Below are 55,361 nucleotides of genomic sequence, written 5' to 3'. Positions count from 1 at the left end.
CGGCGCGAACGAGGCCTTGCGCACGTCCAGCCGCCGCTTGACCACGCCGTTCACGTCGGCGCGCGTGGTGGCCAGGACCAGGCAGGCCGCGTGGCGCACCTCCCCGCCGCGCTTGCCCGCGACCACCACGCAGTTCGCCGACAGCTCCAGCGGCGAGGCGTACTCGGCGCAGAACGCGGCCGTGTCCGCGAGCTCCGGGTCGATCTCGGCGGCCCCGACGAGCTCCGCGTCCGCCGCGGACAGCGCGTCGAGGGCGCCGCGCACGGGCTCGGCCAGCAGTTCGGGACGTTCCAGCGCCGGTGCCACCACGAGGGTTCCGGCGGCGCGCGACCAGTCGACAGCCATGCGCCGACGGTACGAGTTCCCCGACCGCCCGGAGTCGGCGAGGCGCACAACCGAGGTCGGCAGACCGCACGCCCTGGGCCGGGCCGCGCCCGGCATCACCGAGCCGGGTCCGGATTCAACGGGTCACGTCCGAGTCCGAGGATCACGTCCGAGTCCACGGGGCGTGCCCGACTCCGAGTCGCGCCCGGGTTCAGCCGGTCGCGTCGACAGCCATGCGCCGACGGTGCGAGTTCCTCGACACGCCACCGCGCACGCCCGGCGTCGGCGAGGCGCACACCCGAGGCCCGCAGGCCGCAACGCCCTGGACCGGCCCGCGCCCGGGATCAACCCGTCACGCCACCGGGATCAACGAGCCGGACCCGGGGTCAACGGGCCGCGGCCGGGTCCGAGGGTCGCGCCCGAATCCGACGAGTCGCGGCCGGGTTCGACGGGTCACGCGCAGGTTCGACGGGCCGCGGCCATGTTCAGCGAGTCGCCTGGAGTCCACGAGTCGGGTCCGGGCCCGAAGGGCCGTCCGAGGGGCACGTCCGAATCCACGGATCGCGCCCGAGTTCGACGAGCCGCAGCCAGGTTCAGCGAGTCGCGCCCGAGTTCGACGAGTCGCAGCCGGGTTCAGCGAGTCGCGGCGAGGAAGTCGGCGAGGAGCGCCCGCAGCTCCTTGCGGTGGGTGAACAGCGGGGCCACCGACGGCAGCAGCTCCAGCCGCGCCCCCGGGATCGCGGCGGCGACCGACCGCGCGGCCGCCACCGGGTGCAGCGGATCGTCCGTGCCGGTCAGCACCAGCACGTCCGAGCGCACCGCCCGCAGGACCGCGGCGTCGTCGAGCACCGCGCGGTCGCCGAGCGCGTGCAGCGCAGGGCCCAGGCGCAGCAGCGCCGCGGTGCGGGCCGCCAGGTGCTCTCCCAACTGCGCGCCGGGCGGGAATTCGGCGGCCACCCGCTCGCGCAGCGCCGCCCCGCCGTCGGACTCGGCGGCCGCGACCGCCTCCGCCAACCGCTCCAAGGCCCACGCCGACGAGACCTCGCGCCCGCCGTCCAGCACCGCGGGCAGCAGCAGCGCGAGCCGTTCGAACCGGGCCGGGTGCTCCGCGGCCGCGCGCGTCAGCGCGCCGGTGCCCAGCGAGACGCCCACCGCGCGGGTCGCGCCGACCGCGTCCGCCGCGGCCAGCACGTCCGCCGCCAGCACGCCGTAGTCCCAATAGCCGTCGGGCGCGTCCGCCGCGTCGCCGTGACCGGCGAAGGTGAGCACCACGCGGGTGCCCGGCAACCCGGAGGCCGGAATCCGCGCCTCGCCCGGAGTCGCACCGAGACCGTGCGTCACCAGCGTCACCGGCTCACCTCGGCCGTGCGCCCGCCAGCGCGCGCCCGAGGGCAGCACGCCTTCGGTGGCACGCAGGTCGCCGCCGATCACCAGGAGCTGCCGCCCTGCACCTCGACGACCTTCGGGCGCACGTCCAGCAGGTACACCAGCACCGCGACCAGCCCGGCCAGCCAGATGATCGTGATGGGGCCGTTCGTGCACAGCACCAGCACCAGGAGCCCGGCGCCGGTGATGCCGAGCCACGCCGCCTTGGACAGCTTGCCCACCGCGGTGAACGCGTCCGAGCGCTGCAGCACCGCGTGCCCGAAGGCGTACAACCCGACCGGCAGCCCGGCCAGCCAGATCAACCTCAAGAGCACGAGCTGTGGGATGAGCGCGGCCGGAGCGTCGAATGACAAGTCCACCGCTCCACCCTACGTGTGCGCGGGACCCCGGAGCAGCCCTCCGGGGTCCCGCGCTTCGCGTCGCGTCAGTCGTCGGACTTGCCGGTCGCCTTCGGCTTCCCGGTGCTCTTCGCGCCGCCGGAGTTCTTCGGCGCGCTCTTGGCGGCGGCGGTCCGGTTGGCGGTCTTGCGGCCGGTGCTGCGGGTCGTGGCGGCCGCGTCGGAACCGGCCTCCTCGACGGTGTCGGCGACGTCGGCCGCGGTCTCGCGGACCTGCTCCGCGGCCCGGGTGGTGGCCTGCTCGGTGGTCTCGGCGGCCTTCTCGCTCCAGGAGCGGGTGGTGCGGGTGACCTTGCCGAGCACGTCGTCGGCGAGCAGCCGCGCGTCTCCGACGGCGCTGTCCACCCGGCCCTGCACCTGCTCCAGCTGGCTCCAGGCCTGCTTGACCTGCGGCTGGGTCTGGAGGCGTTCGAAGGTCGTCTCGCCGCGGTCGGCGAGGTAGCCGTAGAGCTGCGCGGCGGAGCGGGTGTAGGCGTCGACGAGCTTGCGCAGCTCGGCCGGGTCGAAGCGCTCCTTGAGGTCGTTCGGCAGGTCGTTCACGCCGTTGCGGGCGGACTCGGCGCCTTCGCCGAGCCGGGTGCGCAGCTTGGTCAGCGCGTCGGCGATGGTCTGCGCGGCGAGGTCGCCCGCGCCCAGCGCGGCCAGCAGCGGGGTGCGGGCCTGCTCGGCGGCGTCGCCGCGGGTCTTGGTGTCGTTCTCGGAAGTCGGCATGGTGCTCACTCCTCAGCTGCTTCGGGGATGTCGGTGCGGTCGGGCGCGCCGGCGGCGTCGTCGTGCTCGCGCCGGAACGAGGCGTAGATGTCGAGCAGGACCTGCTTCTGCCGTTCGCCCAGGTCGGGGTCGGCGAGGATCGCGTCCACCACCGGGCCGCCCTCGCGCTGCTCCAGGATTCCGGCCTGCACGTAGAGCGCTTCGGCGGAGATGCGCAGCGCCTTGGCGATCTGCTGCAGGATCTCCGCGCTCGGCTTGCGCAGGCCCCGTTCGATCTGGCTGAGGTACGGGTTGGAGACGCCTGCGCTCTTGGCGAGTTCGCGCAGCGAGATCTGGGCGTTGCTGCGCTGCGCCCTGATGTAACCGCCGAGGTCGCTCACCGCCTGGTTCACGGCCTTGTTGACGGTCTTGTCCACCCGCTCCATCGATCCCGCTCCCTCCGGACGGGTTCCACGCTAACCACGAGTGCTAACTTTTGCAAGCACATAGCTTGCACCCTCCGGGTGAGTCCTGGAGCACCCTCAACCCGCGCACACGCAGAGCGGATGCCCGTCCGGATCGGCGTACACCCGGAACGGCGAGTCCTGCTGGTCCGGCGGCTGCGGCAACGGCCGGGCACCGGCCCGCACCGCCCGCTCGTGCCCCTCGTCCAAGGTCGTCACCCGCACGTCGACGTGCATCATCTGCGGCCGCGCGTGGTCCGGCCAGGTCGGCGGCACGTGGTCCGGGTCCCGCTGGAACGCCAGCGCCGGCCCGCCTGCCGGGTCCGCCAGCTCCACCCAGTCCTCGCTCGACTCGGCTTCGTCGACCTCCCAGCCCAGCAAGCGCCGGTAGAACTCGGCGAGCGCGCGCGGATCGGGCGTGTCGATGGCGAACGCGCAGATCGACAGCGGGGCCTCGGACATGGGTACGACCTTTCGCTCGACGGGGGGACGTCAACGGGATCGGGGAACGGCGAGTCCGGCTCGACCACCGGGTGCGGGCGCGGCCACCGGCTCGGCCACCGGGTCGCGAACCGCCTCGGCGCGCGGCCGGACCTCGGCATCCTCCGCCCGCCCGAGGCCGCGCGCACGGCCTCCCGGCCGTTTTCGCTGCACTGCCACCCCGCCGGACGTCATGGCTCCCCCAACCAGTGTTCACCTGTTAGTGGTTAGTAACCGACATCGGGATTATGGGAGTTATCGACGCACGCTGCAACCGGCTAATCGAATACGATGGTGTTCGTGAACAGCAGAGCCGTCGCCGACCGAGTCCCTGCGAACCTCTCCGCGGACCTGGACGCCGAACGCGACGTCGAGCTGGTGCTGGCCTTCCTCAACACCTCCGACGCCGAAGCGGACACCGACGTCCTCGACTCCGCGGACCGATGGCGGGCGTGGTCCGCCGGACGCGGCCTGGGCGAAGCCGGAGATCGGGATTCCGCGCGGCGCATCCGGGACGCGATGCGCGGTGCGGTGTCCTGCGACCGATCCGCCCCCCGCGCCGATCCCGACGTGATCACCTGGCCCGTGCCGGTCGTCGTCCAGGACGGCGTGCCGGTGCTGGGCGGGCCGGACGCGCTGGGCAAGGTGCTCGCCGCGGCCGTGCACCTGGTGCACACCGGCCACTGGAACCGGATCAAGATCTGCCCGGCCGAGGACTGCCTGTGGGCGTTCTACGACCGGTCGCGCAACAAGTCCCGCACCTGGTGCTCGATGCGGGTGTGCGGGAACCGGGAGAAGGCGCGCTCCTGGCGCGAGCGGCACGCGACCGCGGGGTGACCGCGGGCCGTCGCGCGCTCGGCCCGGCGGCCACCTGCTGCCTGCCGGTGGTCGGGAACGTCAGAGCAGCAGCTGGGACAGGGTGTAGATCACCAGACCGGCCAGCGCGCCCACGACGGTGCCGTTGATCCGGATGAACTGGAGGTCGCGCCCCACCTGGAGCTCGATCTTCCGCGAGGTCTCCTCGGCGTCCCAGCGTTCCACGGTGTCGGTGATCAGCGTGGTGATCTCGGTGCGGTAGTGCGACACCACGTACACGGCGGCGCTCTCCAGCCAGCCGTCCACCTTGCCGCGCAGCTCCGGCTCGGTGGCCAGCCTGCGGCCGAGGCCGCGCAGGCCGTCGCGCACCCGCAGCCGCAGCTCGCTGGACGGGTCCTCGGCCGCGTCCAGCAGCATCTTCTTCGCGGTGCTCCAGGCGGAGGCGACCAGGTTCTGCACCTCCGGGTGCTCGATGACCTGCTGCTTGATCTGCTCGGCCCGCTCCATCGTCTTCGGGTCGTGCTGCAGGTCGTGCGCGAAGTCCACCAGGAACCGGTCCACGGCCTTGCGCATCTGGTGGTCCGGGTCGGTCTTGACCGCCCACGCGAACGACAGCACCTCGGTGTAGATCTTGTCCGCGACCATGCCGTCGAAGAAGCGCGGCGACCAGGACGGGGCGCGCTGGCTCACCACGCGCAGCACCGTCGCGTGGTTGTCGCGCGCCCAGTCGTAGGCGCGGTCGCAGATCAGGTCCACCAGCTTGTGGTGGGTGCCGTCGGCGAAGACCTGGGACAGGATGCGGCCCAGCGGCGGGCCCCACTGCTGCTCCAGGACCTTCCGCAGCACCGACTGCTCCAGCACGGCCTGCACGTCGTCGTCGCGCAGCACCTGCACGGCACCGCGCACCGCGGTCGCCAGCTCGGAGGTGACCCGCTCGGCGTGCGCGTCGTCGTCCAGCCAGGTCCCGACCCGGGCACCGATCTCCGCCCGCCCCAGCTTGTCCCGCACCACCGGTTCGGACAGGAAGTTGTCGCCGACGAACGCGCCGAGGTTCTGGCCGAGCGCGTCCTTGCGGGTCGGGATGATCGCGGTGTGCGGGATCGGCAGCCCCAGCGGCCTGCGGAACAGGGCGGTCACCGCGAACCAGTCCGCCAGCGCACCGACCATGCCCGCTTCGGCGGCCGCGCGGACGTAGCCGACCCAGGCCGCGGCACCGGCGTTCTCCTGCCAGCGGGCGAGCACGAAGATCGCGGTCGCGAGGAGCAGGAGCCCGCCCGCGACGGCCTTCATCCGCCGCAACGCGCGCTTCTTGACCTGGTCCGCATCCGCCACCGAAGTCTGTGCCATCACTCGATTCTTGCAGCTGCCCGCACCGGCTCCGTTCGCTGAGCGCCGGAAATCGCCCGTGGTGACCGATCTCGCCCGACCGTTCACGCCGTGCGAGCGCCGTGCGCCTCGCGGTCCCGGCACGTGGGATCGCGGAGCCGTCCCGAGCAGTAGAGTGCCGGGCGTGCGATCTCCCGCCCTCACCTCCCGGTTGCGCCCCTTCACCTCGACGATCTTCGCGGAGATCACCGAGCTGGCCCGCGAGCACGGGGCCGTGAACCTCGGTCAGGGCTTCCCGGACACCGACGGACCGGCGGGAATGCTGCGGGTGGCGCAGCAGGCGATCGCCGACGGCGTCAACCAGTACCCGCCCGGTGCCGGCGAGCCGGACCTGCGGGCGGCGATCTCGGAGCACCGGAAGGCGCGCTACGGGATCGAGCACGACCCGGACGGCGAAGTGCTGGTGACCGTCGGCGCCACCGAGGCGATCACCGCTTCGATGCTGGCGCTGCTCGAGCCCGGCGACGAAGTCGTGCTCATCGAGCCCTACTACGACTCGTACCCGGTGGCGGTGGCGATGGCCGGGGCGGTGCGCCGCACCGTCGGTCTCCGCCAGAGCCCGGACCACCGGTTCGAACTCGACCTGGAGGCGCTGCGCGCCGCGGTCGGGCCGCGCACCCGGGCGCTGGTGGTGAACTCGCCGCACAACCCGACGGGATCGGTGCTCACCGATGTCGAACTGGCGGCGATCGCCCAGGTCTGCCGCGACCACGACCTGATCGCGATCACCGACGAGGTCTACGAGCACCTGCTCTACGACGGCCGGGTGCACACCCCGCTGGCGACGCTGCCGGGGATGGCCGAGCGGACGGTGACGATCTCCAGCGTGGGCAAGAGCTTCAGCGCCACCGGCTGGAAGATCGGCTGGGCGTGCGGTCCCGCGGAGCTGATCGGGGCGGTCCGCGCGGCGAAGCAGTTCCTCACCTTCGTCGGCGGCGCGCCGTTCCAGCCCGCGGTGGCGCACGCGCTGCGCCACGAGCTGGACTGGGTCGAGCAGCTGCGCGACGGCCTGCAGCGCAAGCGGGACCGGCTGGCCGAGGGGCTCACCGCCGCCGGGCTGGACGTGCTCGCGTCGGAAGGCACCTACTTCATCTGCGCCGACGTGCGCCCGCTCGGGTTCACCGACGGCGCCGAGCTGTGCCGGGCGCTGCCGGAACGGGTCGGGGTCGCGGCGATCCCGGTGCAGGTGTTCTGCGACGACCCGGAGCCCGTGCGGCACCTGGTGCGCTTCGCGTTCTGCAAGCGGGACGAGGTGCTGGACGAGGGAATCCGGCGGTTGCACGGCCTGGCCGGCTGATCCCGCTGCGCTCCGCGCCACGTCAACCACCGTGACCCAGGCAGAGGAAACCGGCTTCGCCGTGCGCGGCCTGGGCGGCGGCGAGCGCCTCCGCCGGGCCGATCCCCCGGCGCAGCGACGAGTGCAGCGACAGCATCACCTGCGCGGTGCGCTCGTCCGGCACCGGTACCACGCTGGCGATCACCGTCGCCGTGCCGCGCCCGAGCAGCGCCGCGGCCAGCCCGGTGAGCTGCCCGGCTCCGGCGGGCACCGAGCGCCCCGCTTCGCACGCGGAGAGCACCACCGTCCGCGGACCGCGCCGCAACCGGTCCAGGTCGTAGCCGTACATCGGGCCGCCCGCGAGTTCCAGGCAGGACAGCAGCGGCTGGTCGTCCCGGAACCGGCCGTGCGCGGCGATGTGCGCGATCGGTGCGCCGTCGACGGCGGCCAGCACCCGTTCCGCGTCGGCACCCGCCCCGGTCAGCAGTCGTCCACCACCGGCCCGGTGCAGCGCCACGACCTCGCTTTCGGCGTGTTCCAGCCCTGGTCCGGCCACCCACACCGGGTCCGCTGAGGCGCACTCGCGCGCCGCATCGACCCGACCGCGCAGCCACGCCCGCAGCGACGGGGCGACGGTGACCCCGCGTCCGCGGCAGAGCGGGAGCGCGGCCCACGGCACCGCGTGCAGCGCGCCGGTCGGCACCACCACCAGCCGTCGCCCGGGTGGCAGTGCGCCCGCCATCGGCCGCAGCAGCAGCCGTTGCACGACGGCTGCCGACTCGGCGGCGCTCGCCGCGTACAGGGCCTCCGCACGCGGATCACCGGACTCCGCCTGCCGCGCGAGGAGGTACCGCAGCCGCTGCGTCTCGTGCACCGCGTCCAGTTCGGTGCCGAGCTCGTGCAGCCGGGCCCTCCCGTCGACGACGGAGATCGCGTGCAGTGCGCCCTCGTGCTCGAACAAGATCCAGAGGACGTCGCGGCCCAGCGCCGCGAGCACTTCGGCGGACCCGGCGGGCTGCGCCGCGTCGATCGTCCCGCCGTCGACGAGCAGCGCCCGATCCCGCACCTGCCGCTCCATCGCGTCGATCTCGGACAGCGCGGAGCGCAACCGGGAACCGTCGGCCCCGGCCGCACCGGACACCGCGGCGCGCAACCGCACCAGGGCCGAACCGAGCTCCGGATCGGTGGGCGGGCGGACCGAGCGGCGGTGCGCCGCGCCCAGCCGGTGCCGCTCGACCCAGCGCAGCACCAGGCGCGGATCACCCGAGCGCAGCGCGGCACCGACCGCGACCGCACCGAGCTCCTCGGCCAGTCCGAACGCCTCGGTCCGCGGTTCCCAGGCGGCGATCCCGCTCGCGTAGCTCGCCACCGCGCGCAGCCCGCGGCGGCAGGCTTCGAACAACCGGCCGTCGTCCCCGGCGTCCGCCGCGCGCAGCGCTTCCGCCAGCCAGCCCACCGTCAGCTGCCGGGTGGACCCGGGCCCGCCACCGCGGCCGGTCGCGGCGAGCTCCAGCAGAGCGCGCGCCGTGCTGCGCCTGCCCGCGCGCGCCGCCTCCCGGCCTGCGACGAGCCACAGCTCGGCGGCGGCCGTCGTCCAGCCGTGCTCGGCGCAGGCGTGTCCGGCGCGCCTCGCCGCGGCCAGCGCGTAGCGGGACACCTGCCCGACCCGCAGCCGCGCCTGCCACTCCACCGCCACGGCCAGCGCGGCCCAGGAGTGCCGCCGCTGCGAGCGGAACAACCTGGCCGCGCAGCGCGCCGGGCGCACCGCGGCCGCCGGATCTCCCGCGCGCAGCGCGCACCCGGCCAGAGCCAGCCAGGTGTCCCCGAGCCGCGCCGCCCGGCCCAGCCGCTGCAGCCGGGACGCGGCGCGGTGCAGTTCCTCCCGCGCCTGGTCGTGCAGGCCCGCTTCGGCCAGCGCTTCGGCCCGGTCGACGCGGATCTCCGGGTGCCCGGCGGGATCGGCACCGGCGGCGCGCGCCTCGTCGAACAGCCGCAGCGCCCGCGGCAGGTCCCCGGCGCGCAACGCCACGCAGCCCCGGTTGTGCCTGCACAGCGCGGCGCGCTGCCCGCGCCCGGCGGCGCGGAACCGCTGCTCGGCCGCGACCAGGTCGGCTTCCGCCTCGCTGAGCCGGTTGCGGTACAGGTGCGCGAGCCCGCGCGCCACGTGCGCGTTCGCCGCCCACTGGTGGTCGTCGTGCTCGGCCAGTCCCGGCAACGCCGCGGAGAGCACCGCGACCGCCTCGTCCTGCCGGTCCTGCTGGAACAGCAGCACACCCCGCAAGCAGCTCGCCCGCACCGCGTCCTGGCCCGTGAGCTGTTCGGCGGCGGCCTCCAAGTGCCGCCACGCGCCCTCCGGATCGCCCCGGTCCAGCTCCACCCACGCGGCGGTCAGCAGGACCTGCGCGGCCCGCTCGGGCAGCCGTTCCCGCCGGGCCGCGGCCAGTGCGACCCGCGCGTGCTGGCGGGCCTCCGCCGACCGGCCGCGCTCCACCGCGACCAGCGCGCGGATGTGCCTGGCCAGCACCCGCAGCTCCGGATCACCGGACCTGGCGAGCCAGCGGTCCGCAGCCCGCGCCGCCCCCTCCGGATCCGCGCAGACCCGGTCCCGCCACCGCACCGCCGCCGAGATCCGCTCCGCACCCGGCGCCAGGGCCGTCCCGGCGCTCAACAGATCAGCCAATCCGCGACGGCGGGCGCGGCACCCGCCGACCGGAACACGACGCCCAGCGGCCCGGCGGGCACGTCCGCCACGCGGAACGCGCCTGCCTCGTCGAGCTCGGCGACGCATTCCCCGCCGGCGTGCCGGAACAGCACGTCGCCCGCCGGCCGCCGCTGCCCGGCCCGGCTGATCACCAGGCCCGCGGCCCGGAACAGGCCCGGCACCGTCTGCACCAGGTCGAGCTCCACGATCCGCCCCGGCATCAGGAAGGTCAGCACCCGCGGTTCGGCCGGTTCGGCGGTGGCGCTGCCGGACCGGACGGCGGCGGCCGCGTCGGCCGAGTCCCCGACCAGCTCCAGCGACGCCGCGCCCGAGCGGGAGCGCGCCAGACCCGCGGCCGCGTACCCGGCATCCCGCACCCGCCCCGGCGCCGGATCGCGGAGTTCGAACAGATCGCGCAGCACCCGCAGCTCGGCGGGCATTCGCGGGCTCATCCGGCGGCCTCCTCGGTGTTCCCGCCGTTCGCCAGCCGCTCCCGCAGCGCGGCGAGGCAACGCCCCTTCTTCGGGCCGATGCTGCCGCGGGGCATGCCCAGCGCCTGGCCGACCTGCGCGTAGCTCGCGTCCGGAGCCACCGCCACGACCCGCAGCAACTGCTGGCAGCGGCGGGAGAGCTGGGCGAACGCCAGCCACATCCGGGAGGCCGCCATCGAGTGCAGCGCGCTGCTCTCCGGACCCGCACCGGGGTCCGGCAGGTCCAGCATCCCGGTGTCCCAGCCGACCGGGGATTCCCGGCGCCGGGCCTTCGACAGCCGGATCGCCTCCCGCCGGGCCGTCGTGGCCAGCCATCCCGGCAGCGCGCGCGGATCCCGCAGGCTGCCGAGGTTCTCCGCCAACGACAGCCACGTCACCTGGCACACGTCCTCCGCGTCAGTGCCGTTCGCGGAGTACGCCCTGGCCGCCGCCCACACGACCGAGGCGTGGCGGTCGACGAGCTCCCGCCAGGCCGCGGCCTCACCGGTCGCGGCGCGGGCCAGCAGCCGGGCGGTGTCGTCGGATTCGGAGACCTCGTGCACGGCGTGCATCGCGCTCCCTCCCCTCAAGATCGATGTCCCGAGTAAGAGGAACGAACCCCCCGCGCAGATTCACCGAACGCCGATTACCCCCCGAACGGGTAACGCGCCACCGCCGCCCGGGCAGCCCCGTCCGCATCGGCGCCGCCCCGGACCGCGCTCGCCGCGGCGGCCGCGACCTGCGGTGCGGCGAAGGACGTCCCGCTCCAGCTCGCGTAGCCGTAGCTCCGCCCGCACGTCCTCGGCAGCAGCCGCACGTGGCTGCTCACCACGTCCACCCCCGGCGCGCACGCGTCCACCCAGTCCCCCGAACCGGAGAACTCCGCCGGGGCACCGCCGGGCCCGCTCGCCGCGACGCCCAGCACCTCCGGCAGCGCCGCGGGCCAGAACGGCCGGCCGGAGCCGTGGTTCCCGGCCGCGGCCACCACCACCGCGCCGTCGAACCGGGCGAGCTCGGCCACCAGCGCGGGCGGGCACCGGTCGCCCGCGGTGTGGCACCCGGCCGTCAGCAGCACCACGTCCACCCGCTCCCCGCGCGCCGCGGCGTCCCGGCGCAGCGCGCGCAGCCCGGCGGCGACGGTGAGGTCGTCGGTGAACCCGAGCGAGGACAGCACCCGGTGCGCCCGGATCACGACCCCCGGCGCGTGCCGCAGCAGCACCCCGGAGACGAAGGTGCCGTGCCCGGCCTGCCGGTCCTGCTCGGTGTCGCCGTCCGCGTCGAGCACCTCCGGCACCGGGTCGAACCAGTCGCGGCCCGCGAACCACGGGTGCGGATCGCAGCCGGTGTCGAGCACGCCGACCACCACGTCCCACCGTTCCCGGGCCGGTTCCGGGACGGGAGGCGCGGGCTCGGCGTCCGAGCCGGTGCCGAACAGCACCGGGGTGCCGAACATCGTGGCGGAACCGACGTGCACGTGGTTGGCGCTGACCTCGGTGAACTCGTCGGCGATGGTCACGCAGTGGTCCCGTTCGGCGGCGCGGAGCCGCACCCGGGCGAGCTCCAGCTCCTCGTCGTGGTCGACGCCGTCCACCCAGCGGCGCAGCCGGGACAGCACGGGATCCAGCGAGCCGCGCGCGGCGATCAGCTCGCCGCGCCGCACCAGGCATTCGCCAGGGCCGCCGGGATCGTGCACCAGGAGGTCGTTGCCGTAGCGCGCCCAGCCTTCGCCGAGCTCTGCGACCGTCCACCGGGTGCCCGATATCGAATCCACAGGGGACACTGTGCGATCGGTCACCACGATCGTCCACTTGAGGCATACCGTCGGGTGAAATTCCCCGGCATCCCGGTGGCATCGAGCCAACTGCGTTCGCCGCAACCGGTGGTAGGACACCGCCTGTCCGGGTGGTTGATACCGAGAAGGGCTGCCGCTCATCCTATGGCGAGGGGAGCATTGACCCCTCGCGTTCGGCAGGAGCGGACCGACAGGCGGTGATGAGGGTGACCGGGAGCTGCGCGCAGCGCGGACACTGGTCGCGCCTGCGCGCCTGGACCGCCCGCGCCGCGGCGACCGCCGGGCTCCTCGGCGGCGCCTGGCTGCTGGCCGCGGGTCCGGCCGAGGCCGCGCCGCAGCACGAACTGGTGCCCGCGGTGCAGGTCGAGGTGGCTGAACCCGACATCGCCCCGCTCTCGATCGAACGGCCCGCGGCACCGAGCACCCCGGAACCGGTCCGCGTGGACCAGGCCTCGACCGCGGCCGAGCAGCTCGGCGTCGCCGACCTCGCCACCGACATCACGGCCGGGGTGCGCGAGGAGCTCGAACCCGTCACCGAATCCGCCGGACCGCTACGCGCCGAACCGGAACCCGCTGAACCGGACGAGGTGCACCAGCTCGCCGCGGACCAGGCCACCGGCACTACACCGGACACCGCACAGCCATCCGACGGCACCGCACTCCGCGGCGCCGACCCGGGGCCCGCCGCACCGGCACCACCCGCACCGACCACCGCTCCGGACCGCACCGCCTCCGAGCACGCCATGCCACCCGCTGCGGCGGATCCGGAGCCGCAGCCCACCCCGGCGCCCGCGCCGGTGGACCACGGCGGCACCGCACCGCACCAGGTCCCGCCGATCGCACCGCCCGTCGCGGTGACCGCGGCCGCGGCACCCGGTGGCTCGGGGCCCGGAGCGCGCTGGATGCACGCCGTGCTGCCGACCCGGCCGCAGCTGCCCGGCCCGGTGCGCGCCGTCGGCGGGCACATCGAAACGGTCACCTCGCGCGGCATCGCGCTGATCGAACCGTCCACCTCCCCCGACTGAACCGGGCCGGCGGCACCCGGCTCCGGGGGCCGCCGCACCACCGAAGTCTCCGGTCCGGCCGACTGCGCCCGGCGGGACCGGTCGCGGGGCGCTTGCAGGCACGTGCACCAGGAACATTGACCCCTCCTGAGCTGCGTGCCGCGCCCCGGTCCCGGTGTCGCAGTGCCCCAGCGGCACCGGGACCGCACCCGAGATCGCCTTCCGGCACGACGAGGGGCCGTGCCGGAAGGCGATCCGGTCGCCCGTCCCGTGCGGCGCCTCAGCTGATCGGCTCGTCCAGGGGCCCGAGATCGGCGATCCCGTCGAACCGGCCCGCCGCCGCGGCCAGCCTGCGCACGACCTCGCGGTGCTGGTCGACCGGCAGCGCGTACGGGATCCGCAGGTAGCGCTCCAGGTGCCCGTGCACGGCGAACCGGGTGCCGGGCACCAGCCGCAGCCCGTGCTCCTCGGCGGCGATGGCGAACCTGCTGCTCACCGGCGCCCCCAGGTCGCACCAGAGGGACAATCCGCCGTCGGGGACCCGGAACCGCCAGCCGGGCAGCTGCTCGGCGAGCTCCGCGATCATCGAGTCGCGCATCCCGATCACCTCGTCCCGCCGTGCGCGCAGCGCAGGCCCCGGGTCGGCCAGCAGTTCGGCCAGCACCAGCTGTTCCAGCACCGGGCTGCCGAGGTCCATCGCCGCCCGTTCCAGCAGCAGCCGCTGCACCAGGTCCTCGGGCGCCCGCACCCAGCCGAGCCGCATCCCGCCCCAGAACGTCTTGCCCGCCGACCCGAGCGTGATCACCCGGTCCTCGCCGAACGCGGCCACCGGCGGCGGCGGGGTCCGCCCGGTCAGGTCCAGTTCCACCAGGGTCTCGTCGACGACGGCCGTGGTGCGGGTCCGGCGCAGCATCGCGACCAGCCGTTCCCGGTCCGCCGCGGTCATCTGGATGCCGGTGGGGTTCTGGAAGTCCGGGATCAGGTAGGCGAGCTTCGGGGTGGTCTGCTGCAGCGTGGCGGCCATCAGGTCCAGGTCCCAGCCCTGCCCGAGCATCGGCACCGCGACCGCTTCGGCACCGGCGCCGCGGATCGCCTGCAGCGGATTGGGGTAGGTGGGGTGCTCCACCAGCACCCGCTCGCCCGGGGAGACCAGGGTCCGCAGCACCAGCGCGAAGGCGTGCTGCGCGCCGTTGGTGACCAGCACCTGCCGCGGGTTGGTCGGCAGACCGCGGCGGGTGTGGTGCTCCGCGATCCGCTCGCGCAGTTCGGGCAGGCCGAGCGCCTGGTAGCCGTGGCCGCCGAGCTCCGCCGGGATGCGGCAGCGCGCCCGGTCCAGCGCGGCGGTGAACTCGGGCGGCGCGGGCAGCGTGGCCTGCGCCAGGTTGATCAGGTCGGGGGTGGTGGGCGGCCAGCCGCCGGGGTCGGTGTGCGCCCGGTCGCCGGGCAGCCGCACCCACGAGCCGGAGCCCTGCCTGCTGGCCGCGAACCCTTCGCCGCGCAGCAGGTCCAGCGCGCGCACCACGAGGGTGCGGCTGACGCCGAGGGCGTCGGCGAATTCGCGTTCCGCGGGCAGCCGGGTGCCGGGCGGCAACCTGCCGTCGAGCACGAGCTGCCGCACCGCCCGGTGCAGCCCGCCGGAGGTGGCGCGGCCGGAGTGCCAGGTGCCGAGCAGTTCCGCGATACCGCGGGCGCCGATCCGTCCTATCACGCGAGACATGAGTCCAATAGTTCCAGATTGGCTCTCGTGAACGAGACCAATACCGCCGTATCAACGAACCATGGCTTCAACCGCAACCACAGTGGATCTCTCCCCGATGCCGGTCTCGGTGCGCCCGGCAGCCCGGCTGGCGCAGTTGTTCGGCGGCTTGGCGCTCTACGGCACGAGCATGGCGCTGATGGTGCGCGCCGAGATCGGCCTGTCGCCGTGGGACGTGCTGCACGACGGGCTGACCCGCCTGCTCGGCTGGAGCTTCGGGGAGATCACCGCGCTGACCAGCGTCGTGGTGCTGGCGCTGTGGATTCCGCTGCGGCAGCGACCGGGCATCGGGACGGTGGCGAACGTGGTGGTCATCGCGGTGTCGGTGGACCTCGTGCTGGGCCTGCTGCCGCCGGCGCACTGGCTGCCAGGGCAGGTGGCGCTGTTCGTGGCCGGGCTGGTGCTCAACGGGGTCGCGACCGCGGTGTACGTGGGTGCGCGGCTCGGACCGGGACCGCGCGACGGGCTGATGACCGGCCTGCACGCGCGGACCGGCTGGTCGGTGCGGCTGGTGCGGACCGGGATCGAGGTGGGCGTGCTGGTCGTCGGGTGGGCGCTCGGCGGGTCCGTGGGATTCGGGACGGTGCTGTACGCGGTGGCGATCGGGTGGATCACCCAGCTGTGCCTGCCGCTGGTGACGGTGCCGGGGCACCGATGATGGGGGCATGGCGAACGTCGAGGTGGCCGAACGGCCGGGTGATCGGCTGACCCCGGGTTCCGGGGCGAGCGAGGACGTGGTGCTGGTGCTGCCGAACGCGGTGGCGGTGCTGGACGGCGCGACCTCGCTGCGCCCCGGCACCCGCTCCGGCGGCTGGTACGCGGAGCAGCTGGCCGGAGCGCTGGAGCCGCGGCTGGCGGATCCGAGCGCCGATCTGGCGGACCTCCTGGCCGGGTCGATCGCCGAGGTGGCGGCCCGCTTCGACCTGCGCCCCGGCGAGTCGCCGTCCAGCACGGCGGCCCTGCTGCGCTGGGACGAGGAGCAGGTGGAAGCCCTGGTGCTGGCCGACAGCCCGATCGTGCTGGACACGTCGGCCGGGGTTCGGGCAGTGACCGACGACAAGCTCGCCGCACTGCGCAGCCGGAACCGAGGCGGCGGCTTTCGGGATCGGCTCCGGTCCGGCGGCGGGTTCGACGCCGGGCACCGGGCGGCGCTGGGCTCGGCGATGGACCGGACGTCGCGCCTGCGCAACGTCGAAGGCGGCTTCTGGGTGGCGGAGGCCGTCCCGGAGGCCGCCGCGCACGCCACCCGAGCGCGCCTTCCCCGCCGAGAGGTGCGGGCGGCGCTGGTGATGACCGATGGCGTGTCCTGCGGCGTGCAGGACTACGGGATCTTCTCCGATTGGTCCGCGCTGCTGGACGCGGTGGACCGCGGCGGTCCGGCCGCCGTCCTCACCGAAGTGCGCGCCACGGAGGAGGCCGATCCGCGGGGCGAGCGCTGGCCGCGCCCCAAGCGGCACGACGACCAGGCGTTGGCACTGGTCCGGTTCGCGGACGACACCCGCTCGGGTTGAATCCACCACGATCCGGCGAAAAAAGATCTCTGCACCTAGAGACAATCCGCATACCACCAAGTAACCTGGTGGTGTCCACCTGACCCCCAGGGGTGGACTTCACGCCCCCGCACTCCCGGTGACCCCCAGGCCGGTCGAGCGCGGGGGCGTCCTACGTTCGGGTGGAATTTGTTTTCCTGCGCAACGGAGTTCCGCTTCACTCGTTTGAGTGGGCAAGGGAACCTGCCGCCACCGTCGGCAGTCGTACCGGACGGCACGCAGCACGCAGTTGGGGAGGGATCGCCCGTGGACTTGCACACCCGGATCGAACTGTTCGGTGGCCCAGAAGACGGCCGGGAGATCACCCTGCCCGCGGGCGCGGCCGGCGGCCCGCTGTCCCCCATCCCCGTCCCCCGCGACGGCGAGGACCCGACCGCCGCGTACGTGAAGGACCACCAGCGGCCGCACGGGGTGTGGATCTACAAGTACACGCCGAGCCCGACGATCCGGCAGTTCCCGGTGCAGTGACCTGGCCTCCTGCGCCCCCGCGAGCGGTGGCCACCAGTCCAGGACCACCCAGCCAGCAGTGATCCGAATCACTCCGAACAACCGGTCGCTTCCTGTCGCGTCTTCCGTACAGATCACGAAGCGAGCGACAATTTCGGAGGCAATCATGCGCAGCACCGCCATCGTGGGTTCCGTTCTCGCCGCGGGCCTTTCCCTCGTCGGAATCGCCGGCATCGCGGGGGTCGCGAATTCGGAGGCCACCACGAACTTCATGGGCGCCAAGTCCAGCTACCCCTCGGTCCCCGGCCCGCAGCCGATGGACGTGTCCCAGGGCGCCCTCCAAGCACCCGACGGCTCCTACTGGGACGTGTACTCCCGCGACGTGAGCGGCGGGCACGCCGGCGCCGAGGACGCGCACAACGTCATCGGCCGCTACCTCGACCTCGACCCGTCGCAGGTCACGGGACCCAACGGCTACGCCGAAGACGTCTTCGGCAACTACGACTGCTCGCTGGTCACCCAGCAAGGCACCCCGCGCACCGGCGTCAGCTGCGACGACGGCCAGCTCCCGGTCGTCGCCTTCCAGCAGGCCGGCTGACCCGCGACACCACCACGCCCGCGCAGCTCCACGAACGCACCACCGCCGATACGGCGATCGAATACGCGCATCGCGCGACCATTCCACTCCAGCACGAATAACCCGATCGCCCCCGCACGCCCGAATGCGGCAGCAGCCAATTCGACAGCACCAGATTAAATCGGCAGCAATCCGGGACCACGCACCATTCCGCTGGCCACCCCGCGCACCCACGCGCGGGGTGGCCAGCGTCCTTCTCGCACCACCCTGATCTCACGACCCTCGGCTCACGGCTCACAGCCCACAGCCCACAGCCCACAGCCCACAGCCCACAGCTCACGGCTCACGGCTCACGGCTCACGGACGAAGCTGAGCACGCGCCAGGGCGGCCCCCTCCCGGTCCCGCGCGACGCGGCCCCACCACCGCTCCACGCACACGGCGACCGCAGCTTCGGCACGACAACCACGCCTCAGAACGAAACAAGCCCCACCGGGATCCGGTGGGGCTTGCTTGTGCCAGCTCTCGAGCGTGGCCAGGGGCGGGGTCGAACCGCCGACCTTCCGCTTTTCAGGCGGACGCTCGTACCAACTGAGCTACCTGGCCATGGCGTCCGACTCTGCAGCCGTTCGCTCTGGCGACCCAGACGGGACTTGAACCCGCGACCTCCGCCGTGACAGGGCGGCGCGCTAACCAACTGCGCCACTGGGCCATGTTCTGTTGTTGCGTACCCCCAACGGGATTCGAACCCGCGCTACCGCCTTGAAAGGGCGGCGTCCTAGGCCGCTAGACGATGGGGGCTTGGCCGATTCGACACCGACCCGGCCTTACCTCCAACCGGCTTTTCCCTTTCGGGGCGCCCCGTTGGCAGTGATGAAAGCTTACGACACACGCTCAGCGGCCTTGCACAGGGGGGTCCCTTAAGCCGCATCGCGCGGCTCGGCGCCCGTCCGGGCGTCCGCGGCCGACCCCCACCATAGCTTCCTGACCAGTATTTTTCACCCGAATGTCGGGGGACCGGCCGAATGCCCTCCGAGGGCGTCGGGGGGCCGGAACCGGCCGCCGGGGGTGCCGGGCAGGGCTCCGGGACGGAAAACGGGTTCTTGTGACGGCGGTCTCAGATCGTGGGGCGGGGGGCCGCCGCCGGGACCGAGGGGTTGTCGCGGAGCCAGTCGGCCGTCGCGATGCCGCCGAGGACGACGCGCCAGATCTCGCCGGTCTGCTGGGCCGCGCCGATGCCGCGGCCGGTGCTGAGCACCCGGACGCCGACGAGCGTCGCGTACAGGACGCGGGTGGCGGCGGCCGGATCGATCTCGGGCCGCAGCAGGCCGTGCTCGGCGGAACGCCGCAGCAGGCCGGCGAGCAGCTGCTCCCAGCGGGCCGCGGTCTCCTGGTCGCGCATCGCCAGCTGCGCTCCCGCGCGGACCACCACGTCCCGCTCCAGGATGCGGACCACCTCGTCGACGAGTTCGACGGCGGTGGTCAGCGGATCCAGGCCGCGGCCCGTCCAGCGCTGCCAGATCTTCGACCAGACCTGCGCCTGGAAGCGGATCAGCGCGGACGCGACGGCGTCCTTCGACGGGAAGTGGAAGTAGAAGGCGCCCTTCGTGACACCGCTGCGCCGCAAGATCGCGCTGAGCGGGGTGGCGTCATAGCCGGCGCGGTCGAACTCCTCGGCAGCAGCGATGACGATGGCACGGCGGGTGACTTGCGCCCGACGCTGCTGGGGCATGGGACGGCTCCGGCGGCTGGGACGTCGACCATGTCTCAACGCTCACCAGATCCGGCGACACGGCCCACGAAAGGATGATCAACTACGCCACGCGAAGTTACCGCGCCACCCCCACGGGTGCCCATCCGCCGTTCCCGTGTCCCACTGGTGATCTTGCCGGAACCGACCGGTGACCTGGAGGGAACTCGAAAGAAACCGCACGGTATGTTTTGCGCGAGCCCCACGCCGGGCTCACGTCTTCCCGCGAGGTGAGCCACCGGGGGGTGCCCGACCTCGCGGGAAGACAACCCCGGCGCAGCCGTGCCCGATCCGCTCGCCACGACCCCGCGATGATCCGCCGATCCGGCGTCGCCGACCCCGTGCCCAGCGACTTCCCCGTGCGCGGTGGCAGCACCCACCGCGCGCGATGATCCGGAACGAGCGGCTCGCCGCGGCCCGACCGCGCGATTCCGCCGAATCCGATCAGCGGGTGACCGGTGGCTCGCCCTCTTCGTCCGGGACGAGCCCGAGCATGTCCAGCAGGAGCCGGCAGTCCTCGGCGCCCTCGGAGCCGCGGGCCACCGCGACCCGCGCCCGGTGCACTTGTTCGTCGGTGATCCCGGCGGGCTCGCCGCTGCGCGGCGCGGGTACCACCGAGGTTGATCGGCCAACGGTTTCTTCCTGCTGCGACAGGAACTTCCGCACGTCCAACGACCCGTACATGACGCCTCCCCGGCTCGGGTTTCGGCCGCAGGTTATCCACAGCTTGTGCACAGTCGCAGCCCCCCACAGAGTGATTCAGCGGAGACGCTGAGTAATCACGGACCGTGGTTCTCTCCACTGGGGAGGGGCGGACCGTCCACGCCGAACCGGATGGCCGTCCACTGTGGAACGGACCGTGACCCGACCGCCGGGAACGGGCGGCAAGGCCCGCGGGTCCGGACGCCGGGACGACCGGGCGGGTCCGCGGGCACCGCGTCGGCGCGGTGGCTCCGGGCGCTCCGGCTGCTCCGTCCGGATGCGTAGCCGGGGTAGTCGTGGTCGCGGTGCACCGCTCACGGGATGCCGTCACCCGGCTGTGTTCGGGTGCCCGTCCACCGGGTGAAGCGAGCGGTCCGCGGGCCGATCGGGTCGACGTCGAGTAGCTGACTTCGCGGCTGCTCCCTCCCGAAATCGAGGTCGCCGTGCCACAATCGTGAAGCTGACCCACCCCCGGTCAGCGACTGTGGAGATCCCCTCCGACCCCCGCGCTCCTCCCCCTGGCGTGGGGGTCCTCCGCTGCCCGGGTGCGACCGGCGATCGCCGACACGCCGCCTGCGAATCGGACACAGCCACTCCACGTTTCGCAACGGAACCGTTATCGTGTGCGCGTGGCTCTAGGACGAATGAAGACCGGACGCCGGCAGCAGGACGCGCGGGGCAAGTCCGCGAACCAGCAGCAGGCCAACGAACCGGATCACGAGCTCGACTCGTACCTCGCGGCCTTGGCCCCGAAGGAGGACCTCGAAACCACCGGTTCCGGCCGCGGTTTCGGCGGTGCCGAGGTCTACCAGCTGCGCCTGCCGCTGATGGCCAACGAGAAGCTCAAGGAGCTCGCCGCTCGCCAGGGCACCTCGCCCGGCGCGCTGGCGAGGGATTGGGTGATGCAGCACCTGTCGCAGTCGGAGGAACCGGCACCGGAACCGCCGCGGGCCGCGCCCCAGCAGGAGGCGACCCCGGCGTGGCCGCAGCAGGAGGCGGGTTACGAGCAGCAGGGCTACGGCCAGCAGCCCGAGTACGACCCGTACGCCTACGCCTACGGCGGCGAGACCGACACCGAGATCACCATCCCGCGCGGCGGCCGGCTGCGCTGACCCCGTCCCGGCCGCGGCCGGACCCCGACCCCCGACCACCCCGGAGCAGTCCCCGAACTCCGCCGGTGGAGGCGACCCCCGACCGCCTCCGCCGGCGGTTCCACGTCCGGACCGCGCTCACAGCCCCAGTTCGCGCGCGATGAGCATGCGCTGGACCTCGCTGGTGCCCTCGCCGATCTCCAGGATCTTCGCGTCCCGGTAGAAGCGGCCGACGGGCGTCTCGTTCATGAACCCGTAGCCGCCGAAGATCTGGGTGGCGTCCCGCGCGTTGTCCATCGCGGCGTCGGACGAGGTGAGCTTGGCCAGCGCCGCCTGCTTGCGGAACGGTTCGCCGCGCAGCATCCGGGACGCGGCGTCGTAGTAGGCGAGCCGGGCGTTGTTGGCCCGCAGCTCCATGTCCGCGATCTTGAACCGGATGGCCTGGTACTCGCCGATGCGGTGGCCGAACGCCTCCCGCTCGCCCGCGTACCGCAGGCATTCGTCGACGCAGCCCTGGGCGAGCCCGGTGCCGAGCGCGGCGATCGCGATGCGGCCTTCGCTGAGGATGGACAGGAACTGCGCGTACCCGCGCCCGCGCTCGCCGAGCAGGTTCGCGGCGGGCACCCGGCAGTCGTCGAAGGACAGCTCGTGGGTGTCGGAGGCGTTCCAGCCGACCTTCGAGTACTTCGGCGCGACGTGGAAGCCGGGGGTGCCGGACGGCACGATGATGGTGGAGATCTCCTTGCCGCCGTCGGGCTTGCTGCCGGTGACGGCGGTGGCGGTGACGAACCCGGTGATGTCGGTGCCGGAATTGGTGATGAACGCCTTGGACCCGTTGAGCACCCACTGGTCGCCGTCGAGGACGGCGGTGGTGCGGGTGGCTCCGGCGTCGGAACCGCCGCCGGGTTCGGTGAGCCCGAACGCGCCGAGGACCTCCGCGGTGCACAGCTTCGGCAGCCAGGTGCGGCGCTGCTCGTCGTTCCCGAAGCGGGCGATGGGCATGGCGCCCAGCGACACCCCGGCTTCGAGGGTGATGGCCAGCGAGGAGTCGATCCTGGCGAGTTCTTCCAGCGCGAGGCACAGCGCGAAGTAGTCGCCGCCCATGCCGCCGTGCTCCTCGGCGATGGGCAGTCCGAACAGGCCCATCGCGCCCATGGTGCGCACCAGCGGGTACGGGAAGGCCTCGCGTTCGTAGTAGTCGCCGATGACGGGCGCGACCTCCTTGCGGGCGAAGGTCCGCACCGAGTCGCGCAGGGCTTCGTGCTCCTCGCCCAGGCGGTGGTCGATCATGTCAGCTCTCCTCGGGTCCGGAGGGTAGGGCGGCGAGCACGGCGAGCGGCTGGTCGAGCGCCACCGGCTGCCCGGGTCGGGCGGTGACCTCGGTGACGGTCCCGTCCAGTGGGGCGACGACGGTGTGCTCCATCTTCATCGCCTCCACCACGAACAATGTCTGTCCCTTGTGGACTTCCTGGCCCGCGGTGACCTCCGCGGCGAGCACCGTGCCCGGCATCGGGCTGGTGACGGCACCGCCGGAGCCGCCGCCGCGTTCGGCGCGCTCGGCCAGCAGCCGGTGCTCGGTGACGGCCCAGGTGCGCCCGTCCGCGGCCAGCCAGGTGGTGTCGCCGTCGCGCGCCCAGCGGTACCGGCGGGTGCGCGACCGGTGGGTGACGGTGAGCAGGTCGCCGTGCAGGAACGCGCTCGCCCGGCTCGGTTCGCCGTCGACCAGCACTTCCGCGTCGGAGGCGCGGCCGCGCAACCGCACTTCGGCGTCCGCGAAGCGCCAGGTGCTCCACGCCGGTGCGCCGAGCCGCCAGCCACCAGGCACGTCCCACGGGTCGGCGGTGCGCGGGTCCGGTTCGGCGGCGGCGAGGTCGGCGAGCGCGGCGGCCACCGGCACCTCGGCAGGCACCGGGTCGGCGGTGAGCTCGGCCAGGTTCCGCTCGATGAGCCCGGTGTCGAGCTCCCCGGCGAGCACCTCGGGCCGTGCCAGCAGCGCCCGCAGGAACGCCACGTTGGTGATCACCCCGAGCACCGCGGTGTCGGCGAGCGCGGCGTCGAGCCTGCGCAGCGCGTCGGCGCGCGCCGGGCCCCAGGCGATCACCTTGGCGAGCATCGGGTCGTAGTCCGAGCCGACGACGGCGCCCGCGGCGATGCCCGAGTCGACCCGCACCCCGGCCGGTTCGTGCACGGCCAGCACCCGGCCACCGCTGGGCAGGAAGCCGCGCGCCGGGTCCTCCGCGTAGACGCGGGCCTCCACGGCGTGCCCGTCCACCCGCAGGTCCTGCTGGGCGAACGGCAGCGGTTCCCCGGCGGCGATCCGCACCTGCAGCGCGACCAGGTCGAGGCCGCGGCGCTCGCCGACGGCGGTGACGAGTTCGGTGACGGGGTGCTCGACCTGGAGCCGGGTGTTCATCTCCATGAAGAAGAACTCGTCCGGCCGGTCGGCGGAGACGATGAACTCGACGGTGCCCGCGCCGACGTAGCCGACGGAGCGCGCCACGGCGACGGCGGCCTGCCCGATCCGGTGCCGGGTGGGTTCGTCGAGCAGCGCCGACGGCGCCTCCTCGATGATCTTCTGATGCCTGCGCTGCAGGCTGCACTCCCGCTCGCCGAGGTGCACGACGCCGCCGTGCGCGTCGGCGAGGACCTGCACCTCGATGTGCCGGGGCCGGGCGACGAACCGCTCCACGAACAGGGTGTCATCGCCGAACGCGGCGCCGGATTCGCGGCGGGCGGCGGCGATCTGCGCGGGCAGGTCGGCGGGGTCCTCGACGCGGCGCATGCCCTTGCCGCCGCCGCCCGCGGACGGTTTCAGCAGCACCGGGTAGCCGACGTCGCGGGCGGCGGCGATCAAGTCCTCGTCGGTCATGCCGGGTTCGCTGCGACCGGGGACCACGGGCACGCCCGCGGCGGTGACGGTCGCCTTGGCGCGGATCTTGTCGCCCATCGCCTCGATCGCGGCGGCGGGCGGACCGATGAAGGTGAGCCCGGCTTCGGCGCAGGCGCGGGCGAACCCGGTGTTCTCGGACAGGAAGCCGTAGCCGGGGTGCACGGCCTGCGCGCCGGTGCGCAGCGCGGCTTCGACGACGCGCGGCACCGACAGGTAGCTCTCCGCGGCACTGCTCGGTCCGATGTGGACGGAGGTGTCGGCCTCGGCGACGTGCCGGGCGTCCCGGTCGGCGTCGCTGTGCACCGCGATCGACCGGATGCCCAGCTCGCGCAGGGTGCGGATCACCCGCACCGCGATCTCCCCCCGGTTGGCCACCAGCACCGCGTCGATCCGGGGACCGACCGCCTCGGCGGCCACCTCCGCGCCGACCTCGACCACCACCGCGCTCACCTCGTCCTCGTCGCCGCTGAGAAGCCGTTGGGAACCTGCTGGACTCCGCTGGGCTCCGCCGGGAATCCGCTGGAATCCGCTGGAATCCGTCACATCCGGAAGACGCCGTAGCCGACCGGTTCCAGCGGCGCGTTCGCCGCCGCCGACAGCGCCAGGCCCAGCACGGACCGGGTCTGCTTCGGGTCGATCACGCCGTCGTCCCACAACCGGGCCGTGGAGTAGTACGGGTGGCCCTGCGCCTCGTACTGGTCGCGGATCGGCTGCTTGAACTCGTCCTCGGCGTCGGCGGACCACTCCTCGCCGCGCGCGTCGAACTGGTCGCGGCGGACCGTGGCCAGCACCGAGGCGGCCTGCTCGCCGCCCATCACCGAGATCCGCGCGTTCGGCCACATCCACAGGAACCGCGGCGAGTACGCCCGCCCGCACATCGAGTAGTTGCCCGCGCCGAACGAGCCGCCGATGACCACGGTGAACTTGGGGACGCGCGCGCAGGCGACGGCGGTGACCATCTTGGCGCCGTGCTTGGCGATGCCGCTCGCCTCGTACTCCTGGCCGACCATGAACCCGGAGATGTTCTGCAGGAACACCAGCGGGATGGAGCGCTTGTCGCACAGCTCCACGAAGTGCGCGCCCTTGAGCGCGGATTCGCCGAACAGGATGCCGTTGTTCGCGACGATCCCCACCGGATGCCCGTGCAGCCGGGCGAAGCCGGTGACCAGCGTGGTGCCGTAGTCCCGCTTGAACTCCTGGAACCGGCTGCCGTCGACGATGCGGGCGATGACCTCGTGCACGTCGTAGGGGGTGCGGCTGTCGGTGGGCACGGCCGCGTAGAGGTCGTCCGGGGACACCAGCGGTTCCTCGACGGGCCGCACGTCCCAGGGCCGCGGTGCGCGCGGGCCGAGGGTGTCGACGATGGAGCGCACGATGCGCAGCGCGTCCGCGTCGTCCTCAGCGAGGTGGTCGGTGACGCCGGAGGTGCGGGAGTGCAGGTCACCGCCGCCGAGCTCCTCCGCGGTGACCTCGGCGCCGGTCGCGGCCTTCACCAGCGGCGGGCCGCCGAGGAAGATGGTGCCCTGCTCGCGCACGATCACCGCTTCGTCGCTCATCGCCGGGACGTAGGCGCCGCCCGCGGTGCAGGAGCCGAGCACGGCGGCGATCTGCGGGATGCCGCGGGCGGACATGGTGGCCTGGTTGTAGAAGATCCGGCCGAAGTGCTCGCGGTCCGGGAACACCTCGTCCTGCCTGGGCAGGAACGCGCCGCCGGAGTCCACCAGGTACAGGCAGGGCAGCTCGTTGTGCAGCGCCACCTCCTGGGCCCGCAGGTGCTTCTTCACCGTCATCGGGTAGTAGGTGCCGCCCTTGACGGTGGCGTCGTTGGCGACGATCACGCATTCGCGGCCCGCGACGCGGCCGATGCCGGTGATGATCCCGGCGGACGGGGCGTCGCCGTCGTAGAGCTCGTGGGCGGCCAGCGGGGAGAGCTCCAGGAACGGGGAGCCGCGGTCGAGCAGCGCGTCCACCCGGTCCCTGGGCAGCAGCTTGCCGCGTTCGACGTGCCTGCGCCGCGACTTCTCCGGACCGCCGAGGCGGGCTTCGGCGAGGCGGGCGTCGAGGTCGGCGACGAGCGCGGCGTGCTCGGCGGCGAACCGCGCGGGGCGCTCGGCCGCGGGGTCGAGCGCGCTGGTCAGGACGGGGGCATCCACCGGCGTTCCTCCTGCTCCGGACTGCGTCGACCGCGAGTTAGTCATCGTTAACCAACGTCGATGTTAACGGCGGCTAACTTCGGCGTCTAGTATCTGCTCCGATGACCGGACCGGCCACCGAACGCCCGAACCGCCGCGCGCAGCTGCTCGACGCGGCGGCCGAGCTGTTCGCCCGCTACGGCTTCCACGGCGTCGGCATGGACGACATCGGGCGCGCCGTCGGCATCTCCGGGCCCGCGCTGTACCGGCACTTCCGCGGCAAGGACGCGATGCTCGCCGAGATGCTCACCGGCATCAGCGACCGGCTGCTCGACGCCGGGCGCAGCCGCGCAAGCGCCACCGCCGACCCGCGGCTCGCGCTGGACGAGCTGGTGCGCAGGCACGTCGAGTTCGCGCTCACCAACCCCGCGCTGATCACCGTGCACCTGCGGGACCTGGACAGCCTCGCCGCCGAGGAGCGGAACCGGGTGCGCGAGGCGCAGCGCGGCTACGTCGAGGTGTGGGTGGACGTGCTGCTGCGGACCCGGCCGGAACTCGACCGGGCGACCGCGCGGGCCTCGGTGCACGCGGTGCTCGGGCTGATCAACTCCACGCCGTACAGCACGCACCTGGGCACCGCCGCCATGGCGGAACTGCTGCACCGCATGGCCATCGCCGCCTTGAGCTGACCGTCTCCGCGTCATCCGTCCGGAGGACCGCACCGGATTGCAGGGCCTCCGACCAGCGCCAACACTGAACGCCGAGGTCGCGCCGGACGGGTTCCGGCCCGGGCCGCCCGGCCCGGCAGCGGCCCGCGGCGCCCCCGGAGGACACCCGCATGGCCACTTCGCCCGCACGGCCGGCACCGATCCCGGCGCGCCCTGTGGGCCCTCCGCGCACGCCCACCAGCTCGAAGTTCGCCGACTGGGCGCGGACCACCGACCCGAAGGCGATCGGCAAGCTGTACCTGGCGACCGCGTTCGCGTTCTTCCTGATCGGCGGCGCGATGGCGCTGCTCATCCGCGGCGAACTGGCCCAGCCCGGGCTGCAGTTCCTCTCCCAGGAGCAGTACAACCAGCTGTTCACCATGCACGGCACGATCATGCTGCTGCTGTTCGCGACCCCGATCGTGTTCGGCTTCTCCAACATCATCCTGCCGCTGCAGATCGGCGCGCCGGACGTGGCGTTCCCGCGGCTGAACGCGTTCTCCTACTGGTTGTTCCTGTTCGGCGGGCTGATGGTGCTCAGCGGGCTGCTGCTGCCGGGTGGCGCCGCCGACTTCGGGTGGACGGCGTACGCGCCGCTGTCCCGGTCCACCTACAGCGCGGGCCTCGGCGGGGACCTGTGGATCACGGGGCTGCTGGTCAGCGGGCTGGGCACCATCCTCGGCGGGGTCAACATGATCACCACGACGGTGTGCATGCGGGCGCCCGGCATGACGCTGTGGCGGATGCCGATCTTCACCTGGAACATCCTGGTGACCAGCCTGCTGATCCTGATGGCGTTCCCGGTGCTCACCGCCGCGCTGTTCGGGCTGCTGGCGGACCGGCACTTCGGGGCGCACGTGTTCGACCCGGCCACCGGCGGGGCCATCGCCTACCAGCACCTGTTCTGGTTCTTCGGGCATCCGGAGGTCTACATCGTGGCGCTGCCGTTCTTCGGCATCGTCACCGAGATCTTCCCGGTGTTCAGCCGGAAACCCCTGTTCGGCTACATCGGGCTGGTGCTCGCGACGCTGCTCATCGGCGGGCTGTCGGTGGTGGTGTGGGCGCACCACATGTTCGCGACCGGAGCGGTGCTGCTGCCGTTCTTCTCGTTCACCACGTTCCTGATCGCGGTGCCCACCGGGGTGAAGTTCTTCAACTGGATCGGGACGTTGTGGAAGGGGCAGCTGACCTTCGAGACGCCGATGCTGTTCTCGCTCGGGTTCCTGGCGACGTTCCTGCTCGGCGGGCTGACCGGGGTGCTGCTGGCGGCGCCGCCGCTGGACTTCCACGTGCACGACACGTACTTCGTGGTGGCGCACTTCCACTACGTGCTGTTCGGGACCATCGTGTTCGCGGTGTTCGGCGGGATGTACTTCTGGTTCCCGAAGATGACCGGGCGGATGATGGACGAGCGGCTCGGGAAGCTGCACTTCTGGCTGACGTTCATCGGCTTCCACACCACGTTCCTGGTGCAGCACTGGCTCGGCGGGGCCGGCATGCCGCGGCGCTACGCCGACTACCTGGCGACCGACGGGTTCACCGGGATGAACGTGGCCTCCACGGTGGGGTCGTTCATCCTGGGCGCCTCGATGCTGCCGTTCCTGTGGAACGTGTTCACCAGCTACCGGCACGGGACGGTGGCGAACGTGGACGACCCGTGGGGGCACGGCAACTCGCTGGAGTGGGCGACGTCCTGCCCACCGCCGCGGCACAACTTCACCGAGCTGCCGCGCATCCGCTCGCCCCGGCCCGCGTTCGAACTGCACTACCCGCACATGCTGGACCGGCTGGAAGCCGAGGCGTACGTCGGCGGGCCGCCGCCCAACCGGTCCATTGAGGACGACTGAGCTCGTTGGGCGGACTGCACAGCCGAGCCGCCGCACTCTGCTGACCTCGCACAAATCGTTTCAACCACGTAACGCCACCACCGCGGGTGGCGATCTTCCCGGTGGCGCGTTCACGCTGAACCGAACGAGTGGAAACCGGCCAGCGCGGCAGTGGTCCGCTTCATAGTCCCGCCGGGAACACGGTCCCCGGGGCTTAGTGTTGAACGCGTCCGGGGAGCCGCCAGCGACAGCCGGTCTTCCTGAGAAAGAGCTCCGAACACCGACGACCGCCGAAAGCAGCGGGGACCCTCGACGTCCTCGGCAGGCGGGTTCGGGGCGCTGACCCGGTCCGGAACTTTCGATTCAGGAGACCTCCTTGCCCATTGCCCTGTTGGCCCTGGCCATCGCAGCTTTCGGCATTGGAACCACCGAGTTCGTGATGATGGGGCTGCTGCCCGAAGTGGCCTCCAACCTGCACGTGTCGCTGCCCGACGCAAGCGGCTACATCTCCCTGTACGCCCTGGGCGTCGTCGTCGGCGCGCCGCTGCTCACCGCGGGCGGCATGCGGGTGCGGCGCAAGACGATGCTGATCAGCATGATGGGCCTGTTCGTCGTCGGGAACCTGGCCTCCGCGTTCGCCCCCACCCACGGGACGCTGCTGGCCGCCCGGTTCATCGCAGGCCTGCCGCACGGCACCTTCTTCGGAGTCGGCGCCGTCGTCGCCGCCGGCCTCGTCGCGCGGGACAAGCGGGCCCAGGCCATCTCGATGATGTTCATCGGGCTCACCGTCGCCAACATCGTCGGCGTGCCGCTGGGCACCCTGCTCGGGCAGTCGCTCGGGTGGCGGTTCACCTTCGCCGTCGTCGCCGCCATCGGCGTCATCGCGCTGATCGCCGTCGCCCTGCTCGTCCCGCAGCAGCCGAAGCCGACCGACGTGAGCCTGCGCGGCGAGCTCGTCGCCTTCAAGCGGCCGCAGGTGTGGCTGGCGTTCGCCGTGGTCGTGTTCGGCTTCGCCGCCACGTTCTCCTTCTACAGCTACATCAAGCCGCTGCTCACCGACGTCACCGGCTTCAGCCCCACGATGGCGACGGCGCTGCTCGCGCTGTTCGGCGTGGGCATGACCGCGGGCACCATCATCGGCGGGCGGCTCGCGGACCGGGCGCCGATGAAGACGCTGTACGTCTTCCTGGCGCTGCTGGCGGTGACGCTGACGACGTTCCTGGTGACCTCGCACAGCATGGTGCTGACCGCGATCAACGTGTTCGCGGTCGGGCTGGCCGGGTTCGCCGCCATCCCGAGCATCCAGGCGCGCATCCTGGACAAGGCGAAGGAGGCCCCGGCGCTGGGGTCGGCGAGCATCCAGTCCACGTTCAACATCGCCAACTCGCTCGGCGCCTACCTCGGTGGCCTGGTCATCGCGGGCGGCTTCGGGCTCACCGCGCCCAGCTGGGTCGGGGCGATCCTGGCGCTGGTCGGGCTCGGCTTCGCGCTGCTGTCCGGCTGGCTGGACCGCAGCCCGCGCTCCGGCGAGGTCGTGGCCTCGCACCGCGCCGAGGTCGAGCAGGCCGCGGAGGTCCCGGCCCGCTGACGGCTCGACGACGAGGGCCGGTCACCCACGCGGTGGCCGGCCCTTCGCACGTCCGGGGCCGTTCCCGGTGCGGCGGGGGCAGGTGCGGCGGCTGTGCTGCGGCGGGGCGGAAAGCGCTGGTCGACGGATGGCTTCCCGCGGTGCCGCGTGCTGTGATGGAGGACGCCCTGGGCCGGGAATCCGCGACCGGATCAGCGGGTTGCACCGAGTGGGTGATCCGCTGGGTAGCGGGTCGCACCCGGCAACGTTCGACCCTTTCGGAGGAACGAGTAGATGACCCAGGTTCCGAACCTCACGCTCAACACCGGCGCGGAGATTCCGCAGCTCGGGTTCGGCGTCTTCCAGGTACCGCCGGACGAAGTGATCGAACCGGTGGCCACCGCGATCGAGGCCGGGTACCGCAGCATCGACACCGCGGCCGCCTACGGCAACGAGGAAGGCGTCGGCAAGGCCATCGCCGACTCGGGTGTGCGGCGCGAGGACCTGTTCGTCACCACCAAGCTGTGGAACGACCAGCAGGGCTACGACAGCACGCTCAAGGCGTTCGACGACAGCATCACCAAGCTCGGCCTCGACTACGTCGACCTGTACCTGATCCACTGGCCCGCGGCCGGGCAGGACAAGTACGTCGACACCTGGCGGGCGTTCGAGAAGCTGTACAACGAGGGCCGCGCCAAGGCCATCGGCGTGTCCAACTTCCAGATCCCGCACCTGCGTCGCCTGTTCGAGGAGACCGACGTGGTGCCCGCGCTGAACCAGATCGAGCTGCACCCGAACCTCCAGCAGGGCGACCTGCGCGCGTTCCACAGCGAGCACGGCATCCTCACCGAGGCGTGGAGCCCGCTCGGCCAGGGCAAGGGCCTGCTGGACGACCCGACGCTGGGTTCGCTGGCGGAGAAGTACGGCAAGAGCCCGGCGCAGATCGTGCTGCGCTGGCACGTCCAGCTGGGCAACGTGGTGATCCCGAAGTCGGCGACGCCGTCGCGCATCCGGAGCAACATCGAGGTGTTCGACTTCGAGCTCGCCGACGACGACCTGGCGGTCATCGCGGGCCTGCACACCGGCACCCGCGTCGGCCCGGACCCGGACGTCCTCGGCGCCTGATCCGGCCTCCGGAAGCCCGTCCGACCAGGCGTCGGGCGGGCTTCCGCGCGTCCGCGGCCGGTTGACCTGGAGCGCACTCGAAGGACGAGGATCGCTGCCGTGACCACGACACCCTTGGACGACGGCTCCGTCGACGCGTACCTGCACCGGATCGGCCTGCCGCGGCGGGCGCCCTCGGCGGCGGCGCTGCGGGAACTGCACGAGGCGCACGTGCGCGCGATCCCGTTCGAGAACATCGACGTGCTGCGCGGACCGCACCCGGGGATCGGGCTCGACGTCATCGTCGACAAGCTGGTCCACCGGCGGCGCGGCGGCTACTGCTTCGAGCACGCGCTGCTGTTCGCGGCCGTGCTGGAGCGGCTCGGCTACCCGGTCCGGCGGCGGCTCGCCCGGGTGCGGCCGCACGAGCCGACCGGCTCGGAGACCCACCTGCTGCTGACGGTCCGGGCCGGCGGGCAGGACTTCCAGGCCGACGTGGGGTTCGGGGCCTGGATCCGCACCCCGATGCCGCTGCGGGACGGGGTGGTCGTGGACCAGGCGGGGTGGGAGCACCGGCTGCGCCGCGACGGGGAGCCGTGGGTCCTGGAGAAGCGCTCCGCGGACGGCTGGACGCCGCTGCACGCGGCCGACGAGCGGGTCCGGCGGCCGGTGGACTTCGAGGTCGCGCACCACTACACCTCGACGCACCCGAACTCCCCGTTCACCGGGCGGCTCGTGGTGATGCGGCTGGGCGAGGGCGTGCTGCGCCGCCTGGTCGGGGACGAACTGGTGGTGGAACGCGCGGACGGTTCCCGGGAGACCACGCGGGTCGCACCGGAGGAGCTGGGCGCGGTCCTCGCCGACCTGGACGTCGAACCGCCGCCCGACGCGCTGGCCGACCTGGTCGAGCACCAGCGCCGGCGGTGAGCCCCGGGGTCAGGCCGGGACGGGTCGCAGGACCGTGCTGCCGGAGCGCAGGGACGCGACCTGGCTGCGGGTGGCGATCCACTTCGGCAGCCTGCCGACGCGCTGCAGCGGCGTGCTGCGCTGCGCCGAGGTGAACGCCGCGGTGCGCGACACCTTCAGCACCCGGGAGCGCCGCTCCTGCTCGTAGGCGCGCAGCGCGGGCCCGGGTTCGCCCGTGACGTCCGCGAGCCGGTGCGACAGCAGCCAGGCGTCCTCAAGGGTCTGGTTCGCCGCCTGCGCGACCGCGGGCGGCATCGCGTGCACGGCGTCGCCGAGCAGCGTGCTGCGCGGCCCGCCCCACACCCGCGGGACGACGTGCCGGATGTGCGGGAAGAAGCCCAGGTCGTCCGGACCGACCTCGGCGAGCAGCGGCCCCACCGGGTCCGGCCAGCCGGTGAACATGCGGCGCAGGTCGCGCAGCGACAGCGACTCGTCGCCCTGCCGCCACGGCAGGTCGAACCACCAGTGCAGCAGGCCGCCGCCCGCGGGGATGAACCCGCAGTGCGCGACGCGGCCGGCGATGTTCACGGTCTGGTGCCCGTGCGCCACCGGGACGTCGCTGCGGGTGAGGCCCTGCCAGCTGGCCCAGCCGGTGTGCCGCGCAGGCCCGCCGCCGAGGAGCTCGCGGCGCACCACGGAACGCTGGCCGTCGGCGCCGATCACCAGGTCGCCCTCGGCGCTGGTGCCGTCGTCGAAGTCCACGACGACGCGGTCGGCGGTCTCGGTGACGGCGATGCAGCGGCGGCCGAAGTGCAGGACGTGCTCGGGCAGGGCGGCGGCGATCTTGCCGGTGAGCAGGCGGCGCGGGGTTTCGATGGTCGGGGAGCCGAGGCGCTCCGTGACGTCGGCCAGGTCCGCTTCCCAGAGCAGCCGGCCCGAGTCGGTGATGGACTTCAGGCTGTGCAGCGGGCGCCCCACGTCCTCCAGGGTGACGCCGAGCTGGCCCAGCGCGGCCGTCCCGTTGCTCCACACCGTGACCGCCGCTCCGCCGTCGCGCAGCGCGTCCGCATGCTCGAAGACCGCAACGTCGTGACCGCCGTCGAGGAGACCTTTGGCCACGGCGAGGCCACCGATCCCGGCTCCGATGACGAGAACGCGCATCGTATCCATCCGTCCTGCGAAGCTGGCTGGCTCGCCGATTTTAGCCAACAGTCCTACAAATCCGAGTTGTCGGTCCTCACATACAGTGATGAACATCTCTCGAACGGAGTAATGCCGGAGGTTAATCCACTGGGCGGCAACCGGACCCCGCCACCCCGTCCGCGGGGGAAGTAGGTTGCGGGAGCATGAGTCCTCGCGTCGCACCACCGTTCCGCGCCGACCACGTCGGCAGCCTGCTCCGCCCACCCCACCTGCTGGCCGCCCGCGACGAGTTCGCGGCGGGCCGCATCGGCTCCGACGAGCTGCGCCGCGTCGAAGACGAGGCCATCACCGACGTGGTGGCCATGCAGGAGGAGATCGGCCTCTCCAGCGCCACCGACGGCGAGTTCCGCCGCGGCTCCTGGCACATGGACTTCCTGTACCAGCTGCGCGGCATCGACCGGGTCGACGACTCCGAGCTGACGGTGCGGTTCCACAACACCGACGGCGACGTCGAGTTCGCCACCCCGGAGATGCGGATCGGCGAGAAGATCGCGCTGGACCACACGATCTTCGCGGACGCGTTCACCGCGCTGGCCGACCGCGCCCGCACCGCCACGCCGAAGCTCACCATCCCCTCGCCCGGCATGGTGCAGTACCGCGCGGGCCGGGCCTCGATCGACCGGGAGGTGTACCCGGACCTCGCCGAGTTCCGCGCCGACCTCGCCGCCGCCTACCGGGCCGAGGTGCACGCGCTCGCCGGGCTCGGCTGCCACTACCTGCAGCTCGACGACACCAGCCTGGCGTACCTGAACGACCCGCAGCAGCGCGCGAAGCTGCGGGAACGGGGCGAGGACGCCGAGCACGAGCACGAGCGCACCATCGAGATGATCAACGCGTCGATCGGGTCCCGCCCCGGATCGATGTCGGTGACCACCCACCTGTGCCGGGGCAACTACCGGTCCTCGTGGGTGGCGGAGGGCGGCTACGACTTCGTCGCCGAGGCGTTGTTCAACGAGCTCGACGTGGACGGGTTCTTCCTGGAGTTCGACGACGAGCGCTCCGGCGGCTTCGCGCCGCTGCGCTTCGTGCCGAAGGGCAAGCACGTGGTGCTCGGGCTGGTGACGACCAAGCGCGGTGAGCTGGAGTCCGCCGACGACCTGAAGCGGCGCATCGACGAGGCGTCCCGGTACATCGACCTGGACCAGCTGTGCCTGTCCCCGCAGTGCGGTTTCGCCTCCACCCAGGAGGGCAACGCCCTCGGCTACGACGAGCAGGTGGCCAAGCTCAGCCTGGTCGTGCGCACCGCCCAGGAGGTGTGGGGCTGACGTTCCGGCGTGCGGCGGCGGGACCGCGGTTCCGCCGCCCGCGCGCCCGGGATCAGGCGGCGGCTTCGAGGAAGCGGCCCGCGACCAGGCCCGGCTCCTCGTTCCCGTCGAACCGGACCCACAGCACTGGGCCGTCGAAGACCTCGGGAAGCCCCGAGGCGGTCTCCACCACCGTGCCGACCTGATCGCGGAACCGGCCGAACGAGGCACGCACCCGGGTGCCAGGCTCCAGCGGACTCGATGACTGCTCCATGGGGGTCGACGTTACGTGCCGTGGCCGCGGAACGGAAAACCGCGTCCGAGTGACGTGCGCATGAATACCGTGACCTGCGGTATCGACCTCCGGAACGGCCCCGGAAACGGGCGGAACGATCTTGTTCAGTGATTGACGTCACGATAACCGCAGGTAGAAGCGTTGCGAACGGGAAGGGGCGCGGGTGCGCACAATCCGGCGATCAGGGGAATTCGAGCTGGAGATCAAGCGGTCCCGGTTCCTGTGCGCGCTGTCCCGCGCCGATTCCGAAGAGCGAGCGCGGGAGTTCGTCGCGCAGCGCCGCAAGCTGCACCACGACGCCCGGCACCACTGCTCCGCCTACGTGCTGGACGTGGACGGCCGGACCCAGCGCTCCAGCGACGACGGCGAACCCGCGGGCACGGCCGGGGTGCCGATGCTGGAAGTGCTGCGGCACAACGAGATCACCCGGGTGGTGGCGGTCGTGTCGCGGTACTTCGGCGGGACGCTGCTCGGCGCGGGCGGGCTGGTGCGGGCGTACGGCGGCGCGGTGTCGGCGGCGCTGGAGCAGGTGGGGCTGGCGGAGCTGCGGCCGATGCGGCTGGTGTCCACCACGGTGGACTACCTGGTGGCGGGGAAGTTGGAGAACGACCTGCGCTCGCACGGGTTCTCGGTGTCCGATGTGGACTACTCGGAGCGGGTCCGGTTCGTGGTGCAGGTGCCCGCGGACGACGTCGAGGACTTCGGGCGCTGGCTCGCCGAAGCCACCGGTGGCGCCGCCGAACCCGTCCTCGGCGAGCTGGTGCACGCCGAAGTTCCCGTTCAGCGCCCGTAGAACCGGTGCATCACGAGTTCGAGCGGGCCGCGCTCGAACCTGCGCAGCCACCGCCCGGAGAGCCACAGCAGCAGTCCGCAGATCACCGCCCACAGCAGCACGACCCACCACGGCCGCAGCGGCTCGAACCGCACCTCGAGCCCGAATCCCCAGCCGTAGCACAGGATCGCCGCCAGCAGGTTCTGCAGCACGTAGCAGGACAGCGCGGTGCGCCCGACGGAACCGAGCCCGCGCCGCACCGGCCCCGGCTCTCCGCCGCGCAGCACGAGCGAGGTGATCGACCCGAGCAGGCCGAGCGCCACGAACGGCGGCAGCACGTACCGGTCGACGAGGAACCACTGCTGCCCGGCGAGCGTGGTGAGCAGGTTCAGCGGCAGCGCGATCCCCAGCCCGACCAGCGCGAACCGGTTCCGCAACCGCTGCCCGCCCGGCCCGCGCTCGAACGCGCCCGCCCGCCGCAACCGCGAGCCGATCAGGAACATGGCGACCGACATCGGGATGATGAACAGCGCTTCGAGCCGGTAGGCGGCGAACCCGTCGATCCGGGCGGCGACCTGCGCCAGGTAGCCGCCGTGGCTGAACAGGTCGGTGCCGGCGCCCGCGATCGGGGCGCGCGAGCTCAGCAGCCCGGCGGTGCCCAGCGCCACGAGCAGCAGGTGCACCGCGCCGCACCCGGCGATCCACCAGCGCACCGCCCGATCGCCGCGGCCGATCAGGTGGGCGACGAGCAACGACGTCACGGCGTAGCTCATCAGCACGTCGAACTCGAAGATCAGCAGGTAGTGCAGCAGCCCTTCGGCGAACAGCAGCGCCGCCCGCACCGGGTACCGGCCGGGCCAGGACGCGCCGCGGCGCAGCGCGGAGCGGTGCTGGAGTTCGAGACCGACGCCGAACATCAGCGTGAGCAGGGCCAGGAACTTCCCGTTGGCGAGGAACAGCAGCAGCGACCCCGCGGTCCCGTCGGCGCCGAGCAGCCCGGTGGGTCCGGCGGGGTCGGTGAAGATCCAGACGTTGGCGCCGAAGGTGCCGAGGATGGCGACGCCGCGCACGACGTCGAGCGCCGCCATCCGGTTGCCCGCGGGCGCGGGGCTGGTGATCGTCATGCTGTCCCCCAGGACGTGCCACTCGTTATCATGCAGTTGCATGGTAAACAGCGGCGCGAACCGTTGGCAATGCAGTTGCATGAAGAAGAGGTGTTGCGGTGCCCAAGCAGGTGGACCACGAACAACGCCGCAGGCAGATCGCCGAAGCGCTGCTGCGGCTCGCGGGAAGGGGCGGCGTGGAAGCCGTCAACCTCCGCGACGTCGCCGCCGAAGCGGGCATCTCGATGGGCTCGGTGCAGCACTACTTCCGCAGCAAGGAACAGATGCTGCACCACGCCGTCGCGCACGTGAACGACCGCGCCGCCGCCCGCATTCGCGACCGGCTCGGCTCCACCGATGCGCCGCGCGCCGTCGTGCGGACCGTGCTGCTCGAAATGCTCGCGCTCTCCCCCGAGAGCCGGGAGGAATACCTGGTGTCCGTGTCGTTCTTCCTGCGCGCGCTCGCCGAACCGGAGCTCGCCGCGGTGTACCGGCGCTGGTGGCCGCAGCTGGAGCAGTGGATCACCGACCTGCTGCGGGCCGCCCAGGACGCGGGCGAGCTCGCCGCCGAACTGGACCCGTCCACCGAAGCGCGCATCCTGCTCGCCGTCCCGGACGGGCTCTCCGTCGGCCTGCTGCTCGGCCACCACACCCCGGAAGCGGCGGTCGAACTGGTCGACCACGCGCTGGACCGGCTCTTCACCGCCAGGTGAACCCGCGGCCGGCGAACCGGCCGCCCACCTCGGCCGGTCCGGATCAAGCCGGTCCCGATCAGGCCGGTCCCGACCAGGCCGGTCCGGATCAGGCGACGAGCAGGTAACCGGCGGAGCCGGCCAGCACGCCGACGACGGCACCCACCACCACCTGCGCGGGCGAGTGATCTCCCAACCGCACCCGGGACCAGCCGACCGCCGCCGCGAGCCCCCACAGCAGCAGCCACCACGCCGAGTACACCACCGCCAGCATCGCCACCGCCCCCGCCGCGACCGCCGTGTGCACCGACACCTTCCACCACACCGTGATCAGCCCGATCACCAGCAGCGCGGCCAGCATCGCCACGTCCAGCGCCACCACCAGCCGCGGCGCCCCGGCCAGCACCAGCACGCCGAGCCCCAGCGAGCTCAACGAGATCAGCAGCACGAACGGGATCAGCCGTCCTTCCCGGTCGCGCACGTGGTGCCCGTCCCACCAACCGGCGCGGGAACCGGCGATGATCCCGGCCATCGGCAGCACGCTGCTGGTCAGCGCGACGAACACGCCCCAGCCCAGCGCCGCTCCCGGCGCGTGCGTCGCCTGCCAGGCCACCGCGATCGGCAGCAGCAGCACGATCACCGCGGGCGAGCACACCTCGGTGAGCACCCGCGCCACCAGGTCCGCCCGGGACGCGGGTGCCGGGCCGTCGAAACCGGTGCTCCCGGTCGTGCCGGTATCGATCTCCGCCATCGCGCCCCTCCCCGCTCACCCCGCGCCGGGTCCGGCGCACCGATCCCATGATCACCCACGGGGGCGCCGGGGCGGTGGCGGCGCGGCGTGCCGCGTTCGTTCGGCCTGACGGGGGGCGGGGCGCGGCGCCGGGGCGGCAGTGTGATCCGCGCGCACGCGCGCACGCGCGGGTCTGCCGGTCCGGCCGACGGGGTTCGGCTCGCCGGGCCGATGCGGGTTCGGCTCGCCGGGCGGACGCGGGTTCGGCTCACCGGGCGGACGCGGGGGTTCACTTCACCAGGCGGGACACGGGGACCCGCCGCGCCGGACGAACGCGGGATCCGCCTCGCCAGGCGGACGCGGGTTCACTTCGCCAGGCGGACGCGGGGATCCGCCGCGCCGGACGGACCGGTCATCCGGCGGCGGCGTTCCCGGGACGGATCAGCGGACCGCCCGCAACCGCGGCGCGGACGCCAGGGACTCCAGCTTCGCGGCGGACGCCGTGCCCGGTTCCGCGGTCAGCAGCACCACCCGGTGGTCGTGCCCGGGCACCCGCAGCTCCTGAAGCTCCAGGTCGATGAGCCCCAGCCGCGGATGCCGGATCCGCTTCGGCACCGCGGTCGCGGTGCCCAGCTCCTGCTCCCGCCAGTGCGCGGCGAACTCCGGATCGTGCGCGGCGAACTCGCGCACCAGGTCGGCCAGCCGTCGGTCCGCGGGATAGCGGGCGACGGCCTGCCGCAGCTCGGAGGCGACGTGCCAGGTGAACCCGTCCCCGGCCGGCTCGCACCGCAGCGGCCCGCCGCGCATCGACAGCCGGAGCACGTTGCGCTCCCCCGGCGGCAGCGCCGCGAAGTCCACCAGCAGCGCCGCCGCGGGCGGGTTCCAGGCGAGCACGTCGTGCCGGGCGTTCAGCACGTACGCGGGCACCGGGCCGAGCCGGTCCAGCAGCCGGCGCACCTCGGCGGGCACCTCCGCACCCGGTTCGGGGCTCGCGGGGGCGTGCCCGGCCAGCCGCCCGAGGTGCTCCCGCTCGGCGCCGGAGAGCCCGAGGGCGTCCGCCAGCGCGGCCAGCACCTGCGGGGACGGGTGCGGGCCGCGGGCCTGCTCCAGCCGCTCGTAGTAGTTCGCCGACACCCCGGCCAGCGCCGCGACCTCCTCGCGCCGCAGCCCGGGGGTGCGCCGCCGCACCCCGGCGGGCAGCCCGGCCGCGACGGACGAGCGCGCCTCGCGGCGGCTGCGCAGGAATGCACCGAGGTCTCGTTTGCCCACGCCACCAGCCTGGCACGGCCCGCTCCCCGCATCCACGGATCGGCGGTCCGGGGTTCGGCCGGACGTGCCCGCGGCGCGCGGACCGACCGAGGGTGGACGGCGAGAACCCGGACGAAGGAGGGACCCGTGTCCACCCCGAACTCACCGGCCGACGTGATCGACCGGTTCACCGCGCTGCTGCTCGCCAAGGACATGGCGGGCGCGATCGACCTGCTCGCGCCGGACGTGGTCTTCGAGGCCCCGTTCGCGCACGGCACCCCCGCCCGCGTCGACGGGCGCGAGGGGATGCGCGCGTACCTGGCGGACTACCCGGACCGCGTCGACATCACCGGCTTCCCCGCCTACGAGCTGCACCGGACGACCGACCCGCGGCGGGTGATCGCCGAGTTCACGGCGCACGGCCGCACGGTGCGCACCGGCGAGCCGTACGTCATGCCCTACATCGCGGTGCTGACCGTGGTGGACGGGCTGATCACCCACTACCGGGACTACTGGAGCCCGGTGCTGGCGGCGAAGGCCGCCGGTGAGCTGCCCGCGCTGGTCGCGGCGCTGGAGGTGGCGGAATGAGCACGCTGCTGCTCGGCGGGACGGGCACCACCGGCCGCCCGCTGTCCCGGTTGCTTCCGGAGGCGGCGGTGGCCTCGCGGAACCCCGGTCCCGGCCAAGTGCGCTTCGACTGGACCGAGCCGAGCACGTTCGCGCCCGCGCTGGACGGGGTGCGGGCGGTGTACCTGGTGCCGCCGCTGGCCGAGCTGGAGCCGATGCGGTTCGCGGCCCCGTTCTTCGACGCGGCGCGGGCCGCCGGGGTCCGGCGAGTGGTGCTGCTGGGTTCGCTGATCGTGCTGCCGGATGCGCCGGGGGTGGCCGAGCTGGTGGCGGCGGTGCGGTCGATGCCGGAGCCGGTGGTGCTGCGCCCCTCGGGCTTCATGCAGAACCTGCTCGGCGACCACCCGCTGGCGGAGGGGCTGCGGGAGCGGGACGAGCTGGTCAGCGCCGCCGGGGACGGCAGGCTGGGCTGGATCGACGCCGCGGACGTCTCCGCGGTGGCCGCGCGGGCGCTCACCGATCCGGCGGTGTCCGGCGAGCACCTGCTGACCGGTCCCGAGGCGTTGTCCTACGGGGAGGTCGCCGAGGTGCTCGCCGAGGTCACCGGCCGTCCGATCCGGCACCGGACGATGCGCACGGCCGAGCGCGCCGAGGTGTTCCGCGCGGGCGGCATCCCGGAGCCGTTCGCGACGTCCCTGGCCGGGGTGGACCGCGGTATCCGGAACGGGGAGGAGGACCTGGTGACCGGGGCGGTCGCGGAGCTCACCGGGCGGGCTCCGCGGTCGTTGCGGGAATTCGCCGCCGCGCATTCCGGCGAACTGGGTTGATCCGGCGGGCGGTTCCGGTCCTCCGCCGGGTCCGCCCGTTTCCCAGAACACCTTTTGCATATTCCAAAAAAGAACCTTCCATTGCTGCGAACGGGTGAGCATTGCGCGGATCAGCCCAATTCCACGACGGGATTGGTGAGGATCCCCGCTGAATCGAGAACCCGCGCGGGGAACGGGGCCGAACACCGGTCACCCGGTCAGCGGTGACCGCTCCCGTTCACCGGTTCCAGAATGAACGGGGACCGGCGCCTGTCGATGCACCGCAGGTCGGCCGAATTAGGGTTCGGCCGAAAAGGTCATCGCACCTCGCGCCCCGTTGGGAGGAGCGGTCATCACTGATCCACCACAGCCACGATGGACGGAGTTCAGCCTGCTCGCCCGGCTGCACCCGGGGACCCGGCAGTCCCTGCTCGCCCTCGGCTCGGAAGTGATCTTCGAGGCGGAGCAGAAGATCCTGCGGCAGGGCGACGACAGCACGCACGTGGTGCTGCTGCTGAGCGGATCGGCGAAGGTCCAGGCGTTGTCCGAGACCGGCGGCAGCACGCTGCTGGGCATCCGCTTCGGCGGCGACCTGGTCGGGGAGATGGCGGCGCTGGAGCGCCGGTCCAGGTCGGCGACGGTGATCGCGGGTTCGCACGCCCGCACCCGGCTGATCAAGTCGGCGGACTTCCGCCGGTTCCTGCACGAGCACTCGGACGCGGCGATCGCGATGGTGCTCATGGTCAACTCCCGGCTGCGGTGGGCGAACCGCCGCCGGATCGACAACGCGAACCTGTCGGCGACGCAGCGGGTGCCGCGGCTGCTGGTGGAGGCGGTCGACACCTACGGCGAGCAGGACCCGGAGGGCGGCTGGCGCATCGGGCCGCCGCTGACGCACGACGAGCTGGCCACGCTGGCGGGGGTGCGGCTGCGGACGGTGCAGAAAGCGCTGCGCGATCTCGCCGAGGAGGGCGTCATCGAACGGCGCTACCGCCGGATCATCGTCACCGATCTCACCGAACTCCGAAAAATCGCCGATTATTCCAACTGAACCCGCAGTTGTGCGTGTTCTTTTCGGCCTTCACACGGCAGTGTCTTCACCAGTGACCGCGGGTGCTCGAACCATCGGGTAAAAGGTCCGAACAGGGCAGTGACGACCTCCTCCCGCGCACCTCATCGTCGAGGGGCGAAGGGGCGCACGGGAACACCGCGCGGCACGGCTGGAAATGCGTCGCCGCGAGAACGGGGCCGCGGTGGCACGCGTTGCCCGAGTCGCATCGGGGTCGGCTCGGGCAACGCACCCTCGATTCACGCGAAGACGTCGGCGACGTACCGGGCCCGGTCCCGCTCCATCTCGGTCATCCACTCCGCGGCCCGCTGCTCGTCCGCACCGGTGACCTCCGCGTAGATCCGGGCGCAGGTGCGGTGCACCGCGGGCGCCATCCGCTGCCCGTCGCCGCACACGAACACGGTCGCGCCGCGTTCGACGAGTTCGGCCACCTCGGCCCGGTCCGCCCACAGCCGGTCCTGCACGTAGCGGACCTCGCCCTCCGGCTCCGCCGAGTACGCGGGCCGCACGTCGACCACGCCGGCCGCCGCCCACTCGGCCAGTTCGTCCCGGTACAGCAGGTCGGATTCCGGGCCGTGGCAGCCGAAGAACAGCAGCGCGGGCGCGGGCCGCACGCCCTGCTCGGCCGCGGCCAGCGCGCGGTCCTGCAGGAATCCGCGGAACGGGGCGATGCCGCTGCCCGCGCACACCAGCACCAGCGGCACGTCGAGCTCCGGCGGGTGGAACGCCACGTTCGACGGGCGCACGCTGACGGCGACCTTCGAGCCGGGCAGCGCCTGCGCGAGGTGGTTCGACGCGGCGCCCTCGTACCGGCCGGCACCGGACCGGGCGGGCTCGTTGAGCACGGCGACGGTGAGCGTGGCGCGCTCCGGGTTCCACCGCGGTGAGCTGGAGATCGAGTACTGCCGAGGCGTCAGCGGGCTCAGCAGCCCCAGGAAGGCGCCGAAGTCGAGCCCGCAGGCGGGGTAGCGCTCCAGCAGTTCCAGCACGGTCACCCCGGGCCGCAGCACCTGTTCGGCGTGCACCTCCGGGTCGGCGGCCAGCGCGCGCAACGCCTGGGCGTCGGGCGGGCAGGGCGTCGCCTCGGCGAGCTCCACCAGCTGCTTGCGGGTGGCGGGCCTGCCGAGCTCGACGTAGCTGCCGAGCAGTTCACCGGCGGCGACGTGGGCGCCGGTGGGCAGGAACGTGCCCTCCCCGCGCAGCACCACCTGGTCGTCGTGGGCGAGTTCGAAGCGGCTGAGCGCCCGCGCCACCACGGCGGGCGGGTTCACCGGCAGCACCGCGAGGTAGTCCCCGGCGCGGTACCGGGCGTCCTCGGGCAGCGCGATCTCCACGTGGTGCTTGGCACCGACGTCCGGGGAGCTGAGCAGCCGGTTCGCGACGACGGTCCCCCAGCTCAGGTCGTTGGCCCGCACGATGGGGTCGCGGACGGCTCCGACGTGTTCGGCGGTGAGCCGCGGCCCGGCGGCGGGGGCCGCGTCGTCGAGCCCGAACTCGGCGGCGACCGGTCCCCAGAACTCGCCGTACCAGTCGTCGAAGTCGCCGAAGAAGTCGCCGCGCGCGTCGGCCCGCCCGCGCGGCAGCAGCCGCTTCGCGCCCGCCCTGGCGAGGTGTTCGTCCACTTCGGACGGAACGGCCTGGTAGGTGCGGGCCCAGTCGGTGTTGCCGCAGCCGAACACCGCGTACCGCACCCCGTCGAGCGAACCGTCGGGCTGCTCGCGCAGCCAGCGCACGAATTCGCGCGCGTTGTCCGGCGGCTGCCCCTCGTAGGAGGAGGTGACGATGACGGCGACGCCGTCCGGCCCCAGGTCGCCCGCCGCGGCGTCGAGTTCGGCGAGCTCGCCGGTGCAGCCGCGCGCGGTGGCGTCGTTCGCGATGCGCTGCGCGAAGGCCTGCGCGGTTCCCGAGTTGGAGCCGTAGAACACCCGCACCGGCACGCCGTTCGGTTCGGCCCGCGCCCCCGCCTCGGGCGCGGACCGCTCGGCCGGGGTGCCACCGCGCACGATCCGCCGGTCCCGCCGGTGGACGTGCATGAACAGGCCCTCGGGCTTGATCGTCAACGTCTGCTTGATCTTGAGCCGGTAGTCGGGGTCGGCGGCGGTGACGTCGAAGCGCTGCAGCAGCATCGCCAGGAACAGCGTCGCCTCCTGCAACGCGAAGCCGCGGCCGATGCAGGAGCGCTGCCCGTTCCCGAACGGCTTCCACGCGTTCGGCGGCAGCGCCTCCGCCCGGTCGAAGGTGAACCGGTCCGGGTCGAAGGTCTCCGCGTCCGCGCCCCACACCGCCGGGTCCCGGTGCAGCCCGGGCACCACGACGAGCAGGTCGTCGTCCCGGTTCACCTCGTAGCGGCCGCCCAGCACGGTGCCGTCGGCGCGCGGCGACACCCCGAACGCGGGCGCGGTCGGCCACAGCCGCAGCGATTCCTTGAAGATCTGGTCGAGGTAGCCGAGCTTGCTCAGGTGCTCGAACCGCGGCACCTCGTCGCCCAGCACCCGGTCCACTTCGGATCGCGCGGTGGCCAGCACGTCGGGGTGGCGCAGCAGTTCGTGCAGGGTGAAGGTGAGCAGCCCGCTGGTGGTCTCGTGCCCGGCGATGAGGAAGGTGACCAGCTGGTGGCGCACGTTCTCGTCCGGCAGCCGCCGCCCGGTCTTCGGGTCGGCCGCGGTGAGCATCGTGTCGAGGATGTCGTGCTGCCCCTCCGGCAGCGGGTTGCGCCTGCGGTCGGCGATGAGCTCGTCGGCGACCTGGTGCATCAGCTCGACGTCGGCGGCGTACTGCTTGCGGGTACCGCGCATCAGCAGTTCCTGGCCGGGCAGCCGCCGCGGCCGCGCCCCGGCTTCGACGAGTCCGCGCACCATGGCTTCGACGAACGGGTTGAGCCGCTCCGCGTAGAAGCTGTTGAAGCGGTGGCTGAACGAGCACAGCGCGATCGTGTCGAGGGTGAGCCGGGTGGTGTCGTCGGCGATGTCGATGCGGTGCTCCGGGCCCTGGCGCTCCCACTTGAGCAGCAGCTGCTCGGCGATGTCGGCCATGCCGTCGAACATGGTGCGCAGCGCGGCGGGGCCGAACGCGGGCATCAGGATGCGGTGCGCGGACTGCCAGTTCGGTTCCTCGGTCCACGAGGTGAACAGCCCGTCGCCCGCGAAGTCGCGGACGTTGACCAGGGCGGCGCTGAGGGACTTGTCGAACCGCTCCTCGTCGCAGAGCTCGTCGACGAGCTCCTGGGACTGCACGATGATCACGTTCCGGCCGGGTAGCCGGAGCCGGAAGATCGGGCCGTGCTCAGCGGCCATCTCCACGAAGCGCAGCACGCCCTTCTCCGCGTCCAGCTCGGGCAGGTTGCCCACGAGCGGCTTCGGCTTGGGTTGCGGGATCGGGACGAGGTCCTGGGTGGTGGTCATCGGCATCTCCTGCGGGAGCGGGTGGTTCAGAGCCGGGTGCGGGGCCGGGCTTGCAGTCCGGCGAGCGCGTTGTCGACGACGGCGGCCGCGTAGGCCTCGGGCGAGTCGGCGGGCCGGTGCCCGAACGTGACGAGCACCGAGGCGGCGCCGTGCGCGGTCGTCCACAGCACGGTGCTGATCGCGAGCACGTCCCCGGTGAGCACGCCCTGTTCGAGGCAGCCCGCGACGCGCTCGGCGACGAGCCGGTACGCCGGGTTCACCGCGTCCGAGCAGTCGGCCTCGCCCTGGCAGTCGGCCTCGTCCGGGCGGCCGGCCTTGTCCGCCGGGCTGCCGCTCATGAACAGCGCCCGGTAGTGCACCGGGTCGTCCTGCGCGTAGCGCACGAACGCGAGCATCAGCTCGCGGAGCCCGTCGATGCCGCCCTGCCCGCCCGCCTCGGCGAGGTCGGCGGCGACGCGCGCGAAGCCGTGGGTGGCGAGCGCGCGCAGGATCGCCTGCTTGTCCGCGAAGTACGAGTACAGCGACATCGGCGCGCAGCCGAGGCGGCCGGCGAGCTTGCGCATGGTGAACCCGGGGAGGCCCTCGTCCCGGATGAGCTGCTCGGCGGCGGCGAGGATCTCCTGCCGCGTTTCGCCGCGGACCCGCTCGCGCGCGGTCTTGGCCACCACGTCGCACCTCCCGTGCCGACCGGCCCGACGACCGGTTTCGTACATGTACGAACCACTGTACATGTACGAACCGCGAGTGCCGCGGACCGCGCGCCACCGACCCGCCGCTACGCTCCGATCATGGATGTTCACCGCAGGGTGAGCCGAGGATGAGCCGACCGGGGACGACCGGGCGGATCGCCGCGCTGCTCGAGGAGGTCGACGACCTGCTCGACCTGGGCCGCACGGCGCAAGGCGCGGAGGAGAGCAGCGCGACCACCGCGGTGCGAGCGCTCCAGGACCGCTACCCGGTCTGGTACTCGCAAGCGCTCGCCGCGCTCCCGGACGACCTCCGCCACCGGTTCACCGGGCAGTACGAGTCCCAGCGGCCGCTGCTCGCGCCGAAGATCGACCGGTTCCTCGCCGAACCCCGCCGCCCGTGGGCCGCCTACGACTCCGTTCCCCGATTCCTCCGGAGCCACGGCCGGTGGCAGTACGCGCTGCGGCCGAGCTTCGAGGAGCCGCTGCGCGAACAGCGCCGGGTGCTGCTGGAAGCGCAGGGCAGGATCGGCACCGATCCCGACGTCGAACGCACCACCGGACGGCTGGTCGAGATCTTCCGCAGGCTGCCCGCCGCGCTGAACATCCTCGGCCGGGAACACCGGCAGCGGCAGGGCCTGCCCGTCGACGACGAGTACGACCTCCAGCGCGTCGTGCACGCCCTGCTGCGGCTGCACTTCGACGACGTGGAACCGGAGGAGACGACGCCGCGGCGAGCAGGCGGCTCCTACCGGATGGACTTCCTGCTGCGCCGGGAGCGGGTCGTGGTCGAGGTCAAGATGACCCGTCCCTCGCTCGGCGCCAGGGAACTCCGCCACCAGCTCGTAGACGACCTCTTCGGCTACCGGCGGCAACCCGGCGTGGCCGCGCTGCTGTTCGTCGTGCTCGACCGCGACCGGCACGTCGACAACCCGGCCGGGTTCGAGCAGGACATCGCGGACGACGACCCGGAGCTGCTGGTCCGAGCCGTCATCGCGCAAGGATGACGACCACCGCGATCACCGCAGCGGGAACGGCACCCCGCGCTGCTCGGCCGGGCGGGGGCCGAAGATCCGCCGCTGCGACTCGTCGATCGCGAGGTCGTTGATGCTGGCCTCGCGGCGGCGCATCAGCCCGTCCGGCGCGAACTCCCACAGCTCGTTGCCGTACGAGCGCCACCAGCGGCCGTCCGCGTCCCGGCACTCGTACTGGAACCGCACCGCGATGCGGTCCGCGGTGAACGCCCACAGCTCCTTGCGCAGCGCGTAGTCCAGCTCGCGGCGCCACTTCTCCCGCAGGAACTCGACGATCTCCGCGCGGCCGGTGACGAACCGGTCCCGGTTCCGCCACACCGAGTCCGCGGTGTAGGCGAGCGCGACCGCCTCCGGATCGGTGGTGTTCCACGCGTCCTCGGCCGCCTGGACCTTCTGCGCCGCGGTGTCGGCGCCGAATGGCGGGTACGGGGGACGTCCGGTCATGGTGCTCTCCTCTCGCGCGTCGGAGAACGTGCGTTCTCCGCGCTGCTAACCTAGAGAACGCACGTTCTCCACGCCAGGGAGCAGACCGATGGACCAGCGCACCGCCACCACCCGGCTGCTCGACGCCGCCGAGGAGCTGTTCTACGCGCGCGGCGTGCAGGCCGTCGGCATGGACGAGATCCGCGCCGCCTCCGGCGTCTCGCTCAAGCGCCTCTACCAGTGCTTCCCTTCGAAGGAGCAGCTCGTCGTCGGCTACCTGCGGCGCCGCGACGAGCGGTGGCGCGACTCCTTGGCCCGCTCCGTCACCACCCGCGCCCGAGGCGCCGAACAGGTGCTCGCCGTCTTCGACTGGCTGCACGAGTGGTTCTCCGAACCGGGTTTCCACGGCTGCGCGTTCCTGAACTCCTTCGGTGAGCTAGGCGCCACCAGTCCCGCCGTCGCCGCCGCGGTCCGCGACCACAAGGCCGAGGTGCAGCGCTACCTCACCACGCTGCTCACCGACACCGACGAGCCGCGAACCGACCGGAAGGCATCCGAGCGGAAGGCCTTGGCCGAGCCGAAGGCGGCGGCCGAGCGGGAGGCGTTGGCCGAGCAGCTCAACGTCCTCGCCGAAGGCGCCATCACCACCGCCGCGATCACCGGCACCCCCGCCCCGGCCCGCCACGCCCGGGCAGCGGCCGAAGCCCTCCTCGCCCACCGCTGATCCCCCGGAACACCGCCCACCGCGCCCGATCGCCGGGTACGGTCCGACGGCTTGAGCGGGCGCGCCCGCAGCTGCACTGCGCACCTACGATCACCGGCCGCTGCCGCTGGTGCTCGCGGTAGGGCGCCGGCTCTTCCGCCCGCCGCCCGCGGTGCTGCGGAAGCACTCGGCTACTGGGCGCCGAGGTCCGGAACGGTGAGGGAACCGTCGGCGGCGAGCGGGAAGCCCGGGTTGTGCGCGATCTCCCACGGATGCCCGTCCGGGTCGGTGAACACGCCCGCGTAGCCGCCGTAGAACGTCTCCGCCGGACGCCTGGTCACCACCGCGCCCGCCACCTCGGCCGCCGCGACGATCTCGTCGACCTCGGCCGCCGATCGGGCGTTGTGCGCGAGGCAGACACCGCCGAACCCGCGATCCACCGGCAGGCCGCAGTCCCGTGCGAGCTCCTCCCGCCCCCACAGCACGAACGCGCTGCCCCCGGTCTGGAAGAACACGGTTTCGCTGAGCTCCTGCCCGCGCCACCCGAGCCGCTCGTAGAACGCCTTCGCCCGCGCCAGATCGTCCACGCCGAGCGTGACCAGACTCACCCGCTGCTCCATCCCCGCAGCATAACGACGGCCCCCGACGGTCCCGGCCGACTCGGCGTCCGATCAGGGTCCGTGCGCACATGTCGCGGCCGTTCCCCTCCCCACGACATCGCGCTCTTGCCAGGAGAGATGTGGCCAGGTAGGCCTGCGCCATGTCGCCGCGGATCATCGCCGCGCACGAACGACTGGTCGCAGTCGAGTTCGGCGCCTTCTACTTCGGCAATTGGCCGATGGACGCCACAAGCGATCCACCACACTTGATACTCCGACATGCGCAGCCCGGTGTCGCGTTCACCGAAACCGGAGTCGGGTTCTACTCGGAGTGCTACGACGACGAGCTGGCACTGCTCCGAGTTCGATTCCTCGAATCCGAGCCGGCTCGTGACGGCGACGGGAAAAGCTTCCGGGGCGAGTTCTTCATCAGCTCGAACCAGCTTGCACCCACTACGGCGGGTGCGGTCCCGGAAATCCCTTTCACTCCACCTTTCCGGGGAGGCGTCGGCGTCCTGGCCACCCATGCGGCACCCACCGAAGATGATGTGCCGCTCGTACGCGACAAGTGGTCAGTGGACATCTGGCCCGTGCTGACCAGCGGAGCATGACCGGACGTCGCACGCGCCACCCGCGCAAAGGCCCTTCGACCGAAGAAGCGCGCGATCAGGGCTTCTTCCCGGACGGTGCCAGGTGCCACGGTTCTTCAGGTCGATGAGGACGTTCGGCCGGAACTTCCGCGGAAGGCGGTCAGCCGGCCCACCCGGTGGTGGCGTCGACGTTCACCATTTCCCCGCCCCGCAGGCATTCGTGCAGCAGCCCGCTGTCGGCCAGATGAGCGGCTGCCCGCTCCGCGCCTTCCGCCTCGGCGTGTGCAGATCGCCAGTGCGGAACGATCCGATAGGGCACCAGGCGGAGGCACTCCGGTGCGATGCCCGGCGGATAGCCCTCCGGCAGGGTGTCCGGGTCGTCGATGAGGTCGATGCCCCGGAGGTCCGGTCCGGCCACGCACGCTCCCGCCGAGTAGCCGCCGTAGACGAACTCCGGCCGAGCCAAACTGCTCCAGGAGGGCATCGCGGAACCCGGCAAGGGTCATGGCGCGGGCCAGGACGAACGCATTGCCGCCCGAAGCCCAGATGAGATCGAGTTCGGCCAAACGTCGGGAAAGGTCTTCCGCAGCGGCGAAGTAGTCGCGGAGATCGAGTTCTTCGCAGGAATAACCGAAGCTCTCGAACGTGCGCACCTCGCGAGCATGATCACGAGCACGCGAGCTACCGGCCCCGTCGTGCGCGTTCAAGACGACGCCCGCTTTCCCGCTGCGCAGGGTGCTGGGCAGGGCCGGTGGACGGCGATCGGCAGTCAGGAACCAGGAGCTCAGCAACAGCCTCATCAGCACCTCCCGGCCAACAGAGCGCGTCATGCTGATTGCTCATGCCGCCGTGGCCTGGCGACCAGCCTCTCGCAAGCTGGCCCGCCGATGCGGCTTCCGCCTGCACCGGGGTCAGCCGCCCGACAGAAGTCGTCTACCGGCATTCCAAGCCAACGCTTTGACGAATCATCGTGACCTTGGCCTGCGGGTGACTACGACCAACGGTGTCCCGCGCGGGGTAGAGCCAGCGTTGAAGCGTCAGTCGAACATGCCCCACGCTGGGCGTTGATCTGGAACTGGCGAGGCCGCAAACAGCGATGCACAGAGAACACGGCCTCGGGCCGGTTCCGGTTGCAGAATGTCCCGCACAGGCGCTCCGAAGACGACAACACGATCTGGTCGAATGTGAGGTGCGGATCACTCTGAACTGCTTCACTAGGGTCATGGTTGAAGGTGAGCAGGAATTCGACAAGTGGGCTCAGCGACGCGCTGAGCGCCGTGCTCAAGCCACGCCTCCCGACGCTTCAGAAGCTCCGCTTCGTCCCGCGATCCTGGATCGAGCTTATGTGCTGTGGCTGATGATCGGCGTCCCCACCGTCCCAGCTTTGGTGGGAATTGCCGTCATATTTGCAGCCCGAAACCTGCGTGCCGGGTATCGTGGAGCACGCTTGTTCTTGACAATATTCGCTCTCCCCCTGGCGATAATTCCATCATCTATCACATCAAAGGCGGCAGTCGGAACTACTCTGGCCTCATCAGACACATGGCGAGCACTAGTAATTTTTTTGTCTTTATACGGTTGACTGGTGGTGATCCTGGCCTGCGTCTTCATGTGGATGCCGGAAGTTGGCCGCCATTTCCGCGCTGTGCGGTCGAGCAAAGAATCTTAGCCGCAGCTGAATCGGCCCGCGCCCGAAAGGCGCGGGCCGTTCGGGGATGCAATGACACCACCCGACGCCGACCGCCCTGACCGACCGGTCGTCCGGCCCGATGATCGACATCGGACCGGACGCCCGGAATTCCGCTCAGCCGCTGGCCGCGCTGGTGTTGATCTCACCGTTGACCCCGCGTGGGAAGAATCCACCCGAGGTCGCCTCTTGAGCGGTGAGGTACACGATGTTGAGGACTTGCCCGGCGCTGCGGCTGTAGGTGACGCCGAACTGGTCGGTGGGCACGATGTTCGCCCTCCCGTTCTCGTCCACGACGCCCTGATCGAGGTCGTCGGCGCCGTCCAGGGAGTCCCGCGCATCGGAGAGCTTGACCGAAGCCTCCTTGAGGTCGCGGCCGAGCAGACCCGTCCCGAGCAAGCCGGTGTCCTTCGAGTACAGCGCACTGCGGATGTTCGCCGCGTGATAAGCCTCGGCAGCGAGAATGCCGGCGGCCGCCTCCAGGTAGGTCTTGTTCGACACCAGCGGCGCTGCACCCTTGTACGCGCTCACCCCGACGTCTTCGAACAGGTAAGCAGCCAGCAGGAAGTTGTCCTCGTTGGCGAACGGGTCGAAAGCCTCCCCGCGCCGTACGAGACCGGCGGCCTGCGCCGCGGCGGTGAAGCTGTTCTGCAGGTCGATCTCCGGTTGCGCCACCGCGGCCGACCCGAGGGCACTGCGCAGGAATTCCACGTGAGCGCGCTCGTCCGACGCGATCTCCTGCGCGTACTGGCGGACCATCTTGCTCTCGAACCGCACGGAACGACCTCCGGTGACGCCACCGCGGGCACCCGTGCCGCCAGTGAGCTTGTCCGGAATTCCCGCGCCGGTCACCGCATACGAGTAGAACTGCGCTTCGAGGTACTCCAGGTTGAGAGCGAAGTTCAGGATCGCTCCATCGCTCGGCGCCTCCGCGGCAGCAGCGACCGGCGCGAATGCCGTGGACGACATGGTCGCCGCGCCGATCACACCCAGACCGCCCAACCCGGCACTGCGCAGGAAGCGGCGTCGATCAGCCTGACCCTCCGCGCTCCGGTTGATCATTTTCACGACTTGGTTCCGACCGAACACGTGGTTCCTTCCCCCACTCCGGCGGTGTCGACCGTGATCACCTGGTCACCACCCGAATGGTCATCTCGACGGACGTCCGAGGTTCGTCGCCGATCAGGCGGCCGCTTGGTCCACCGTGAAGATCTAGCCGTGCGAGGCCGAAGGCGCCGGTGGGCCGCGTCGGTTGCGGGACTTCCGCGGGAGGTTCCGGCGACCCGTCGCTGCCCGTTCGACGGCTCGTCGCCGCATTCGTCGATCAGGCCGGTGGCGCGGGCTGCTCGGGCGCTCCACTGTGGGTCCGCCGGGCGCAGCCCCCGCTTCACCGCCCACGGCTCGTCCTGCCCGAGCTCTGCTCGCCGATTCGGATGTCAGACCACACGACCGGCGCGACTCCGGCTGCCTGGGCGGTTGCGATGCTCCGCGAACGGCGGGAAGCAGCCGAGAACCATGAAGGTCCCGTGTTCCCGGACAGCCTCGGCGGGCTCCGTGACCCGTCGAACACGTTGCGGGTCTACCGGCAGACTCGGGGCAGCGAGGGCTTCGCGTGGGTCACCTCGCACGTGTTCCGCAAGACGGCGGCGACGATCCTCGACGAAGCGGGGCTGACGGCTCGGCTCATCGCCGACCAGCTCGGGCACTCGCGGCCCTCGATGACGCAGGACGTCTACATGGGTCGGAAGTCCGTGAGCCGGGAGGCAGCGGACGTGCTCGAACGGGCGCTGGATACGAAGTCCGCCGCGAAAAGTGCACGTAAAGTGCACCGAGACACCGACGAAGATCGCTGATCAGCACGCTGACCAGGCGGGATGGTGGGGCGCCTGGGGATCGAACCCAGAACCCACGGATTAAAAGTCCGTTGCTCTGCCAGTTGAGCTAACGCCCCGCAGGGGCAGCCTACAAGGGCGTGGTCATCTCGTGTGGCGGCGGGCCGGAGTGCACCGGGGCCGCGCGGGGCCGCGAAGGTCGGGTTCGGCGTCAGGGACAATGGCGGGCGTGACCGTGCTCGATTCGATGGTGCCGACCGCCGAGAACCCGCCCGCGCACTCGCTGCGGATCGGGCCGCACGCGGTGGATCCGCCGGTGGTCCTCGCGCCGATGGCGGGGATCACGAACGTGGCGTTCCGCAGGTTGTGCCGGGAGTACGGCGCGGGGCTCTACGTCTGCGAGATGATCACCAGCCGGGCGCTGGTCGAGCGGCACCCGCAGACCATGCAGATGATCACGTTCGACGCCGACGAGCACCCGCGGTCGATGCAGCTGTACGGCGTCGACCCGGCGACCATGGGCGACGCGGTGCGGATGATCGTCGCCGAGGACCTCGCCGACCACGTGGACATGAACTTCGGCTGCCCCGTCCCGAAGGTCACCCGCAAGGGCGGCGGGTCGGCGCTGCCGTACAAGCGGCGGCTGTTCGAGGACATCGTCACCGCTGCGGTGCGCGCCGCCGAGCCCGCGGGCATCCCGGTCACCGTCAAGTTCCGCATCGGGATCGACGACGACCACCTCACCTACCTGGACGCGGGCCGCATCGCCGAGGAGTCCGGCGCGGCCGCCGTGGCGCTGCACGCGCGCACCGCCGCGCAGCGCTACTCGGGCACCGCCGACTGGAGCACGATCGCCCGCCTGAAGGAGGCCGTGCGCGGCATCCCGGTCCTCGGCAACGGCGACATCTTCAGCGCCGACGACGCGCTGCGGATGATGGCCGAGACCGGCTGCGACGGGGTCGTCGTCGGGCGCGGCTGCCTCGGGCGCCCCTGGCTGTTCCGCGACCTGCAGGCCGCGTTCACCGGCCGCGAGATCCCGCCGGGGCCGAACCTCGGCGAGGTGCGGCGGGTGCTGCGCAGGCACGGCGAGCTGCTCAGCGAGCACATGGGCGAGCAGAAGGGCGTGCGGGACCTGCGCAAGCACATGGCGCAGTACCTGCGCGGGTTCCCCGTCGGTTCCGACCTGCGGCACCGGTTCGGCCTGGTGTCCAGCCTCGCCGAGCTCGACGACCTGCTCGCCGACCTCGACCCGGACGTGCCGTTCCCCGCCGACGCGGAGGGCCCCCGCGGCCGCCAGGGCTCCGCGGGGAAGGTCGTGCTGCCCGAGGGCTGGCTGGACGACCCGGAGGACCGGTGCGTGCCCGCCGGCGCCGAGATCGACCACAGCGGCGGCTGACGGCGACGATGCGGATCGCTCTCCTGTGCCTCGCGGCGTGCGCGCTCGCGGGCTGCTCGACCACGCCGCAGGAACCGCCGCCGGAGCAGCGGATCCGCGACTACTTCGCCGCGAACGACGCCGCCGCCCGCGCGGGGGCGCAGGCGCAGCAGGACTTCTTCACCCGCACCCAGCACCCGGACTACGCCGACCGCACCTGCGAGCTGGACGGGCTCACCGTGCAGCTCGACCCGGCGATGAGCACGTTGCGCCCGGACCCCGGCTACCAGCCGGACGACACCGGGCCTCCCCGCGGGGACGTGCGGGTGGTGGGCGTGGAGGTAACGGTGCGCCGCGACGGCACGATCATCGGCAGGCAGATCGGCTCGCAGCACGTCGTGCTGCTCGACGGGCAGGTCCACGGATTCGCCCCCTGCCCGACCGGGAACGCCTCATGACGCGAACGGAGCACGTCCGCATGCGCGCACGTGACGTAGAACACGGCGCGTCCGATTCCTCCGTGCGGGTGGGGAGATCCCGTTTCACTTCCACCCGCTGTCCAGGGCCGGTACACACCAAGGCAGTCCGGCGACGTGAGACTCACTCACCAATTCGGAGCAAAGGCTGGTAAGCCGGATGAGCGAATTCCGCAGTACACGCGTCCCGGCGCCTCAAGCGACCCGCCGGAGCCGACGACACCACGGACGGGAGGTGACAGCGATGACCGGATTGCGCGACGGCTTCGCCGGACCCGAACCTCTGCGCGAGGACGTCGCGCGTTCGTTGTGCCCCGCACCGGCCCCACCGCCGGACCTCGGGCCGCGACGCACGCGTCACGAGCTCGCCAACGAGGGCGGCATGGTGGAACTGCACGAGTCGATCGCTGCGCTGCTCGCGTCCCGCGGGCAGTGGCGACAGGCCTACCACCACCTGCGCTCCGCGCTGGACCTGCTGTCCACCCAGGACACCCCGCGGGTGCCCGAACAGCTCCGGCACGAGGTGAACCGGCTGCGGCGCGAACACGCCGAAGCCCGCGAGCAGAGCCTCCGGGACAGCCTCACCGCCAGCTACAACCGCCGGTACCTCGACGAACGCCTCGCCGACCTGCTGGCC

General features: G+C 72.3%; 54 protein-coding genes and 4 tRNA genes (1 of these 58 running past the window's edge). 26 read left to right on the top strand and 32 right to left on the bottom strand.

Annotated features, from left to right (window positions below):
* The 6 genes from ABZ805_RS00290 to ABZ805_RS00265 all read right to left on the bottom strand — a co-directional run.
* Positions 1 to 345: the 5' portion of a YbaK/EbsC family protein gene (locus ABZ805_RS00290; protein ID WP_358432347.1), read on the bottom strand. 222 nt of this gene lie to the left of the window's left edge; only the first 345 of its 567 coding nucleotides appear in the window; its start codon is at positions 343 to 345; its stop codon lies beyond the left edge, outside the window.
* Between the two features lie 612 nt (positions 346 to 957).
* Positions 958 to 1,755 (bottom strand): alpha/beta hydrolase, encoded by a 798-nt coding sequence (locus ABZ805_RS00285; protein ID WP_358432345.1) that lies wholly within the window; start codon positions 1,753 to 1,755, stop codon positions 958 to 960.
* On the bottom strand, positions 1,752 to 2,063 hold the full coding sequence (locus tag ABZ805_RS00280) for a DUF2516 family protein (RefSeq protein WP_358432707.1): 312 nt from the start codon (positions 2,061 to 2,063) through the stop codon (positions 1,752 to 1,754). Before ABZ805_RS00280 ends, ABZ805_RS00285 begins: the two co-directional genes overlap by 4 nt.
* Positions 2,064 to 2,134: 71 nt before the next feature.
* Complete coding sequence (locus tag ABZ805_RS00275; RefSeq protein WP_358432343.1) at positions 2,135 to 2,818, bottom strand: hypothetical protein; 684 nt, start codon at positions 2,816 to 2,818, stop codon at positions 2,135 to 2,137.
* 5 nt (positions 2,819 to 2,823) lie between these two features.
* Positions 2,824 to 3,243 (bottom strand): helix-turn-helix transcriptional regulator, encoded by a 420-nt coding sequence (locus tag ABZ805_RS00270; protein ID WP_358432341.1) that lies wholly within the window; start codon positions 3,241 to 3,243, stop codon positions 2,824 to 2,826.
* 96 nt (positions 3,244 to 3,339) lie between these two features.
* On the bottom strand, positions 3,340 to 3,723 hold the full coding sequence (locus tag ABZ805_RS00265; protein WP_358432339.1) for a VOC family protein: 384 nt from the start codon (positions 3,721 to 3,723) through the stop codon (positions 3,340 to 3,342).
* Positions 3,724 to 4,032: 309 nt separating this feature from the next.
* Between ABZ805_RS00265 and ABZ805_RS00260 the strand changes: the two genes are divergently transcribed.
* Complete coding sequence (locus ABZ805_RS00260) at positions 4,033 to 4,578, top strand: CGNR zinc finger domain-containing protein (RefSeq protein ID WP_358432337.1); 546 nt, start codon at positions 4,033 to 4,035, stop codon at positions 4,576 to 4,578.
* 60 nt (positions 4,579 to 4,638) lie between these two features.
* Here ABZ805_RS00260 and ABZ805_RS00255 read toward each other — a convergent pair whose 3' ends face one another.
* On the bottom strand, positions 4,639 to 5,904 hold the full coding sequence (locus tag ABZ805_RS00255) for a DUF445 family protein (protein WP_358432335.1): 1,266 nt from the start codon (positions 5,902 to 5,904) through the stop codon (positions 4,639 to 4,641).
* 163 nt (positions 5,905 to 6,067) lie between these two features.
* On the opposite strand from ABZ805_RS00255, the gene ABZ805_RS00250 reads away from it, so the two are divergent.
* The gene (locus tag ABZ805_RS00250) at positions 6,068 to 7,240 is read left to right on the top strand and encodes a pyridoxal phosphate-dependent aminotransferase (protein ID WP_358432333.1); all 1,173 of its coding nucleotides are present in this window, start codon (positions 6,068 to 6,070) and stop codon (positions 7,238 to 7,240) included.
* A gap of 22 nt (positions 7,241 to 7,262) precedes the next feature.
* Here ABZ805_RS00250 and ABZ805_RS00245 read toward each other — a convergent pair whose 3' ends face one another.
* The 4 genes from ABZ805_RS00245 to ABZ805_RS00230 form a co-directional block, all read right to left on the bottom strand.
* A complete protein-coding gene (locus ABZ805_RS00245; RefSeq protein WP_358432331.1) occupies positions 7,263 to 9,887 on the bottom strand; it encodes a CHAT domain-containing protein in 2,625 nt (874 codons plus the stop codon).
* A complete protein-coding gene (locus tag ABZ805_RS00240) occupies positions 9,884 to 10,372 on the bottom strand; it encodes a hypothetical protein (protein WP_358432329.1) in 489 nt (162 codons plus the stop codon). The genes ABZ805_RS00245 and ABZ805_RS00240 overlap by 4 nt, the downstream gene beginning before the upstream one ends.
* Positions 10,369 to 10,962, bottom strand: coding sequence for a sigma-70 family RNA polymerase sigma factor (locus tag ABZ805_RS00235; protein ID WP_358432327.1), 594 nt, complete (start codon positions 10,960 to 10,962; stop codon positions 10,369 to 10,371). Before ABZ805_RS00235 ends, ABZ805_RS00240 begins: the two co-directional genes overlap by 4 nt.
* A gap of 74 nt (positions 10,963 to 11,036) precedes the next feature.
* A complete protein-coding gene (locus tag ABZ805_RS00230) occupies positions 11,037 to 12,161 on the bottom strand; it encodes a S8/S53 family peptidase (protein WP_358432325.1) in 1,125 nt (374 codons plus the stop codon).
* Between the two features lie 227 nt (positions 12,162 to 12,388).
* Here ABZ805_RS00230 and ABZ805_RS00225 point away from each other — a divergent pair, with 227 nt between their 5' ends.
* On the top strand, positions 12,389 to 13,207 hold the full coding sequence (locus ABZ805_RS00225) for a hypothetical protein (RefSeq protein WP_358432323.1): 819 nt from the start codon (positions 12,389 to 12,391) through the stop codon (positions 13,205 to 13,207).
* 259 nt (positions 13,208 to 13,466) lie between these two features.
* Here ABZ805_RS00225 and ABZ805_RS00220 read toward each other — a convergent pair whose 3' ends face one another.
* A complete protein-coding gene (locus ABZ805_RS00220; RefSeq protein WP_358432321.1) occupies positions 13,467 to 14,903 on the bottom strand; it encodes a PLP-dependent aminotransferase family protein in 1,437 nt (478 codons plus the stop codon).
* Positions 14,904 to 14,964: 61 nt separating this feature from the next.
* On the opposite strand from ABZ805_RS00220, the gene ABZ805_RS00215 reads away from it, so the two are divergent.
* The 4 genes from ABZ805_RS00215 (at position 14,965) to ABZ805_RS00200 (ending at position 17,537) form a co-directional block, all read left to right on the top strand.
* Positions 14,965 to 15,600, top strand: a complete 636-nt coding sequence (locus tag ABZ805_RS00215) for a hypothetical protein (protein ID WP_358432319.1) — start codon at positions 14,965 to 14,967, stop codon at positions 15,598 to 15,600.
* Positions 15,601 to 15,607: 7 nt separating this feature from the next.
* On the top strand, positions 15,608 to 16,453 hold the full coding sequence (locus ABZ805_RS00210; RefSeq protein ID WP_358432318.1) for a hypothetical protein: 846 nt from the start codon (positions 15,608 to 15,610) through the stop codon (positions 16,451 to 16,453).
* A 285-nt stretch (positions 16,454 to 16,738) separates the two neighbouring features.
* Complete coding sequence (locus ABZ805_RS00205) at positions 16,739 to 16,960, top strand: hypothetical protein (RefSeq protein ID WP_358432316.1); 222 nt, start codon at positions 16,739 to 16,741, stop codon at positions 16,958 to 16,960.
* Between the two features lie 145 nt (positions 16,961 to 17,105).
* A complete protein-coding gene (locus tag ABZ805_RS00200; RefSeq protein ID WP_358432314.1) occupies positions 17,106 to 17,537 on the top strand; it encodes a hypothetical protein in 432 nt (143 codons plus the stop codon).
* Between the two features lie 509 nt (positions 17,538 to 18,046).
* Here ABZ805_RS00200 and ABZ805_RS00195 read toward each other — a convergent pair.
* The 5 genes from ABZ805_RS00195 to ABZ805_RS00175 form a co-directional block, all read right to left on the bottom strand.
* A tRNA-Phe gene (locus ABZ805_RS00195) sits at positions 18,047 to 18,120 on the bottom strand.
* A 29-nt stretch (positions 18,121 to 18,149) separates the two neighbouring features.
* Positions 18,150 to 18,226 (bottom strand) — tRNA-Asp (locus tag ABZ805_RS00190).
* 16 nt (positions 18,227 to 18,242) lie between these two features.
* Positions 18,243 to 18,315 (bottom strand) — tRNA-Glu (locus ABZ805_RS00185).
* A 316-nt stretch (positions 18,316 to 18,631) separates the two neighbouring features.
* Complete coding sequence (locus ABZ805_RS00180; RefSeq protein ID WP_358432312.1) at positions 18,632 to 19,246, bottom strand: ScbR family autoregulator-binding transcription factor; 615 nt, start codon at positions 19,244 to 19,246, stop codon at positions 18,632 to 18,634.
* A gap of 462 nt (positions 19,247 to 19,708) precedes the next feature.
* Complete coding sequence (locus tag ABZ805_RS00175) at positions 19,709 to 19,948, bottom strand: hypothetical protein (protein ID WP_358432310.1); 240 nt, start codon at positions 19,946 to 19,948, stop codon at positions 19,709 to 19,711.
* Between the two features lie 647 nt (positions 19,949 to 20,595).
* On the opposite strand from ABZ805_RS00175, the gene ABZ805_RS00170 reads away from it, so the two are divergent.
* On the top strand, positions 20,596 to 21,078 hold the full coding sequence (locus tag ABZ805_RS00170; protein WP_358432308.1) for a hypothetical protein: 483 nt from the start codon (positions 20,596 to 20,598) through the stop codon (positions 21,076 to 21,078).
* A gap of 117 nt (positions 21,079 to 21,195) precedes the next feature.
* Here ABZ805_RS00170 and ABZ805_RS00165 read toward each other — a convergent pair whose 3' ends face one another.
* From ABZ805_RS00165 to ABZ805_RS00155, 3 genes are all read right to left on the bottom strand, one after another.
* A complete protein-coding gene (locus ABZ805_RS00165) occupies positions 21,196 to 22,347 on the bottom strand; it encodes an acyl-CoA dehydrogenase family protein (protein WP_358432306.1) in 1,152 nt (383 codons plus the stop codon).
* A 1-nt stretch (position 22,348) separates the two neighbouring features.
* Entirely contained in the window at positions 22,349 to 24,388 is a 2,040-nt protein-coding gene (locus ABZ805_RS00160) for a biotin carboxylase N-terminal domain-containing protein (RefSeq protein WP_358432705.1), read from the bottom strand.
* A 98-nt stretch (positions 24,389 to 24,486) separates the two neighbouring features.
* Positions 24,487 to 26,100, bottom strand: a complete 1,614-nt coding sequence (locus ABZ805_RS00155) for a carboxyl transferase domain-containing protein (protein ID WP_358432304.1) — start codon at positions 26,098 to 26,100, stop codon at positions 24,487 to 24,489.
* Positions 26,101 to 26,201: 101 nt separating this feature from the next.
* On the opposite strand from ABZ805_RS00155, the gene ABZ805_RS00150 reads away from it, so the two are divergent.
* The 5 genes from ABZ805_RS00150 (at position 26,202) to ABZ805_RS00130 (ending at position 32,210) form a co-directional block, all read left to right on the top strand.
* On the top strand, positions 26,202 to 26,768 hold the full coding sequence (locus ABZ805_RS00150; protein ID WP_358432302.1) for a TetR/AcrR family transcriptional regulator: 567 nt from the start codon (positions 26,202 to 26,204) through the stop codon (positions 26,766 to 26,768).
* A 149-nt stretch (positions 26,769 to 26,917) separates the two neighbouring features.
* Positions 26,918 to 28,633, top strand: coding sequence for a cytochrome c oxidase subunit I (ctaD, locus tag ABZ805_RS00145; RefSeq protein WP_358432300.1), 1,716 nt, complete (start codon positions 26,918 to 26,920; stop codon positions 28,631 to 28,633).
* Between the two features lie 355 nt (positions 28,634 to 28,988).
* The gene (locus ABZ805_RS00140) at positions 28,989 to 30,200 is read left to right on the top strand and encodes an MFS transporter (protein WP_358432298.1); all 1,212 of its coding nucleotides are present in this window, start codon (positions 28,989 to 28,991) and stop codon (positions 30,198 to 30,200) included.
* A 273-nt stretch (positions 30,201 to 30,473) separates the two neighbouring features.
* Complete coding sequence (locus ABZ805_RS00135; protein ID WP_358432296.1) at positions 30,474 to 31,304, top strand: aldo/keto reductase; 831 nt, start codon at positions 30,474 to 30,476, stop codon at positions 31,302 to 31,304.
* 99 nt (positions 31,305 to 31,403) lie between these two features.
* Positions 31,404 to 32,210 (top strand): arylamine N-acetyltransferase, encoded by an 807-nt coding sequence (locus ABZ805_RS00130; RefSeq protein WP_358432294.1) that lies wholly within the window; start codon positions 31,404 to 31,406, stop codon positions 32,208 to 32,210.
* Positions 32,211 to 32,219: 9 nt separating this feature from the next.
* Here ABZ805_RS00130 and ABZ805_RS00125 read toward each other — a convergent pair whose 3' ends face one another.
* A complete protein-coding gene (locus ABZ805_RS00125; protein WP_358432292.1) occupies positions 32,220 to 33,350 on the bottom strand; it encodes an FAD-dependent monooxygenase in 1,131 nt (376 codons plus the stop codon).
* A gap of 185 nt (positions 33,351 to 33,535) precedes the next feature.
* Here ABZ805_RS00125 and ABZ805_RS00120 point away from each other — a divergent pair, with 185 nt between their 5' ends.
* The gene (locus ABZ805_RS00120; protein ID WP_358432290.1) at positions 33,536 to 34,657 is read left to right on the top strand and encodes a 5-methyltetrahydropteroyltriglutamate--homocysteine S-methyltransferase; all 1,122 of its coding nucleotides are present in this window, start codon (positions 33,536 to 33,538) and stop codon (positions 34,655 to 34,657) included.
* Between the two features lie 52 nt (positions 34,658 to 34,709).
* On the opposite strand, the gene ABZ805_RS00115 is transcribed toward ABZ805_RS00120, so the two are convergent.
* Complete coding sequence (locus ABZ805_RS00115; protein ID WP_224958540.1) at positions 34,710 to 34,910, bottom strand: hypothetical protein; 201 nt, start codon at positions 34,908 to 34,910, stop codon at positions 34,710 to 34,712.
* 184 nt (positions 34,911 to 35,094) lie between these two features.
* Here ABZ805_RS00115 and ABZ805_RS00110 point away from each other — a divergent pair, with 184 nt between their 5' ends.
* Positions 35,095 to 35,724, top strand: a complete 630-nt coding sequence (locus ABZ805_RS00110; protein WP_358432288.1) for a YigZ family protein — start codon at positions 35,095 to 35,097, stop codon at positions 35,722 to 35,724.
* On the opposite strand, the gene ABZ805_RS00105 is transcribed toward ABZ805_RS00110, so the two are convergent.
* Positions 35,712 to 36,869 carry a DUF418 domain-containing protein gene (locus tag ABZ805_RS00105; protein WP_358432286.1) on the bottom strand — a complete coding sequence of 386 codons (1,158 nt, stop codon included), beginning with the start codon at positions 36,867 to 36,869 and terminating at the stop codon, positions 35,712 to 35,714. The genes ABZ805_RS00110 and ABZ805_RS00105 overlap by 13 nt on opposite strands.
* A 56-nt stretch (positions 36,870 to 36,925) precedes the next feature.
* Between ABZ805_RS00105 and ABZ805_RS00100 the strand changes: the two genes are divergently transcribed.
* A complete protein-coding gene (locus tag ABZ805_RS00100) occupies positions 36,926 to 37,519 on the top strand; it encodes a TetR family transcriptional regulator C-terminal domain-containing protein (RefSeq protein ID WP_358432284.1) in 594 nt (197 codons plus the stop codon).
* A gap of 88 nt (positions 37,520 to 37,607) precedes the next feature.
* Here ABZ805_RS00100 and ABZ805_RS00095 read toward each other — a convergent pair whose 3' ends face one another.
* Together ABZ805_RS00095 and ABZ805_RS00090 are read right to left on the bottom strand one after the other, a co-directional pair.
* Positions 37,608 to 38,249, bottom strand: a complete 642-nt coding sequence (locus ABZ805_RS00095; RefSeq protein WP_358432282.1) for a hypothetical protein — start codon at positions 38,247 to 38,249, stop codon at positions 37,608 to 37,610.
* Between the two features lie 420 nt (positions 38,250 to 38,669).
* Positions 38,670 to 39,497, bottom strand: a complete 828-nt coding sequence (locus ABZ805_RS00090; protein ID WP_358432280.1) for a helix-turn-helix transcriptional regulator — start codon at positions 39,495 to 39,497, stop codon at positions 38,670 to 38,672.
* A 126-nt stretch (positions 39,498 to 39,623) separates the two neighbouring features.
* Between ABZ805_RS00090 and ABZ805_RS00085 the strand changes: the two genes are divergently transcribed.
* From ABZ805_RS00085 to ABZ805_RS00075, 3 genes are all read left to right on the top strand, one after another.
* Positions 39,624 to 40,064 carry a nuclear transport factor 2 family protein gene (locus ABZ805_RS00085; RefSeq protein WP_358432278.1) on the top strand — a complete coding sequence of 147 codons (441 nt, stop codon included), beginning with the start codon at positions 39,624 to 39,626 and terminating at the stop codon, positions 40,062 to 40,064.
* Entirely contained in the window at positions 40,061 to 40,870 is an 810-nt protein-coding gene (locus ABZ805_RS00080; RefSeq protein ID WP_358432276.1) for an ergot alkaloid biosynthesis protein, read from the top strand. Before ABZ805_RS00085 ends, ABZ805_RS00080 begins: the two co-directional genes overlap by 4 nt.
* A 427-nt stretch (positions 40,871 to 41,297) precedes the next feature.
* Positions 41,298 to 41,900, top strand: coding sequence for a Crp/Fnr family transcriptional regulator (locus tag ABZ805_RS00075; protein WP_358432274.1), 603 nt, complete (start codon positions 41,298 to 41,300; stop codon positions 41,898 to 41,900).
* A gap of 257 nt (positions 41,901 to 42,157) precedes the next feature.
* On the opposite strand, the gene ABZ805_RS00070 is transcribed toward ABZ805_RS00075, so the two are convergent.
* Complete coding sequence (locus ABZ805_RS00070) at positions 42,158 to 45,319, bottom strand: cytochrome P450 (RefSeq protein ID WP_358432272.1); 3,162 nt, start codon at positions 45,317 to 45,319, stop codon at positions 42,158 to 42,160.
* A gap of 26 nt (positions 45,320 to 45,345) precedes the next feature.
* On the bottom strand, positions 45,346 to 45,984 hold the full coding sequence (locus ABZ805_RS00065) for a TetR/AcrR family transcriptional regulator (protein ID WP_358432270.1): 639 nt from the start codon (positions 45,982 to 45,984) through the stop codon (positions 45,346 to 45,348).
* Positions 45,985 to 46,136: 152 nt separating this feature from the next.
* Here ABZ805_RS00065 and ABZ805_RS00060 point away from each other — a divergent pair, with 152 nt between their 5' ends.
* Positions 46,137 to 47,012: a hypothetical protein gene (locus tag ABZ805_RS00060; RefSeq protein WP_358432268.1), complete on the top strand. Its 876-nt coding sequence runs from the start codon at positions 46,137 to 46,139 to the stop codon at positions 47,010 to 47,012.
* Between the two features lie 12 nt (positions 47,013 to 47,024).
* Here the strand turns inward: ABZ805_RS00060 and ABZ805_RS00055 are convergent, their stop codons facing one another.
* Positions 47,025 to 47,483, bottom strand: a complete 459-nt coding sequence (locus ABZ805_RS00055) for a nuclear transport factor 2 family protein (protein ID WP_358432266.1) — start codon at positions 47,481 to 47,483, stop codon at positions 47,025 to 47,027.
* Between the two features lie 88 nt (positions 47,484 to 47,571).
* Here ABZ805_RS00055 and ABZ805_RS00050 point away from each other — a divergent pair, with 88 nt between their 5' ends.
* On the top strand, positions 47,572 to 48,186 hold the full coding sequence (locus ABZ805_RS00050) for a TetR/AcrR family transcriptional regulator (protein WP_358432264.1): 615 nt from the start codon (positions 47,572 to 47,574) through the stop codon (positions 48,184 to 48,186).
* 170 nt (positions 48,187 to 48,356) lie between these two features.
* Here the strand turns inward: ABZ805_RS00050 and ABZ805_RS00045 are convergent, their stop codons facing one another.
* Positions 48,357 to 48,785 (bottom strand): VOC family protein, encoded by a 429-nt coding sequence (locus ABZ805_RS00045; protein WP_358432262.1) that lies wholly within the window; start codon positions 48,783 to 48,785, stop codon positions 48,357 to 48,359.
* 140 nt (positions 48,786 to 48,925) lie between these two features.
* Here ABZ805_RS00045 and ABZ805_RS00040 point away from each other — a divergent pair, with 140 nt between their 5' ends.
* Positions 48,926 to 49,375 carry a hypothetical protein gene (locus ABZ805_RS00040; protein WP_358432260.1) on the top strand — a complete coding sequence of 150 codons (450 nt, stop codon included), beginning with the start codon at positions 48,926 to 48,928 and terminating at the stop codon, positions 49,373 to 49,375.
* A gap of 139 nt (positions 49,376 to 49,514) precedes the next feature.
* Here ABZ805_RS00040 and ABZ805_RS00035 read toward each other — a convergent pair whose 3' ends face one another.
* Positions 49,515 to 49,838: a Type 1 glutamine amidotransferase-like domain-containing protein gene (locus ABZ805_RS00035; RefSeq protein ID WP_358432258.1), complete on the bottom strand. Its 324-nt coding sequence runs from the start codon at positions 49,836 to 49,838 to the stop codon at positions 49,515 to 49,517.
* A 1,320-nt stretch (positions 49,839 to 51,158) separates the two neighbouring features.
* Entirely contained in the window at positions 51,159 to 52,130 is a 972-nt protein-coding gene (locus ABZ805_RS00030) for a ferritin-like domain-containing protein (RefSeq protein ID WP_358432256.1), read from the bottom strand.
* Positions 52,131 to 52,567: 437 nt separating this feature from the next.
* On the opposite strand from ABZ805_RS00030, the gene ABZ805_RS00025 reads away from it, so the two are divergent.
* Positions 52,568 to 52,894: a tyrosine-type recombinase/integrase gene (locus tag ABZ805_RS00025; protein ID WP_358432254.1), complete on the top strand. Its 327-nt coding sequence runs from the start codon at positions 52,568 to 52,570 to the stop codon at positions 52,892 to 52,894.
* 22 nt (positions 52,895 to 52,916) lie between these two features.
* On the opposite strand, the gene ABZ805_RS00020 is transcribed toward ABZ805_RS00025, so the two are convergent.
* Positions 52,917 to 52,992, bottom strand: a tRNA-Lys gene (locus ABZ805_RS00020).
* Positions 52,993 to 53,120: 128 nt separating this feature from the next.
* Here ABZ805_RS00020 and dusB point away from each other — a divergent pair.
* From dusB to ABZ805_RS00005, 3 genes are all read left to right on the top strand, one after another.
* Complete coding sequence (gene dusB, locus ABZ805_RS00015; RefSeq protein WP_358432703.1) at positions 53,121 to 54,269, top strand: tRNA dihydrouridine synthase DusB; 1,149 nt, start codon at positions 53,121 to 53,123, stop codon at positions 54,267 to 54,269.
* Between the two features lie 8 nt (positions 54,270 to 54,277).
* Complete coding sequence (locus ABZ805_RS00010) at positions 54,278 to 54,706, top strand: hypothetical protein (protein ID WP_358432252.1); 429 nt, start codon at positions 54,278 to 54,280, stop codon at positions 54,704 to 54,706.
* Between the two features lie 262 nt (positions 54,707 to 54,968).
* On the top strand, positions 54,969 to 55,361 hold a 393-nt coding region (locus ABZ805_RS00005; RefSeq protein ID WP_358432250.1), incomplete at its 3' end, for a GGDEF domain-containing protein.

Source organism: Saccharopolyspora sp. NPDC047091 (genome assembly GCF_040643635.1).
Classification (GTDB): Bacteria; Actinomycetota; Actinomycetes; order Mycobacteriales; family Pseudonocardiaceae; genus Saccharopolyspora_C.
Note: the sequence above shows the minus strand (reverse complement) of the source record. Positions and strands in the feature narration are given on the sequence as shown.

Excerpts from the sequence above, each read along its gene's own strand:
- ABZ805_RS00275 (WP_358432343.1), bottom strand. The coding sequence starts at position 2,818 with ATGCCGACTTCCGAGAACGACACCAAGACCCGCGGCGACGCCGCCGAG.
- ABZ805_RS00270 (WP_358432341.1), bottom strand. The coding sequence starts at position 3,243 with ATGGAGCGGGTGGACAAGACCGTCAACAAGGCCGTGAACCAGGCGGTG.
- ABZ805_RS00265 (WP_358432339.1), bottom strand. The coding sequence starts at position 3,723 with ATGTCCGAGGCCCCGCTGTCGATCTGCGCGTTCGCCATCGACACGCCC.
- ABZ805_RS00260 (WP_358432337.1), top strand. The coding sequence starts at position 4,033 with ATGGTGTTCGTGAACAGCAGAGCCGTCGCCGACCGAGTCCCTGCGAAC.
- ABZ805_RS00255 (WP_358432335.1), bottom strand. The coding sequence starts at position 5,904 with ATGGCACAGACTTCGGTGGCGGATGCGGACCAGGTCAAGAAGCGCGCG.
- ABZ805_RS00240 (WP_358432329.1), bottom strand. The coding sequence starts at position 10,372 with ATGAGCCCGCGAATGCCCGCCGAGCTGCGGGTGCTGCGCGATCTGTTC.
- ABZ805_RS00235 (WP_358432327.1), bottom strand. The coding sequence starts at position 10,962 with ATGCACGCCGTGCACGAGGTCTCCGAATCCGACGACACCGCCCGGCTG.
- ABZ805_RS00220 (WP_358432321.1), bottom strand. The coding sequence starts at position 14,903 with ATGTCTCGCGTGATAGGACGGATCGGCGCCCGCGGTATCGCGGAACTG.
- ABZ805_RS00215 (WP_358432319.1), top strand. The coding sequence starts at position 14,965 with ATGGCTTCAACCGCAACCACAGTGGATCTCTCCCCGATGCCGGTCTCG.
- ABZ805_RS00210 (WP_358432318.1), top strand. The coding sequence starts at position 15,608 with ATGGCGAACGTCGAGGTGGCCGAACGGCCGGGTGATCGGCTGACCCCG.
- ABZ805_RS00200 (WP_358432314.1), top strand. The coding sequence starts at position 17,106 with ATGCGCAGCACCGCCATCGTGGGTTCCGTTCTCGCCGCGGGCCTTTCC.
- ABZ805_RS00180 (WP_358432312.1), bottom strand. The coding sequence starts at position 19,246 with ATGCCCCAGCAGCGTCGGGCGCAAGTCACCCGCCGTGCCATCGTCATC.
- ABZ805_RS00175 (WP_358432310.1), bottom strand. The coding sequence starts at position 19,948 with ATGTACGGGTCGTTGGACGTGCGGAAGTTCCTGTCGCAGCAGGAAGAA.
- ABZ805_RS00165 (WP_358432306.1), bottom strand. The coding sequence starts at position 22,347 with ATGATCGACCACCGCCTGGGCGAGGAGCACGAAGCCCTGCGCGACTCG.
- ABZ805_RS00150 (WP_358432302.1), top strand. The coding sequence starts at position 26,202 with ATGACCGGACCGGCCACCGAACGCCCGAACCGCCGCGCGCAGCTGCTC.
- ctaD (WP_358432300.1), top strand. The coding sequence starts at position 26,918 with ATGGCCACTTCGCCCGCACGGCCGGCACCGATCCCGGCGCGCCCTGTG.
- ABZ805_RS00135 (WP_358432296.1), top strand. The coding sequence starts at position 30,474 with ATGACCCAGGTTCCGAACCTCACGCTCAACACCGGCGCGGAGATTCCG.
- ABZ805_RS00125 (WP_358432292.1), bottom strand. The coding sequence starts at position 33,350 with ATGCGCGTTCTCGTCATCGGAGCCGGGATCGGTGGCCTCGCCGTGGCC.
- ABZ805_RS00120 (WP_358432290.1), top strand. The coding sequence starts at position 33,536 with ATGAGTCCTCGCGTCGCACCACCGTTCCGCGCCGACCACGTCGGCAGC.
- ABZ805_RS00115 (WP_224958540.1), bottom strand. The coding sequence starts at position 34,910 with ATGGAGCAGTCATCGAGTCCGCTGGAGCCTGGCACCCGGGTGCGTGCC.
- ABZ805_RS00105 (WP_358432286.1), bottom strand. The coding sequence starts at position 36,869 with ATGCAACTGCATGATAACGAGTGGCACGTCCTGGGGGACAGCATGACG.
- ABZ805_RS00095 (WP_358432282.1), bottom strand. The coding sequence starts at position 38,249 with ATGGCGGAGATCGATACCGGCACGACCGGGAGCACCGGTTTCGACGGC.
- ABZ805_RS00080 (WP_358432276.1), top strand. The coding sequence starts at position 40,061 with ATGAGCACGCTGCTGCTCGGCGGGACGGGCACCACCGGCCGCCCGCTG.
- ABZ805_RS00070 (WP_358432272.1), bottom strand. The coding sequence starts at position 45,319 with ATGACCACCACCCAGGACCTCGTCCCGATCCCGCAACCCAAGCCGAAG.
- ABZ805_RS00060 (WP_358432268.1), top strand. The coding sequence starts at position 46,137 with ATGAGCCGACCGGGGACGACCGGGCGGATCGCCGCGCTGCTCGAGGAG.
- ABZ805_RS00055 (WP_358432266.1), bottom strand. The coding sequence starts at position 47,483 with ATGACCGGACGTCCCCCGTACCCGCCATTCGGCGCCGACACCGCGGCG.
- ABZ805_RS00050 (WP_358432264.1), top strand. The coding sequence starts at position 47,572 with ATGGACCAGCGCACCGCCACCACCCGGCTGCTCGACGCCGCCGAGGAG.
- ABZ805_RS00045 (WP_358432262.1), bottom strand. The coding sequence starts at position 48,785 with ATGGAGCAGCGGGTGAGTCTGGTCACGCTCGGCGTGGACGATCTGGCG.
- ABZ805_RS00040 (WP_358432260.1), top strand. The coding sequence starts at position 48,926 with ATGTCGCCGCGGATCATCGCCGCGCACGAACGACTGGTCGCAGTCGAG.
- ABZ805_RS00035 (WP_358432258.1), bottom strand. The coding sequence starts at position 49,838 with ATGCCCTCCTGGAGCAGTTTGGCTCGGCCGGAGTTCGTCTACGGCGGC.
- dusB (WP_358432703.1), top strand. The coding sequence starts at position 53,121 with ATGGTGCCGACCGCCGAGAACCCGCCCGCGCACTCGCTGCGGATCGGG.
- ABZ805_RS00010 (WP_358432252.1), top strand. The coding sequence starts at position 54,278 with ATGCGGATCGCTCTCCTGTGCCTCGCGGCGTGCGCGCTCGCGGGCTGC.